This is a genomic window from Novosphingobium sp. SG751A (assembly GCF_013149295.1).
In the GTDB taxonomy this organism is placed as follows: Bacteria; Pseudomonadota; Alphaproteobacteria; order Sphingomonadales; family Sphingomonadaceae; genus Novosphingobium.
This window is the reverse complement of record NZ_JABGCB010000004.1, coordinates 57,672-115,342: the sequence shown is the minus strand read 5'-3', so window position 1 is coordinate 115,342 and position 57,671 is coordinate 57,672. Positions and strand designations below refer to the sequence as shown.

Annotated in this window: 42 protein-coding genes (2 of these 42 cut by a window edge); 18 read left to right on the top strand and 24 right to left on the bottom strand. The window is 62.4% G+C overall.

The window, feature by feature from the left end:
- From FHW96_RS06595 to ptsP, 6 genes are all read right to left on the bottom strand, one after another.
- Positions 1-1,198, bottom strand: partial view of a DUF1501 domain-containing protein gene (locus FHW96_RS06595; RefSeq protein ID WP_172339754.1) — the 5' portion only. It extends 26 nt beyond the left edge of the window; only the first 1,198 of its 1,224 coding nucleotides appear in the window; the start codon lies at positions 1,196-1,198; its stop codon lies off the left edge, out of view.
- A 20-nt stretch (positions 1,199-1,218) separates the two neighbouring features.
- Positions 1,219-2,688 carry a DUF1800 domain-containing protein gene (locus FHW96_RS06590; protein WP_172339753.1) on the bottom strand — a complete coding sequence of 490 codons (1,470 nt, stop codon included), beginning with the start codon at positions 2,686-2,688 and terminating at the stop codon, positions 1,219-1,221.
- A gap of 78 nt (positions 2,689-2,766) precedes the next feature.
- Positions 2,767-4,083 carry a carbohydrate porin gene (locus tag FHW96_RS06585; protein WP_172339752.1) on the bottom strand — a complete coding sequence of 439 codons (1,317 nt, stop codon included), beginning with the start codon at positions 4,081-4,083 and terminating at the stop codon, positions 2,767-2,769.
- A 49-nt stretch (positions 4,084-4,132) separates the two neighbouring features.
- Positions 4,133-5,794, bottom strand: coding sequence for a PTS fructose transporter subunit IIC (locus FHW96_RS06580; protein ID WP_172339751.1), 1,662 nt, complete (start codon positions 5,792-5,794; stop codon positions 4,133-4,135).
- Positions 5,795-5,819: 25 nt separating this feature from the next.
- On the bottom strand, positions 5,820-6,761 hold the full coding sequence (gene pfkB / locus FHW96_RS06575; RefSeq protein WP_172339750.1) for a 1-phosphofructokinase: 942 nt from the start codon (positions 6,759-6,761) through the stop codon (positions 5,820-5,822).
- The gene (gene ptsP / locus FHW96_RS06570) at positions 6,761-9,256 is read right to left on the bottom strand and encodes a phosphoenolpyruvate--protein phosphotransferase (RefSeq protein WP_172339961.1); all 2,496 of its coding nucleotides are present in this window, start codon (positions 9,254-9,256) and stop codon (positions 6,761-6,763) included. The genes pfkB and ptsP overlap by 1 nt, the downstream gene beginning before the upstream one ends.
- 170 nt (positions 9,257-9,426) lie before the next feature.
- Between ptsP and FHW96_RS06565 the strand changes: the two genes are divergently transcribed.
- Genes FHW96_RS06565 through FHW96_RS06555 form a run of 3 tightly spaced genes read left to right on the top strand, consistent with a single transcriptional unit; the run spans position 9,427 to position 12,336 of the window.
- Positions 9,427-10,440 carry a LacI family DNA-binding transcriptional regulator gene (locus tag FHW96_RS06565; protein ID WP_172339749.1) on the top strand — a complete coding sequence of 338 codons (1,014 nt, stop codon included), beginning with the start codon at positions 9,427-9,429 and terminating at the stop codon, positions 10,438-10,440.
- Position 10,441: 1 nt separating this feature from the next.
- A complete protein-coding gene (locus FHW96_RS06560; protein WP_172339748.1) occupies positions 10,442-11,326 on the top strand; it encodes a shikimate 5-dehydrogenase in 885 nt (294 codons plus the stop codon).
- Positions 11,326-12,336, top strand: a complete 1,011-nt coding sequence (locus tag FHW96_RS06555) for a class 1 fructose-bisphosphatase (RefSeq protein ID WP_216650803.1) — start codon at positions 11,326-11,328, stop codon at positions 12,334-12,336. Before FHW96_RS06560 ends, FHW96_RS06555 begins: the two co-directional genes overlap by 1 nt.
- Here the strand turns inward: FHW96_RS06555 and FHW96_RS06550 are convergent.
- Positions 12,279-13,385, bottom strand: a complete 1,107-nt coding sequence (locus tag FHW96_RS06550; RefSeq protein WP_172339747.1) for an aromatic ring-hydroxylating dioxygenase subunit alpha — start codon at positions 13,383-13,385, stop codon at positions 12,279-12,281. The two genes, FHW96_RS06555 and FHW96_RS06550, sit on opposite strands and share 58 nt — an antisense overlap.
- 69 nt (positions 13,386-13,454) lie before the next feature.
- On the opposite strand from FHW96_RS06550, the gene FHW96_RS06545 reads away from it, so the two are divergent.
- A complete protein-coding gene (locus FHW96_RS06545) occupies positions 13,455-14,009 on the top strand; it encodes a TetR family transcriptional regulator (protein WP_172339746.1) in 555 nt (184 codons plus the stop codon).
- A gap of 30 nt (positions 14,010-14,039) precedes the next feature.
- Here the strand turns inward: FHW96_RS06545 and FHW96_RS06540 are convergent, their stop codons facing one another.
- From FHW96_RS06540 to FHW96_RS06510, 7 genes are all read right to left on the bottom strand, one after another.
- Entirely contained in the window at positions 14,040-15,956 is a 1,917-nt protein-coding gene (locus FHW96_RS06540) for a mechanosensitive ion channel family protein (RefSeq protein ID WP_371815661.1), read from the bottom strand.
- Positions 15,957-16,112: 156 nt separating this feature from the next.
- On the bottom strand, positions 16,113-17,198 hold the full coding sequence (locus FHW96_RS06535; protein WP_253950790.1) for a nucleoside hydrolase: 1,086 nt from the start codon (positions 17,196-17,198) through the stop codon (positions 16,113-16,115).
- 101 nt (positions 17,199-17,299) lie between these two features.
- On the bottom strand, positions 17,300-20,218 hold the full coding sequence (locus tag FHW96_RS06530; RefSeq protein WP_172339744.1) for a TonB-dependent siderophore receptor: 2,919 nt from the start codon (positions 20,216-20,218) through the stop codon (positions 17,300-17,302).
- A 139-nt stretch (positions 20,219-20,357) separates the two neighbouring features.
- Positions 20,358-20,879, bottom strand: coding sequence for a DUF3237 domain-containing protein (locus tag FHW96_RS06525; protein WP_172339743.1), 522 nt, complete (start codon positions 20,877-20,879; stop codon positions 20,358-20,360).
- A gap of 30 nt (positions 20,880-20,909) precedes the next feature.
- Positions 20,910-22,160, bottom strand: coding sequence for a lipase family protein (locus FHW96_RS06520; RefSeq protein WP_172339742.1), 1,251 nt, complete (start codon positions 22,158-22,160; stop codon positions 20,910-20,912).
- A 10-nt stretch (positions 22,161-22,170) separates the two neighbouring features.
- Positions 22,171-23,190: an MBL fold metallo-hydrolase gene (locus FHW96_RS06515; RefSeq protein WP_172339741.1), complete on the bottom strand. Its 1,020-nt coding sequence runs from the start codon at positions 23,188-23,190 to the stop codon at positions 22,171-22,173.
- Between the two features lie 135 nt (positions 23,191-23,325).
- The gene (locus tag FHW96_RS06510; protein ID WP_253950789.1) at positions 23,326-25,716 is read right to left on the bottom strand and encodes a TonB-dependent receptor; all 2,391 of its coding nucleotides are present in this window, start codon (positions 25,714-25,716) and stop codon (positions 23,326-23,328) included.
- Positions 25,717-25,974: 258 nt separating this feature from the next.
- Here FHW96_RS06510 and FHW96_RS06505 point away from each other — a divergent pair, with 258 nt between their 5' ends.
- The 3 genes from FHW96_RS06505 to FHW96_RS06495 are packed head-to-tail and all read left to right on the top strand — an operon-like array spanning position 25,975 to position 31,071.
- Positions 25,975-27,675 carry an arylsulfatase gene (locus FHW96_RS06505; RefSeq protein ID WP_172339957.1) on the top strand — a complete coding sequence of 567 codons (1,701 nt, stop codon included), beginning with the start codon at positions 25,975-25,977 and terminating at the stop codon, positions 27,673-27,675.
- Complete coding sequence (locus FHW96_RS06500; RefSeq protein WP_172339740.1) at positions 27,672-29,144, top strand: sulfatase-like hydrolase/transferase; 1,473 nt, start codon at positions 27,672-27,674, stop codon at positions 29,142-29,144. The genes FHW96_RS06505 and FHW96_RS06500 overlap by 4 nt, the downstream gene beginning before the upstream one ends.
- A 43-nt stretch (positions 29,145-29,187) precedes the next feature.
- Entirely contained in the window at positions 29,188-31,071 is a 1,884-nt protein-coding gene (locus FHW96_RS06495; RefSeq protein ID WP_172339739.1) for a sulfatase-like hydrolase/transferase, read from the top strand.
- On the opposite strand, the gene FHW96_RS06490 is transcribed toward FHW96_RS06495, so the two are convergent.
- A complete protein-coding gene (locus FHW96_RS06490; protein ID WP_172339738.1) occupies positions 31,068-32,078 on the bottom strand; it encodes a LacI family DNA-binding transcriptional regulator in 1,011 nt (336 codons plus the stop codon). The genes FHW96_RS06495 and FHW96_RS06490 overlap by 4 nt on opposite strands.
- A gap of 187 nt (positions 32,079-32,265) precedes the next feature.
- On the opposite strand from FHW96_RS06490, the gene FHW96_RS06485 reads away from it, so the two are divergent.
- Positions 32,266-33,732 (top strand): MFS transporter, encoded by a 1,467-nt coding sequence (locus tag FHW96_RS06485; RefSeq protein ID WP_371815655.1) that lies wholly within the window; start codon positions 32,266-32,268, stop codon positions 33,730-33,732.
- A gap of 1 nt (position 33,733) precedes the next feature.
- Here FHW96_RS06485 and FHW96_RS06480 read toward each other — a convergent pair whose 3' ends face one another.
- Positions 33,734-34,762: a LacI family DNA-binding transcriptional regulator gene (locus FHW96_RS06480; RefSeq protein WP_172339736.1), complete on the bottom strand. Its 1,029-nt coding sequence runs from the start codon at positions 34,760-34,762 to the stop codon at positions 33,734-33,736.
- A 218-nt stretch (positions 34,763-34,980) separates the two neighbouring features.
- Between FHW96_RS06480 and FHW96_RS06475 the strand changes: the two genes are divergently transcribed.
- From FHW96_RS06475 to FHW96_RS06465, 3 genes are read left to right on the top strand one after another with little or no spacing between them, the layout of a single operon-like run.
- Positions 34,981-37,371, top strand: coding sequence for a TonB-dependent receptor (locus tag FHW96_RS06475; protein ID WP_172339735.1), 2,391 nt, complete (start codon positions 34,981-34,983; stop codon positions 37,369-37,371).
- Positions 37,372-37,426: 55 nt separating this feature from the next.
- Entirely contained in the window at positions 37,427-38,842 is a 1,416-nt protein-coding gene (locus FHW96_RS06470) for a sulfatase-like hydrolase/transferase (protein WP_172339734.1), read from the top strand.
- Between the two features lie 12 nt (positions 38,843-38,854).
- On the top strand, positions 38,855-40,282 hold the full coding sequence (locus FHW96_RS06465; protein WP_172339733.1) for a sulfatase-like hydrolase/transferase: 1,428 nt from the start codon (positions 38,855-38,857) through the stop codon (positions 40,280-40,282).
- 106 nt (positions 40,283-40,388) lie between these two features.
- Here the strand turns inward: FHW96_RS06465 and FHW96_RS06460 are convergent, their stop codons facing one another.
- The 3 genes from FHW96_RS06460 to FHW96_RS06450 form a co-directional block, all read right to left on the bottom strand.
- Positions 40,389-42,713 carry a TonB-dependent receptor gene (locus FHW96_RS06460; protein WP_172339732.1) on the bottom strand — a complete coding sequence of 775 codons (2,325 nt, stop codon included), beginning with the start codon at positions 42,711-42,713 and terminating at the stop codon, positions 40,389-40,391.
- Between the two features lie 161 nt (positions 42,714-42,874).
- The gene (locus tag FHW96_RS06455; protein WP_172339731.1) at positions 42,875-43,858 is read right to left on the bottom strand and encodes a helix-turn-helix domain-containing protein; all 984 of its coding nucleotides are present in this window, start codon (positions 43,856-43,858) and stop codon (positions 42,875-42,877) included.
- Positions 43,859-43,944: 86 nt separating this feature from the next.
- Complete coding sequence (locus FHW96_RS06450; RefSeq protein WP_172339730.1) at positions 43,945-44,412, bottom strand: GFA family protein; 468 nt, start codon at positions 44,410-44,412, stop codon at positions 43,945-43,947.
- Positions 44,413-44,598: 186 nt separating this feature from the next.
- Here FHW96_RS06450 and FHW96_RS06445 point away from each other — a divergent pair, with 186 nt between their 5' ends.
- From FHW96_RS06445 to FHW96_RS26150, 3 genes are read left to right on the top strand one after another with little or no spacing between them, the layout of a single operon-like run.
- Positions 44,599-45,966: an aminomethyl transferase family protein gene (locus FHW96_RS06445; protein ID WP_216650802.1), complete on the top strand. Its 1,368-nt coding sequence runs from the start codon at positions 44,599-44,601 to the stop codon at positions 45,964-45,966.
- Positions 45,967-46,005: 39 nt separating this feature from the next.
- Positions 46,006-46,758 (top strand): Rieske 2Fe-2S domain-containing protein, encoded by a 753-nt coding sequence (locus FHW96_RS06440; RefSeq protein WP_253950787.1) that lies wholly within the window; start codon positions 46,006-46,008, stop codon positions 46,756-46,758.
- On the top strand, positions 46,745-47,038 hold the full coding sequence (locus FHW96_RS26150; RefSeq protein WP_253950786.1) for a hypothetical protein: 294 nt from the start codon (positions 46,745-46,747) through the stop codon (positions 47,036-47,038). The genes FHW96_RS06440 and FHW96_RS26150 overlap by 14 nt, the downstream gene beginning before the upstream one ends.
- Before the next feature lie 23 nt (positions 47,039-47,061).
- Here the strand turns inward: FHW96_RS26150 and FHW96_RS06435 are convergent, their stop codons facing one another.
- A complete protein-coding gene (locus FHW96_RS06435; protein ID WP_172339729.1) occupies positions 47,062-47,355 on the bottom strand; it encodes a hypothetical protein in 294 nt (97 codons plus the stop codon).
- A gap of 134 nt (positions 47,356-47,489) precedes the next feature.
- A complete protein-coding gene (locus tag FHW96_RS06430; RefSeq protein ID WP_172339728.1) occupies positions 47,490-48,545 on the bottom strand; it encodes an aromatic ring-hydroxylating dioxygenase subunit alpha in 1,056 nt (351 codons plus the stop codon).
- A gap of 121 nt (positions 48,546-48,666) precedes the next feature.
- Between FHW96_RS06430 and FHW96_RS06425 the strand changes: the two genes are divergently transcribed.
- The gene (locus FHW96_RS06425) at positions 48,667-49,296 is read left to right on the top strand and encodes a TetR/AcrR family transcriptional regulator (RefSeq protein WP_172339727.1); all 630 of its coding nucleotides are present in this window, start codon (positions 48,667-48,669) and stop codon (positions 49,294-49,296) included.
- 62 nt (positions 49,297-49,358) lie between these two features.
- On the opposite strand, the gene FHW96_RS06420 is transcribed toward FHW96_RS06425, so the two are convergent.
- A complete protein-coding gene (locus FHW96_RS06420) occupies positions 49,359-51,677 on the bottom strand; it encodes a TonB-dependent receptor (RefSeq protein WP_172339726.1) in 2,319 nt (772 codons plus the stop codon).
- A gap of 495 nt (positions 51,678-52,172) precedes the next feature.
- On the opposite strand from FHW96_RS06420, the gene FHW96_RS06415 reads away from it, so the two are divergent.
- Entirely contained in the window at positions 52,173-53,885 is a 1,713-nt protein-coding gene (locus FHW96_RS06415; protein ID WP_172339725.1) for a tannase/feruloyl esterase family alpha/beta hydrolase, read from the top strand.
- Between the two features lie 6 nt (positions 53,886-53,891).
- Here the strand turns inward: FHW96_RS06415 and FHW96_RS06410 are convergent, their stop codons facing one another.
- Positions 53,892-54,398 carry a DUF3237 domain-containing protein gene (locus FHW96_RS06410; RefSeq protein WP_172339724.1) on the bottom strand — a complete coding sequence of 169 codons (507 nt, stop codon included), beginning with the start codon at positions 54,396-54,398 and terminating at the stop codon, positions 53,892-53,894.
- Between the two features lie 74 nt (positions 54,399-54,472).
- Between FHW96_RS06410 and FHW96_RS06405 the strand changes: the two genes are divergently transcribed.
- Both FHW96_RS06405 and FHW96_RS06400 read left to right on the top strand, forming a co-directional pair.
- Positions 54,473-55,543, top strand: a complete 1,071-nt coding sequence (locus FHW96_RS06405) for an alpha/beta hydrolase (protein ID WP_172339723.1) — start codon at positions 54,473-54,475, stop codon at positions 55,541-55,543.
- Positions 55,544-55,610: 67 nt separating this feature from the next.
- On the top strand, positions 55,611-56,615 hold the full coding sequence (locus FHW96_RS06400) for a LacI family DNA-binding transcriptional regulator (RefSeq protein WP_172339722.1): 1,005 nt from the start codon (positions 55,611-55,613) through the stop codon (positions 56,613-56,615).
- Here the strand turns inward: FHW96_RS06400 and FHW96_RS06395 are convergent.
- Positions 56,612-57,671, bottom strand: partial view of a glycoside hydrolase family 68 protein gene (locus tag FHW96_RS06395; RefSeq protein ID WP_172339721.1) — the 3' portion only. It continues 113 nt past the right edge of the window; only the last 1,060 of its 1,173 coding nucleotides appear in the window; the start codon falls outside the window, past its right edge — the gene reads right to left on this strand; its stop codon occupies positions 56,612-56,614. The genes FHW96_RS06400 and FHW96_RS06395 overlap by 4 nt on opposite strands.

Below are 57,671 nucleotides of genomic sequence, written 5' to 3'. Positions count from 1 at the left end.
CCGCGCCGGGAAAGACGATGCCCAATTGCCGCGCCGACAGCCCATATTGCCGCGCCAGCAAGCCGCCGATCAGCCCCCGGTAATCGGTCAGCACGGGCAGGTCGCGCCCCTGATTGAGCGTGTCGGGAGTCAGTTTCACCTGCGGCCCCGCCATCCGCCCGCCCGCCACCGATCCCCCCAGCACCCAATAGATGCTGCCATGGCCATGGTCGGTGCCCTTATCGCCATTTTCGCGGAAAGTGCGGCCAAATTCGGACATGACCACCACCGTGGTGTTGCGCCAGCCCTCCGGCCCGATCGCCTCGACAAACCCGGCCAGAGCGCGGCCCAGTTCGCCGATGCGGTTGGCCAGATTGCCCTGCGCCCCGCCCTGATTGACATGGGTGTCCCACCCGCCGACATCGACAAAGGCTAGGTTATATTGATCACGCATCAGGCGGCCGATGCGCCGGGCGGACAGTTCAAAACCCTTGGCGGTGATCGCGCCGCGCCCCGCCGCCTCCATCTCGCCGCGAATGGATTGGAACACCGTGTCACGCACGGCAAAACCCTGTCCGATGGTCGATTCCAGGTCGACGCCCGCCTCATGCTGGCCGTGATACATGGCCTTGATCAATGCGCTCTGGCGCGCGTCGATGGAAGGGCGCGATGCCGCATTGCCCAGTGCGATATTGGGGATCACCGGCCCGCCGCGAAAGCAAAGCGGCAGTTGGTCGGTAAAGGAAATGGGCTTTTCGGCCCCCAGAACTGCGGCCAAACGGCCCATAAAGCCCGACTGAAAATCGCGGCGCGCGCCTATGCTTTGGCCCAATTCGATGCTGTCCTGCGTCTCGAAATGGCTGCGGCTCATGTCATCGGTGCCCGCAAAGGGGACAAAGGTGATCTGGCGCGCCTGCCAGAGGGGGAGGATGCTCTCGCGCAGCGCGGGATGTAAATTCCAGTCCGCGTCCAGCGGCAGCGGCGCATCGGGATTGGCCGGATCGGGGCGGGGCAAGGCAATCGTGGGCCGCGCCTCGTGATAGAAATCGCTGCCCCCCGGAACGATGACATTCACCGCATCATAGGCCCCGCGCAAAAACACCATCAGCAGCCGGTTGTTGGCGGCGCCCGGCGCGGCAAAAGCCCGCCCGCACGCCATCATCAACGGCAGGCCAAACGCGGCGGAGCGGATCAGGTCACGGCGGTCAAACAGGGGCATCGTCTATCTCCGGCTATCCTTTATCGGCGCATGAAATCGGGCGAGGCAAGGAAGAGCATGTTCCATTCCTGCGGGCTGGCGGCCTGATCCAGAACCGCGCGGGTCTGCTCGCTGGTGGCGCGATCCACGCCGCCCGACCACAGGGCATTGCGCAAATTGGGCACGGCGGGCTGATAGGCGACAGCCGGATCGCGCGGGCGCAACAGGCCCGCCGAGCCATTGCCGATGGCCTTGGCGATTTCAAAGCGTACCTCCATCTGCCCCGGCCCGGTCCATGCCGAGGCGCCCAGCGGATAGCCATCAGGTGTCTGGTGATCGTAAAGCCCCTCACCCATGCGTTTGAGCCAGTTGATCATCGGATCGACATTGACCACCACATTGCCATCCGCCCCCGAGCCATAGGCATAGCGCACCGCCGAAACGGCATAATGCACCGGGTCCTTAAACGCATGGCCCAACGAGGCGGCATAGGCGGGAGTTGCGGTCATGGCGTTTAGCACGCTGGCAATATCGCCCCCCGATTGCCGCCATGCCGCCGTCATGCGCTCGACCAAGGCGGCGGGCGGGCGATCGCCCATGAAATAGGTGGCGATCCGGGTGGACAGGCGCCGCGCCGTGGCCGGATTGTTCGCGATCAGGTCAAGCGCCTGCTCGACCTCGGCATAGCCCGAACCATGGATCGTATGGCCCATGAAATGTTTGGTGCCGAAATCATGGCGCGCGGGGTTAAATTCGAACAGGCCTTCGCGCAGATAGAGCCCCTGCCATTCCGGCTTCATCCGGGGCGCATCGGGGCGCAGCCGCACCCCCACCCCGGTCAAAATGCGCGCCAGTTCCTGCACATCCTTCTGACTATAGCCCGACCCCACGCCCATCGTGTGCAGTTCCATGATCTCGCGGGCATAATTCTCGTTGATATGGCCCAGCGCGTTCTGGTCATTGTCGAGATAGCGCAGCATCGCGGGATGGCGCAACGTGGCCTCCAGCAGGTCACGGAAACGGCCAAGGGAGCGGGCACGGATAACGTCCTCATAATCGCCCACCATGGCGCGTATATCGCGCTTTTCGGCATGAACGTTGAACTGGTTGAACCAGAACCACGTCATCTGTTCGCGCATCTGATCGGACGAATAAAGGTCGCGCAGCAAGGATCGCGTCGCTGCCTCGCGGCCAAGAGCGTTCATTGCCTGCCGCCAGTCCTTTTTCGCCTCCTGTCGCTGGGTCGGATCAGAGGTCTGATTGGCGGCGCGGATCTGGTCGTCCATTTCCACAACCAGTTGGGGCATGGGTTCGCGACTGATACGCATCGCCTCGATCCGCGCCTGAACCTCGGCGGGAAGGCCCGGACCGGACCGGAGGACATCGGGGGAAAGATCGGCAAGGCCCCATGTAGCGCGGTTTATCCCGGCCAGCCCGATGCCTTCCGCCTGCGCAGGCGGGGCACCGATCATCAGCAAGGCCGATATATGCAAAACCAGCAAGCGGCTCATCACGGCAGCCCTCGGTTATCCTATCCGAGGGCTCTTGTGCCGCAGCAATGATGACCAGCCGATGAACCTGCGATCGATTTATCGCATCATCCCGATCAGCGTGGGCGCATCGACGGTGAATTTCAGTCCAAAGACAAGGGCATTGCCGATGTCGCGCGTGCGGAAGGGGGCGCCGGTCTGATCCGGGTGGAGGATATATTGAATATTCGGGGAAATACGCATGGCCGGGTTCAACTGCGCGCCATAGGCCAGTTCCATCATATATTGGTGCCGGCGGATATTGCCGTCGCCGCCCGCCGCCATCCGCGCCGCACGCATCCGTTCCACGGCCAGATCGCTGAATTGCTGATCGTTGATCAGAAAACCCAGCGTGTCGGCATCGCGGCCCTTGAATGTGCCGGTCTGCAACAGGCCCAGTTCGAGATAGTGGCTTTCCTCCACCCGGCCCGATAGATTGGCCATGGCGACCCCGAACAAGGTCAGCCCCCGCCTCGATGTCGGATCGGGCCTCGTCAGCATCTGGTCAAAGCGAAAATAGAGGCCCGAGCGGCCATGCAAGGTGGCCGCATTTTGGCCTGTCAGGATCGCGATCCCGCCATGAGCATCGCGCAGGGGATCGGCATAGTCGCCCCGGTCGAACCAGCCGCCAAGGATATAATGGCCCGGCAGGCGCGTCTTGCCCGCATCATCGCCATAACCCGCCTCCCATGGCACGATAACCCCGGTGGCATGGCGCGTGGAAAAGCTGAAGCCATTGTCGTCGGCCTGCTTGCGGTCTGGGTTGACCTCATAGGCGCCGACATGGACGAACCATTGCGGGGTGATATTGGCTCTGGCATGGACCATCCAGCTCGACGCCGGAAAATAGGTGAAATTGCTGTTTTTGAATACGAAAGTTGGGTTGCCGCAGGCCGAATTCGTCTGAAAATTGCAATAGAGCGGCGAGTTGAGGAAATGGATATTGGCCTGACTGCGCCCCGCCTCGACATTCAGGCGCCCCCCCATCAGCTTTTGCTCCCATGTTAGGATGGCCAGATGGGTGTTCTGCGTCCCCCACACTTCCTGAACCGAAGTGTTGTTGCCGATGGCGATGCCCGACAGGCTCTTGCCATGGCGGTTGGTGACGGCAAAATGCACCGTGCCTCCGCCGATCCCGGCGATGCGATCCATGTCGAAATCCGCGCCCATATAGACCTGCCCGGTATAGGCGCCGGCCCGGCGCAAGCCGCCGCTGACATTGCCCGCCGCCTCGCCGGTATAGTTGAGCGCGAGGGTGATGCCCTCATCGGCCAGCGGTTGAAAGGGCTTGACGGGCGCCTCCTGCCCCCGAGCCGAAGACAAGGAGAGGGCGATGACGCCTGCGGTGCAGGCGCCCTTGAGCATTTTGCGATACATGGGATGATCCTTGCGCGCCGAATGCCCGGCGCAGGTCAGAAGATGGGCGTCAGACGGCGGCAGGCCTGCGTTTGAGCAGGCCCACCAGCAAAGCCGTCACCAATGTTCCGGCGACAATCGCCAGAGCATAGGCGGCCAGATGGGTTACCGCGCCCGGAATAGGCAGCACGAAAATGCCGCCATGGGGAACCTTGAGTTCGACCCCGAAGGCCATCGAGATTGCCCCGGCCACCGCCGAACCCGCCATCAGCGAGGGGATAACGCGCAACGGATCGCGCGCGGCAAAGGGGATCGCACCCTCGGTGATGAAGGCAAGGCCCAGCACGCCCGCCGCACCGCCCGCCTCGCGCTCCTCGGCGCTGAAACGGCTGCGGAACAGGAACGTGGCCAGCGCGATGCCCAGCGGCGGCACCATGCCCGCCGCCATGGTCGCGGCCATCGGCGTATAGACCTGGTTGGACACCAGACCGACCGAGAAGGCATAGCCCGCCTTGTTGACCGGCCCGCCCATATCGAAGGCCGACATGGCGCCAAGGATCACGCCAAGCAGGATCGCGCTGGATCCTTGCATCGAACGCAGCCATTCGGTCAGAAAGGCCAGCGCGGCGGCCACCGGCGCGCCCACGGCATAGATCATCACCAGACCCGTCAGCAGCGAGCCAAGCAAAGGCAGGATCAGCACAGGCTTGAGGCCCGTCAGATTTTTGGGTAGCCGGATCAACCGGTTAAGCCCATCGACCCCATAGCCCGCGATGAAACCCGCCACGATCCCGCCCAGAAAGCCCGCGCCCAGACTGGAGGCGATCATGCCGCCGATCATGCCCGGCGCAATGCCGGGACGGTCGGCCACCGAATAGGCTATATAGCCCGCCAGCGCAGGTACCATCAGAGCAAAACCCGCCTTGGCTCCGATCTGAAACAAGGCATGGGCCAGCGTACCGGCGGCGGCATCGTCATTGGCGTGAATTCCGCCCAGCGCAAAAGCCAGCGCGATCAGCAAGCCGCCCGCCACCACAAAGGGCAGCATGAAGGACACGCCGGTCATCAGATGCTTGTAAGGCCCCGCGCGTTCCTTGACGGCGGCAGGCGCGGCGCTGGAAGGCTCGCCGCCCTGCATCTGCGCTTCGGCCAAGGCCCGTTCGATCAGCGCCGCGCCGCCTGTGATCGCGGGCTTGGTGTTGCTGATAAACACCCGCTTGCCCGCAAAGCGTGAGCGGTCCACCTCGCGGTCGGCGGCGATCAGCACCACTTCGGCCTGCGCGATTTCCTCGGCGGTCAACGGATTGCCCGCGCCCACCGAGCCCTGCGTCTCGATGCGGATCGGACAGCCCAACTGGCGAGCGCCCTCGGTCAGCCCTTCGGCGGCCATGAACGTATGGGCGATACCCGTGGGGCATGAGGTGATGGCGACAATATGCGGCCGGGCGCTGCCCTGATCAGGCTGATGGATCGCGGCCTGCGGATCGGCCAGCACATTGTCGAGGCTCAGCCGCCAATCCGCGCGTGCGGCCAGAGGATCATCCTCGCCGCCCACGAACAGCAGCACCAGATCCTCGCCCAAGGCATCAAAGGTCTGGGCATCGGTCGGGCGGCGCACCGCCACTTCAATCGGGCGGCCCTGCGTGCGAGCAGCCTTGCGCAAAGCCTCGGCGGCCAGCAGAGCCTGCACCTCGCGGCCCCCGGCGTCGATCACGGCAAAGAGTTTTCTCATTGAATCCTCGTCCCTTTGTAATTCATCAGGCCATGGTCATGGCGGAGAGGGAAACCTCCTGCGCCAAGGCCCGCACCGCGCCCAGTTCCGGCAGATTAGGCCCGGCCATGCCCAGCTTGCCCACGGCAAAAGCGGTTGCGAGCCGCGCCAAACGCTCCAGCGGCAGCCCATCAGCAAGCGCAGCGGCAAGCCCGGCCACCATCGCATCGCCCGCGCCCACCGTGCTGGCCACGCCATCCAGAGCGAGATGGGCGCAAACCGCCCCCTGTGCCGAAACGAACAACGCGCCTTCCTCGCCCATCGAGATCACCACCAGTTCGACGCCCCGGCGGCACAGATCCGCCGCCACCGACAGCAGGCCCGCCCGGTCCATCGCCGCCTGCCCGGTCCATGCGGCCAGTTCGCTGCGATTGGGCTTGATGACATGGGGCAGGACAGCGGCATTAAGCGCATGTTTGAGCGGCCCGCCGCTGGTGTCGAGCAGAACCCGGCAACCCCGCTCGCGCAATTGCGCGACCAGCGCGGCGTAAACATCATAGGGGCAACCGGGCGGCAGGCTGCCCGAAAGCGCCACCAGATCGCCCGAGCGCACCGCAACGTTCAATTGGCTCACCACCTTGGCGACAAGCGCCTCGTCCACCGCTATGCCGTCGAGGTTGATGTCCGTGGTCCCGGCATCATCGACCAGCTTGAGATTGACGCGGGTCGAACCGGCCACGCGGATGAAACGATCCCCGATCCCCTTGGCGGAGAACAGCGCGTCAAAGGGGGCTGCATTATCGTTGCCCAGCAAGCCGTGAACCATCACATCGGCGCCCCAGTCGGCCAGACAACTGGCAACGTTGACGCCCTTGCCCCCGGCATTCTGGCGCATGGCACGGGCGCGATGGACCTCACCGGGGATCAGGCGGTCGATGGTAATCGTATGATCGACGGCCGGGTTAAAGGTGACGGTATGGATGCGCATCACACGGCCTCCCCATCAAGCGCACGCACTTGGGCGGCGCCTTCCATCTCCAGCGCGCGGCGGGCAAGAGCCTCCAGCGCAGGTTTGTCGCTGGCGCGGATACGGGCCTTGACGGCGGGAATATCGCGCGGGGTCATCGAGAGTTCGGACACGCCAAGCCCCACCAGTAACGCCGCGCCGAACGGATCGCCCGCAATGCCTCCGCATACACCCACCCAGCGGCCATGGGCCTTGGCACCTTCCACCGTCATGGCGATCAGGCGCAGCACGGCTGGATGCAGACTGTCGGCTTCGCTGGCCAGATCGGGGTTCTGGCGGTCGATGGCCAGTGCATATTGGGTCAAATCATTGGTGCCGATGGAAAAGAAGTCGGCATGAGCGGCCAGAGCCTTGGCCTGAACGGCGGCGGCGGGCACCTCGATCATGATGCCGATGGGGACCACGGGCGCGTCCAATTCGATGCGGATCGCCTCGCATGCCTCGCGCAGGCGGATCAGTTCCCATGCCGAGGTGATCATCGGGAACATGATCGAAAGATCGCCCCCCGCCCGCGCCGCGCGATAGAGCGCGCGCAGTTGCGGTTCGAGCAGATCGGGCCGCCGCAGCAACAGCCGCGCCCCGCGCACGCCGAGGAAAGGATTTTCTTCCTTGGGCAGGTCCAGATGCGGCACCTGCTTGTCCCCGCCAATGTCGAGCGCGCGCACGATCAGCGGGCGCGGCCCAAGAGCCTCGATCATCGCGCGATAGATCGCCTCCTGCTCATCCTCGCTGGGGCTCTCGCCGCGTTCGAGGAAAAGAAATTCGGTGCGCATAAGACCCACGCCCTCGCCGCCCTGCACCAGCGCGAATTCGACCTGATCGGGCCGGTTCACATTGGCCGCAACCGCGATCTCATGACCATCGGTGGTGATGGCGGGACGGCTGCGCTCGGCGGCCTCAGCGGCACGCTTTTGGGCAATTTCGGCAATCCACTGGCGGGCCGATTCCAGATCCTGCGGCGTCGGGTTGAGCCAGACCCGCCCGCTGTCGCCATCGACGATCACGCAGGCGCCCGGCTCCAGAGCCAGCAATTGCGCCCCGCCCGCCACGATCGAGGGCAGGCCCAGCGTGCGGGCCAGAATGGCGCTGTGCGAGGTCGGCCCGCCCAGAGCGGTCGCCAGTCCCGCCACGCGCGAGGTATCGAGCGTCGCCGTATCGGAGGGCGAGAGGTCCGAAGCGATCAGCACGCAAGGCTCATCGGGCAAATCAGCGAGCGATCCGGCCGCCAGCGAAGGGTCCATCGCGGCCAGCACGCGGCGGCCCACATCATGGAGATCCGCCGCGCGCGCCGCGAGCACCGGATTGCCCAGCGCCGACAATTGCCCCGCAATGCGCCCCACGGCCTGATCCCACGACCACGCCACGCCATGCCCTTCGACCATCAACTGACAGGTCAGCGTGATGAGATCGGTATCGTCGAGCAGATCAGCCTGTGCCTTGAAAATCGCCGCCTCGCCCGCGCCAAGGCGGCGGGTGGTGTCATCGATCAGCACTTTCATCTGCGCCCGCGTCCGGGTCAGCGCATCCTCGAGCGCGGCGCCCCCGGCCACCAGGTCGACCGGTTCATCGGGTACGACCAGTTCGGCGGAGGCGAGGATATGCACCCGGCCAATAGCAAGGCCGGGGCTGGCCGCGACGCCCGCGATGGCCTTGGCCTCGCCCGAGGGTTTCCAGCCGCGCACCGGAGCGCTGGCCTTGGCGGCGGCGCGGGCGGCATCTTCCTTTTCGCGCGCGGTCAGGCGGCGGATGGCCTTGACGAATGCGTCCAGCGCATCGGCCTGATCCGCGGAGATGGCAATGGTATCGCCCGCTTTCAGCCCAAGCTGGAGCAGCGAAACGAGGCTGCGCGGATCAGCGGTTTCCGCGCCATGGCGCACACGCAGGCGCGATGACAGGCCGCGCGCCGCCTCCACCCAGGCCGAGGCCGGACGGGCATGCAGGCCCGAGGGATAATCGACGCTCCAGCGTTCGACCTCGGCATAGTCCTCGGCCGGGACGATTTCGGCGGGAGGCGCGCCATCCTCATGTAGGGCGCGGACGATGGCCTCGGCATCCTCTGTCGCGATCAGGTGGGCGATGCGAGCTTCATCCTGAATAAGGCGGGTCAGGCGGCGCAGGATGGCGATGTGGCTGTCCGAATTGGCCGCGATGCCCACCACCAGATGTGCGATGTGGCCGGGATTCCATTCGACGCCCTCGCGCAATTGCAGGATGGCGATGCCATCGCGGCGCACCAGTCCCTTGTCCTCGCCAAGGCCGTGGGGGATAGCGACGCCCGCGCCGAGGAAAGTGTTGGCCACCGCCTCGCGGCGCACCATGCTTTCCTCGTAACCGGGCGCAACGCAGCCTGCGGCCACGAGCAGTTGCCCCACCTGACGAATCGCATCTTCCTTGTCGGCGGACTTGGCGGCGATGCGCACGAGTTCGGCCGGACCGGAAAGGGCGGCGCGGGGCATGATGGCGGAAGGGGCAGGCATGTTCAGAATCTCTCCACGTTCTGTCATTGGTCATAGAAAACGTTTTCTCACCACTTTTGTCAAGAGCCCTTGCATTTTGTGCGTGATTGAAGGCATGATGCAGCGCAGGAGGGGCCATCAGGCCGTTTGATAAGTGAGAACGTTTTCTGATGCCTGTTGAAGTCAAACCCGTCGGAATTAAGGATGTCGCCAAAGTCGCCAATGTTTCGCCCGCGACCGTCTCGCGCGTGCTCAGCGGGCGCCCGGTCGACCCGGCCATGCAGGAGCGGGTCCAGGCCGCCGTCATCTCGACCGGTTATCGCCCCAATCTTGCCGCACGCCGCCTGCGTTCGCAACATACCAACACCATCGGCCTCATTCTGGCCGACATTCGCAACCCCTTCTTCACCGCCGTTTCACGCACCATCGAAAGTCTTGCAGCGGCGCGCGGCCTGCGGGTCATCCTGTGCAACACCGACGAGGACCCGGCCAAGGAGGCCATGTATCTCGAACTGATGCAGCAGGAGCGGGTAACGGGCATCATCCTTGCGCCCTCACGCCAGAGGGTCACGCGGGCGGGCGACCTGGCGATGGATTGCCCGGTGGTGCTGATCGACCGCGCCATCCCCGGCGCGCGCGAGGATTGCGTGCTGCTCGACAATGAGGCCATGGCTGGGCTGCTGCTCGAACATCTGCACGATCAAGGCCACCGCCGCATCGCGGGCCTGTTCGGGGCCAGCAGCAGCACCGGCATCGAGCGTCGCAACGGCTTTGAACGGGGCGCCGCACGCCTTGGCATTACGGTTGACGCGCTGGCCATTCCCCATGCGCCGGGCGAGGCGGAAAAGGCGGTTGCCGCCCTGCTTTCCCAGCCCGATCGCCCCGATGCGCTGATGGCCAGCAACGGCGTCATGCTGATCTCGGTGCTGCGGGCCTTGCGCTCGCTCTCGCTGGAGGTGCCGCGCGACATTGCACTGGCCGGTTTCGACAACAGCGACTGGATGGAACTGATCGGCAATGGCTTGACCGTGATAGAACAGCCGGTCGAGGAAATCGGGCGGACGGCGATGACCATGCTGCTCGACCGGCTGGAGCATCCCGATGCCGCGATGCGCAAAACCGTCCTTTCCGGCAAACTTATCGCGCGCGGATCAAGCGCGCGCAACCAAGCAACAGGAAGCTGACATGCCCATCAAGCCCCCCATCGCCAAGCCCCCCATCGGACGCGACACACAGCTTTGCATGTCGCTCTCGGGCCGCCCCGGCAATGCCGGATCGCGGCTGCATAACCGGCTCTATGAACTGCTGGGTCTGGATTATGTCTATAAATCCTTTTCCACCCGCGACCTGCCCGCGGCCATCGGCGGCATTCGCGCCTTGGGCATTCGCGGCTGCGCGATCTCGATGCCGTTCAAGGAGGATGTCATCCCCCTGCTCGACAGCATCGAAGCCTCGGCAGCGGCCATCGACAGCGTCAACACGATCGTCAATGACGAGGGCGTGCTGAGCGGGCATAACACCGATTATACCGCCGTGCGCGATCTTGTGGCGGCGAGCGGGCTGGATCCGTCCTTGCCCTTTCTCCTGCGCGGCAGCGGGGGTATGGCCAAGGCGGTCGTTGCCGCCCTGCGCGACAGCGGTTTTGCTCATGGCACGATCATCGCCCGCAATGCGCAGGCCGGACAGGCTCTGGCCGCGCAATATGGCTATGACTGGCGACCGGATCTGCCCGAAATCGGCGCGGCCATGCTGGTCAACGTCACCCCGCTGGGCATGGAGGGGGCCGATGCCGAGGCGCTGGCCTATCCGCTCGATTTCATCGCGGATTGTCAGATCGCCTTCGATGTCGTGGCCCAGCCCGCCCTCACGCCCTTTGTCCGCGCGGCAGAAGCGGCGGGCAAAGTGGTGATTTCGGGGGCCGAAGTCATCGTCCTTCAGGCGGTGGAGCAATTCGTGCTCTACACCGGCATCAGGCCCGATGCTGCGGCCATCGCCGATGCCGCCAGTTTTGCCCATGGCCCGCAGGTGGGCGCGTTGATGAGCGCGATGGCGCAGGGAAAGGGACAATAATGGCAGCCGATCACGTGCAACCCATCACGCTTTCACGCTTTCTGATCGAGCAGCAGCGTCTGCCCGACCACCCCTGCCCCGCCGAACTGCGCCTGCTGATCGAAACGGTGGCGCGCGCCTGCAAGGCGGTGGGCCATGCCATTTCCCGAGGGGCGCTGGGCGATGTGCTGGGCGCACTGGGCAGCGAGAATGTGCAGGGCGAGGTTCAGAAGAAGCTGGACGTGATCGCCAATGATCTCCTGCTCGACGCCAATGAATGGGGCGGGCATCTGGCCGCGATGGCGTCGGAAGAAATGGAGACGATCCACCGCATCCCCAATCGCTATCCCAAGGGCGAATATCTGCTGCTCTTCGATCCGATCGACGGGTCGAGCAACATCGATGTCGACCTGTCGGTAGGTACGATTTTTTCCGTCCTGCGCGCCCCCGAAGCCTGCGCCGGGCGCGATGTGACCGAGGAGGATTTCCTGCAAGCCGGCCGCGAGCAAGTGGCCGCAGGCTATGCGCTCTATGGTCCGCAAACGCTGCTGGTGCTGACCATCGGCACGGGGGTCTATGAATTCATGCTCGACCGCGAGGTGGGGTCATGGCGGATGACCGACGGGCCGATGCAAATCCCGGCGGGCACGCGCGAATTTGCCATCAACATGGCCCGCCGCCGCCAATGGTCCCCCGCCGTCGCCCGCTATGTCGAAGAACGCATTCTGGGCGCCGAAGGGCCGTGCGGGGTGGATTACAACATGCGCTGGACCGCCTCGATGGTGGCCGATGTGCATCGCATTCTCAAGCGCGGCGGGGTGTTTCTCTACCCTGCCGACCACCGCACCACCGGCAAGGCCCGCCTGCGCCTGCTCTATGAAGCCAATCCGATGAGCTTCCTGATCGAGCAGGCCGGGGGCAGCGCCAGCGATGGCGCGGGGCGGATCATGGATGTGGTCCCCACCGGCCTGCATCAGCGCATCGGTGTGATGCTGGGCGATCCGGCCGAGGTCAAGGCCATCACGGGCTGAAGCGCGACCTCTTGGCGCTCCATGGTCTCGGCATGGGCCAGCTTTTCGACCAGCCGGTTGAACAGCGTCACGCCGCGATCATGGGCCGTGGGCATCACATCCTGCGCCGCCGTGGTGTCGATCACCTTCTGCTGGGCCTCGATCATCGCCTTGTCCTCGGCAAAGGCCATGCCCGCGATGCCCATCATGTGATCGCGCATCGCCTCATCACCGAATTTGCGGTGCGGGCCCCAAGAGAAGAAATAGCGCGAGGTCTTGTCGGTCAACGGGGTCACCGCCTGACTGGTGAAATTGAGGCCCTGAATGGCCTCTTCCATCGGCGGCGCGGCATAGTTCAACCGCTTGGCTGTGCCCGCCGGATAATTCCCGCTCCACATCAGCAACACGCCGGGCAGCAGGAAATCATAGGTGGACCAGCCATCGATCAGTTCCTCTGATTTGCGATTACTGGCGCCATGGGTGTTTTCCATCCAGCGTTCGACCCGGACGCCGCGCGCCAGCGGGGTAACTTTAGGCGGAGAAGAGGCAAATTCCGGGCCTGCGCCAAAGCTGGCGGCGTGAACATAGGTCAAGTGGCTGAAATCGAGCAGATTATCGTTGATGAGCCGCGCCTCGGCCTGATAATCGAGAAAGCCGCAGCCCAGAATATAGTCCGGATCATCAAAACCCACCGCAGGCGGGATCAGCGCGGGGTCCGCCGCTTCCACATCTCCCATCCAGACCCAGATCCAGCTGTGGCGCACCACCACCGGATAGGAGCGCACGCGGGCGCGGGCCGGGATCAGGTCCTGCCCGGGAATCTGCGCAACCTTGCCCCCGGCCTCGAACAGCAGGCCGTGATACATACAGCGCAGATGCTCTCCCTCGCATCGGCCCAGCGAAAGCGGGGCAAAGCGGTGGACGCATTTGTCCTCCAGCGCATGAACCGCGCCTGAGGCCGAGCGCCAGATGACGAGGCGATCCCCAAGGATGGTCAGGGCAAAGGGTTTTTCGGGGGCAAGATCCTGCTCCCATCCGGCGACATACCAGGCATTGCGAACATAGGTCATGGCGGCCTCTTGGCTATTCTCTCCGCGGGGCAACTTGACTTAACACTGTTAAATGGTCAACAAAAAGATATGGCACGCCCCGCTCCCGCCCTTCTTGATCGTGATCGATTGATCGCCGCCGCCTTTGCGCAGCTCGAAGAGGACGGGCTTGATGGCCTGAGCATGCGCCGCCTCGCCACGCGGGTGGGGGTGCAGGCTCCGGCACTTTACTGGCATTTCAGTGACAAGGCGGAACTGCTGGGCCTGATGGCGCGCGAGATTTACGCCGCCGCCTATGCCGCCGTGCCGCGGGCCGATGATTGGCAATTGTGGCTGGGCCGGTTTGGCCGAGCGCTGAGGCACAGTTTCGCCGCGCATCGCGATGGCGCGCGGCTCTGCGCGGCGGCCAGCCCGCCCCAGCCCGGAGAACCGGCCAGCCACGCCGCCGCCATCGCCGCGCCCCTCATCGCGCTCGGTCTGGACCAGAAGCGCGCCCTTGCCTGTCAAGCGGTGGTGATTTCCTTTACGCTGGGCTGGGAATCATTTGAGGCTAACGGCCCGATGCGCCAATTCCTGCGCCAGATGATGGATTTCGACGCCACCTTTGAGACCGGGCTCGACGCGCTGGTGCGCGGTCTGGCCTGATCCGGACCACCTGCGGTCAGTGCGCTGCGCTTAATTCGATCTGATCTTAATATCCCTGCCCTCCCCCTGTCCGGCAAGCCAGAAGAGCAGATCGCTGCGGGTTTGGGCCACACCCATTCCGGGTTTGGCATAGGCCTTGATATCAAACACCCATTCGGCATCGCCCAAATGCTTGAGATAGATCTGGGGGGCGGGTTGGTCGCGTAAGGGGGCAAAACCTTTCAGCATTTCCAGCAACATGTCGCGCGCCGCCGCCACCGTGACGCCGCCCGAAACGGTCAACGTCAGATCCAGCCTGTTCGCCATCAGCGTATCGTCACGATTGGCCACATTGGAGGAGATAAAGGATGAGTTGGGCACAATCACAATGCCGCCGTCGGCGGTGGCCAGTTCTGTGGCGCGCACGCGAATCTTGCGGATCGTGCCTTCGGCCCCCGATACCGAAACCCAATCGCCGGGCTTGACCGGCCGCTCAATCAACAGGATCACGCCCGATACAAAGTTCTGGATGATCGATTGCAGGCCAAAGCCGATTCCCACCGAAAGCGCACTGGCGATCAGAGTGATCTTTTCCAGTTGCAGACCCAGCATATTGGTCGCGCCGAGCAGGGCGATCAGGGTTCCGATATAGGTGAGTCCGGTTGCCAGCGAGGTGCGCACGCCGATGTCGAGCGAGGTGGAAGGCAGAAAGCGATTTTCCAGCCACCCGCGAAACATGCGCGTCAGGGCAATGCCCACGACCAGCACGCAGAGCGCCATACCCACGCTGCGCGGGGAAAGATCGAGCGAGCGCAGCGAATTGAGCAGCGGCATAGGCCGGATCTGCTCAATCACCACGGCATTGTCGCCATGCAGCGGCGCCGCGACAAGACCAACGGCAAACAGCCAGACCAGAACCGTAAGCACGGCGCTGGTCAATAAGGCGATCTGCCTGGCCCGGGCGCGATGAATACCCGCAGCGGCGCCTGCAGCGCGTTCGGTTGGTCCCCCGGCATCGGACCATTGCACAAGAGCCGCGTCGATAAAGCCTGCGATCAGCCAGGCGATGGTCAGCACCAGACCAGCCCAGAGCAATTCCTGCAGGATCAGCATGGAAAACTGGACATGCCCGGAGACAAACGCCGCCACGCCCGCGCCAACCGCCAGCCATAGAAAAACCGTGGCGCCGAATATCGCCGGCGCAGCCGCGCTCTTCCGATTTGCCGCCCCTGTTTCCGCCTCCTGTTCGCGGGCGCGGCCCACCACCACCAGAAAGCGGGCAACAAGAATGGTTTCGACCAGAGCGATCAGACCCTGCGCGATCGTCCAACTGGTGCTGTTGGCATGGACGACATGCGAGGTCTGATCGATGACATTGGTGACGCCCAGCATGATGCCCGCAGCCAGCGCATATTTGCCTATGCAGCCATCGAGTTCGGCGCACAGGCGCAGAGGGCGCATCTCCGGGGCGGCGGGCGAATCCAGCGCCCGCCCCAGTCCCAGCCCCAGACCCGCGATGCCCAGCCCCATCGAAAGCGCATCAGCCACCCGCTCGGTTTCAGGCAGGAGCCTCACGGTCAAATCCAGCCCCCAGAAGACTATCTGCACCGCCAGAAAGACCAGCAATGTGGTGAGGAAAACCGTGCCGACCGCTTTAAGCCCAATGGCGGCCCGCGACGCCAAAGGCAGCCGTTGCAACCACAGCACGAAACGATGAAGCAGCCCGAGGCGAAAGGGCCATACGATCAGCAGGCTCATACCGGCGGTGATCAACAGGATCGGCAGGCCAAAAGCGTTTTTGAAGGGCTCGGCCAATTGGCGTTCCATCAGCGTCAGGGCCGTGCCGAGATCACGCTGCAAGGCGGGCAGGATCGGCAGATGATCGTTACCCGAGGCATAAATGGCGGCAGGCAGACGGGCATCGATAAAGCCGCCCGACGCCAGACCGGCCGCCGCCACAAGGATCACACGCAATACACTGGAACCAAACGGCATTCATTCACCCTTATGCTGCGCAGGAGGTAGCATGGCGACCATGACTCCATCAGCATAATGATTCGCAGGGCGTAAGGTTCGCCCCCTGAAGACCCTTGTGGTATCGACCCAACTGGGGACAGAGGCCGTTTATCGTCGCTCGTCCCTGCCCCCCTGCGCGATCCTGAAGCGAGCCAGCATATCGCGGAATGTCAGACCGGCATCTATCTGGGTGTAAACGCGCATGAGACGGCTATCGGCCCTGTCCGCATAGGCGCCATTGTCGAGCAGGCGCGGCGTGGGCATGGCCACATAGCGACAGGAAGCCGGGTCCGGCTGCATTGGGGGAACCAGCGCGGTCAGCGTAACCAGCGGACTGTCGCCCAGCACATAGGCGTCCGAAGCAGGCACCGGAGGAACACCGGGTATTTTCGCAAACATTTCCGGGATAGCATCCACGCGGGCTTGCAGATAGGCGCCCAGCGGACCGGTCCCGCCCAGCTCTTCCAACTCGGCATTGGAAAACAACATCTGGCTATAGGCGTCGGAAGGCACCTGCCAGATCTCTATATCGGATTCGTTGAAGATCACCTGCGCGGCCAGCGGGTCGATGGAGAAATTGAACTCGGGTTCGTCAGACTTGGCTCCCGGATTGCCAAGGCCCTTGTGCTTATTGCCGCCGATCCAGATCAGCCGGATCCGCTGCCCGATCTTTGGCTCGCTCAGCCAGGCCAGCGCCAGATCGGTCAGTCCGGCCCCGGCGGCATAGATCAGCGGTTCCTTCGCATCCTCGCGCATCGCCTCGCGCACGATGGCCTTGCTGGCCTTGCTGGACTGCCATGACGAACGCGAGGCGATGGACGTTTCGGAACCCGCGATGGGATCATGGACCTTGCCCAGCCCCATGATCGTCAAAAGCTCACGCGCGCGGTCGGCCGAATCCCGCGCATCATGCCCGCTGGCGAAATGTCCGGGCAGATGCGAGCCGATGATCAGCGGGATGGAGACGGCGCGGCACAGCACATGATGCGCCAGTTGAAAGAGCCCGTCAGGATCTCCGGCAAAATCATTGTCCAGAATGACCCGCGCCAACAGCGGTTGCCCGCCCCAGACCGCGCCGCCGCCCGCCACACTGGCCAGACCGGCGATGGCCGAACCGACAAACAACCTGCGATCCATGGCCAAAGACACGATCCACTCTCCCCAATTCTTGATGTTGAGGAGCGTTTTCGCCAATTATTACATCAAGTAAAATAGAGATTTTTGGGCCATCCATAGATCAGACCTATAGAACAGCGTGAGCCCCTCTCGCCGGAAAGGCTCACGCCTGCCTGACCTTACAAGTGGAAGCGGATGCCGGCGTAATAGGCCCGCCCGATCACGTCATAGAGCGCCTGATTGGTAAAGCCCGCAGTAGCGCCGACCTGCGGCGGCTGGGTGTCAGCCACGTTGGTCACGCCGAAACGGAACTCAAAGCCAGATTTCGAGCGGATGCGCGCGAACAGATCGACATATTGCATCGCCCCCGGCCCGGCCACGGTGCTGGCCGGATTGGTGACGATGGAATTGTCCGCAAACGAGCTCATCCGCCGCCAGCGCGCGCCCACCTGCACCGCGCCGCGTTCATAGGCGACCTGACCCGACCATTTCCACCGAGCATAGGTGTCGGTACCCGAAATCGTGCCGAGGTAATTCTGCCACGCCGCCGCCGGAAGCGCCTGAATGCGGAAGCTGTTGAGCCAACTGACATTGAGGTTGAGCGTCAGCGTACCCGCCTTTTCGCCCATCCCCACGGCCGATAGCGGCAAGGCCCAGTCGAAGGCCGCATCGATGCCATCGGTCTTGTACCCGCCCAGATTGAGCAAGGGCTGATAGAGATTGGTGATCTGGCCGGTGGTGTTCGACCGGGTGATCAACTGACAGAACATATTGTTAGGGTCATAGGTCGGGTTCGACCCATCGGTGTTGTAGCATTTGTTGAGGATGTTCTGACCCACGATCTGGCCGATCGTGTTGTTGATGGCGATGTTGTAATAATCGACCGACAGACTGATCCGGCGCAAAGCCTCGCCCGCCATCGTGGGCTGGAACACGGCGCCAAGGGTAAAGCTGGTGGCGGTTTCGGGTTGCAGGGCGCGGTTGCCCGCTGTGGTGGCGCCCACGCCGACATTGGCCTGTGTGAAAGACGAGGCAATCGAACCGGGCATGCCTTGGGCAAGGCAGAGCGCCAGCACCTGTGCCCCATTGGCCCCGTTGCGCAGATTGCCGGTAGCGTTACAGGGATCGCCTGAGGAAGGTGCGGCGCCGATATTGGCCACGGTGCTGGCCTGGGGCAGGAACAATTCACCGATATTGGGCGCGCGCACCGCCCGCTGATACCCCCCGCGCAGCAGCAGCGGCGAGGCCACGCGCCAGTCGAAATTGATCTTGTAGGTCGAATTGCCCCCCGCCAGATTGTAATGCGAATAGCGATAACCGGCAGTAATATTGAAGGATTCCACGAGCGGCAGTTTGGCCAGCACCGGGATCAGCGCCTCGACGGAGCCTTCCCAGACATTGGTGCTGCCCACGGTATTGGCAATGGCCGAAACCGCTGCAATATCGCCCGCCAGCAGCGACGGATCCGGGTTCACGCGGAAGGTGTTGCGGCGATAGGTGCCGCCGACATTGACCTTCACGTCGCCTGCGGGCAGCTTGAACAGGCTGCCGGTCAGACTGGCGCTGAGTTCGGTCTGGGCGATCTTGGTGCTGCTCAGCGTCTTGCGCGAGACATAATCGATGCAGGATTGCGAGACCGGATTGGGGCCGAAGATGTTGAAACCGCCTGCGCAAAGGCTGGCCCCGCCATCGGCCGCGTTGAGCAACTGGTTGACCGCGCTCAGGCTGACCGAACCGGAAGTGTTGCGGTCATCCGCCGTTGTCTGGCCATAGCTGGCATAGGCATCATAGGACCATGCCGAAGACAATTTGCCATTGGCGCCCAGCGTCGCCTGCAACGTGTCGGTGGCGCTGGAAAAGGCGCGTGGGCCCGCTTCCTCGAAACGCTTCACAAAGGCGAAGGGCGCGCTGGGATTGGTGCGACTGGCCAGAACGGCGGCAAGGGCGGTGTTGGCCTGAACAAAAGGATTCGTGACGGGCACGTTGACTCCGGTGGCCCCCACCGCGTTCAACTGCGCATGGCTGCCCTGCGAGCGGGCGAGTGAATGGGCAAACTGGAACTGGCCAAACACGGTCAGCTTGTCCGACACTTCATATTCGGCCCGCGCCAGAGCGGCCCAGCGATGCATCGGATTTTGCAGCCGGTTGGTGCAATTGCCGTCATAGCCAAAGCCCGCCGCGCCATTGTTGACCACGCAGGGGTCGCCCGTCGGCTTGTAATTGGTGCCTGGCGCTTGGCTGCGATAGAGCGTGCCATCGCCGTTGATGCCGAAATTGCCGGTGCGCGGCATCGTCCCGGCCGCATAGCCATAGGAGCCGAAGATCGTGTTCACAACGCTCTGGCTGGGAAGATTGGTACCGCTGGGCGAATAGAAGCCATTGCCCATTTGCGGGGCCAGATTGCCGGTTGGCGTGGAAAAGGCACGGTCGCGAAAGCCGATGGCGCCGCGATCGGCATATTCGCCCGACAGGATGACATGGCCCCGCCCATCGGCAAAATCGCGGCCGGTGATGGCGGAAAACTGGCGGTTGGGTGCATCGCCCAATTCCGAGATCCCCATCTGGGCGCTGGCCTCAAAACCGGAAAAGCGGTGGCGCAGCTTGAAATTGACCACGCCGGCAATCGCGTCCGAACCATAGGTGGCCGAGGCGCCCCCAGTGATGACCTCAACACCTTGCAAAGCCGAGGTGGGGATGGTGTTGATATCGACTACCGATTGCGCATTGCCCGGCTCCATCCGCCGCCCGTCGAGCAGCACCAGCGTTCGCACCGTGCCAAGGCCCCGCAGGTTGAGATTGGCCTGTCCGATGCCCAGCCCGCCCGAACTGCCATTGGAAAAGCCGCCGGTGCCAACGCCAAAGCTGGGCATTTGCAGCAGGTAGCTGTCGATGGTGGGCGTGCCCGAATTCTGGATCGCGGCGGGCGAAACGGTGACGATGGGGCTTTGCGCGACATAGTCCTGACGCGCGATGCGTGAACCGGTCACGACGATTTCGGCGGCCTTCGTCTGATCGCTGCTTTGCTGCGCCAGCGCCGGATTAGCGCAAACGCAGGAAATTAGCGACGATCCCAGAAGAAGTCTGGTGCATTTATGCATGATTCGTCCCCTCACGAATAATATTATTTATCGGTGATGGGGCAGTTTATTATTGCACCATCTTATTTATGATGGAGCAATTTTTCCATAAGAACATTTCCGTTGCTGTATTCAACAATACTGGTTTTGCATAGATTTATCAAAATACGCGATAGAACTTCAACCTCACCGCCTGCCTTGCCGGACGCAGGCTTTCGAGCGTGCCGATAAAGACACTGTGGTTGATCCAGTCATGCGGCCCCTTGGGCGCGGTGACCTCGGGGGTGGAAAAGGCATAACGCCCGCCGTCCGGCAGATCCTCGACCACCACCTTGTTCAGCACGGTGATGACCGCGCCATCCTCCGCCTGCAATTCATACAGTGCGCTCAGGTTGCGCACGCCATCGCTGCGCACCAGTTGCCGGTCAGCGCCGCCGGGCATGACCTTGCCCCTCAGCCCCCCGCCCAGTGCGCCCCGCCCCTCGAACGATCCGCCTATGATCGGCACGATCCGTCGCTCGCCCAACGGCCCCATGCCCAGATTTTGCATCGGGGCAATATCGGCGACGATTTCTAGCGCCAGTTCCAACCTTGGCGCACCGCTCTCCGCCGCTTCGCTCCGCCCTGCCAGCGCGAGGCCGCCCAGCAGGCCCGAAACCATCACTTCACGCCGTCCAACCATGTATCCTCCTCATTTATCCTGAAACGGGCCTTATTTATCCTGAAACGGAATCGACTCGTCCGATGGCTGGATAGGCCCCGGCGGGGTAATCGATCCGCAATTGGATGCCGGATGCTTGCCCGCCAACAGATCCCGCGCGAAAGGTATGGCATCGCGCAACGCATAATTCGAGGTTCCCGAATGGGTTACGCCATTATATTTGCGCCATATCACCGGATTTCCCTTGCGACACATGGCTCGAACCGCCGCATATTGGGTTTGCGTGGGAATGGTCGCATCGGCAAGCCCCGTGGCGATCAGCAGCGGCACATGCATGGGCTTGGCCGGAACCGCGGTGATGTCCATAAAGCGGGCCATGTCCTGCGGGGGCCGGGTAAAGGCATTCTCGCCGGTAACGCCATTGTCCTTGGCCACCGGGACGATATCGCGCGAACAGCCTTTCCGCGCCGCCTCGCGCAGCAATTTCCCCTTTTCGGTCAATAGCGTATCGGGGAGCGGACTTCCCGGAAATAAGCCGCCGCCATACATGCGCATGATGTAATAGCGGGCCGGATCAGCGCCCTTCACATCGCTCGCCGGATCGGCCCGGTTCTCTGCGCGCCACACCAGCGCGGTCGCCACCGTGCCCAGCAATCTCACGTCCGGCGCATAGGCTGGCTGAAGATAGGTGGCGTTGAGAACCGCGCCCGAACCTTGCGATTGCCCGGTCAGGATCACCCGGTTGGCGATCACCCCCGGCGCGGCCTTCAGCGCCGCCCGCGCCGCATCCAGCACCGAATAGCCCTCGCCCTTGCGCTGGACATAGGTGTGGACGCCGCGCGTACCCAGCCCCTGATAATCGGGGGCCACCACGGCAAATCCGGCCTGAAGCCATGCATCGACATAGGTGCCGTCGCGCGGGGTCGGCTTTTTCCAGCTGGGCGCGCAGACATCGGCAATGCCCATCGTGCCATGGCCCCAGACCACCAGCGGCCAGCCTCCCTTGGGCGCCTTGCCCTGTGGCAGATAGAGCATCCCCGAAGCCTCGACCACGCCGCGCCCGAAGCGGCCATCGGTGGAGCTGTAAAGGATGCGTTCCGCCGAGGAAGCATGGTCGGCATAGAAGCCCTCACCCAAAGGTTCGCGGCGCAGAATCTGTCCCGGCTTGTTCAGCTTCCCATCCCAGCGATAGAAGTCGGACACGCCGCCATCGCCGAAAAAGGGATCGGTATCGCCCCCGGCGCCCAGCGCGGCGGAGGCCAGAGCCACCCCGACGAGGGCCAATGTGATGCTCTTGCGCATGGCGTTCTCCTTATCGGATGCTCTGGCCCTGCTGGGCCGCCGCGAATTTGGTGCATTCCTGTTGCAGCGAGAGGTAGCGCAGATAGCGATCACCCCCGATCACATAGGGATTGGGATCACCCGCCTGCCTCAGGCCCAGTTCGGCCAGTTTGGGGATCGACTGATCCTGCGTCGGATGGTTGGCGATCAGCACATCCAGTTTTCGCGCCCGCACCACCGGCTTGAACTTTTCCAGCGAGGCGATGATCGCCTGCTTGCCTTGGGCGGTATCGGGCGTGCCGAGGCCGCCAAAGAAGCCCACCTGATGCGCGATGCCGCGATCATGGACGGTGAACACCGTGGAGACCGTGCCGGGCGTATGGCCGGGGGTGAGGTAGAAGGTCAGCCTTGCCTTGCCCAGCGCAAAGACCTGCCCATCGGCAATGGTCATATCGGGTTCGGGCACCAGCTTCGCCCATTCGGGCGGCATGCCGGGGCGGGGATGGGCGGCCTGATCGGCCATATCGTTCCAATCGGCCGCCGATGCCATGATGCGCGTGCCGTAATGTTCTTTCAAATAGCGCGCGCCGCCGAAATGGTCGCCATGGGCATGCGTGATGACCAGATAGCGGATCTTTGCCGGGTCGAGGCCAAGGCTGTGCATCCCCGGCTCGACGATCTTTTCAATATCCTGCGGCGCATACATCGCATCGAACAGGATATAGCCATCGCCCGTATCGAGCAGCCAGGCCGAAACCGCATTTTCGCCCACGAAATAGAGTTCATCGAACACGCGGGTGGCGGGCAGCGCATTATGCCCCTGAAGCCCGCGCGAGATGGTCCGGCGATAGGTCTGGTCCATGATGCAGCGATGGACATAATGGGCATAGAGATCGGCCCCGGCAATTGTGCGGGCCGCCTTGAGATGGCGATACATCGCGGCCTGGTCGGGGGCCACGCCTTCGCGTTCCTGCGCATGGGCCGCCGCGCTCAGGGCGCCGGCCAAAGCCAAGCCCGCCATCAGCGGTGGCAGAAGTCTTGTTCGCGGCATTTTATCCTCCCGCTATATTTATTATGCGGGCAAGACTGCGCTTTTGTATGCGTTGCATCCAATGCTGCGGGCCTATCCAATGATGCTAATGCCGCATGATTGGATAGGCCGCATCCGGTGTCGCCTAGGCGATCATCAGAACTTGTAACCCACCGTCGCCCCGAAATAGCGGAACGCCCCCTTGGGCAGGAAGCCCATGCGGTTGGTCGGCGTTACGGTCTGGGTGGTGAACAGGCCCGGCGTGCCCATCGCGGTATAATAGCGCTGATCGGTCAGGTTCTTAACGAAGAGCGAGAAGGACAGGCCCTTGTCCTCGGCGCGCAGGCCGATGGTGGCGTCGACCGTGGTATATTCCGGCTGCCATTGCAGAGGATCCTGTTCCAGCGCGAAATTCACCCCGCTCTGATAGGCGATATTGACATCGGCATAGGCGATTTTGCCCGCAAACGGATGCTCATAGCGCGGATTGATACCAATGCGCCATGTCGGCGTGTTCGGCAAAATGCCGCCCACGATGTTCTGCGCCGCGCTCGATACAAAGGTCGATCCAGTCTTGTAACGAAAGCACGTGTTGACCGGCGCCGCCGATCCCGTCGCCACGGTCGCAAAGGCGGCCTGATTTTGCAGCGGACAGCCAATGCCGTCGGCATCAAACCTTGTCTTCACATAGCTGCCCGACAGCGCCACGCTGAGCCCATCGACCGGGCGCAGCGTCATTTCCACTTCCACGCCCTTGGTTTCCGAAGCACCGGCATTGGTGGTCACGAAAGTGAACGTGTTGGTCGAAGGGTCGGAACGGTTGGCCTGGACCTGAAGGTTCTTGTATTTGGCGAGGAAGAGCGCGACCGCGATGCTGACTTTACGGTCGGCGGTGCTGCCCTTAAAGCCGACCTCGAAGGCATTGACCGTTTCGGGCTGAACCACGGGATTATTGTTAAAGGTCTGGGTAAATTCCGTGCCCAGCGATTGCCCCTTATATCCGCGCGTATAGGAGGCATAGACCTGTGCGCGGCGGTTGAATTCATATTGCAGCCCCATCTTGCCGGTCAGCACATCGTCCGATGCCGCCGTATAGCCCTCGGTCAGAGGATAGCCGCTTTGCAGGATCGTATCGCCTGCAAAGGCAGGGGTGGTGTCCTGCTTGCCCCAGACCGAGATGGTTTCATGCTGCCAGCGCAGACCGCCCAGAGCCTTCAGTCCGCCCGCGATATTGTAATCGAATTGCGCAAAACCAGCGATCTGGCTCTGGCGCAGATGGGCGCGATGGTGGCCTGAAAAACCGGCCAGATTGGTCGAAGGGCAAGTCGCCCCCAGCGTCAGCCCGCTAGCCGTGCAGTTGACAAAGCGGCGGGTGAATTCGCGGTCCAGCGTGGTGTCCGAAAAGAACCCACCGATCGTGTAATTCAGCTTCTGCTTGCCCGAATTGGACATGCGCAATTCCTGGGTAAACCCGCCCAGCGTGAATGGCCCGCCATTGATGTCATACTGCGCCACCGCATTGGCGCCGGTATAGATCGGCACGGCGGTGTTGATGCCATCAACATCGACCGTATTGTCAAAGCTGTAATGCTGCCACGCGGTGACCGAGGTGATCGTGGCGAAATCCAGATCGTATTTGGCCTCCAGCGAATAGGTCTGCTGCGAGGTGCGCGAGGTGGTGTCACCATTCGATCCGACCTGCACATTATTCGGCCCCGGCACAACGGGAGCGACCAGCGTGGTCAGGCTGGCATTGTCCGAGCGGATCAGCACCGACTGACAGCAGAAGGCATTGTTCTTGGAATAATCAACCGTGGCCAGCAGGTTGAGCCGCCCCAGATCCAGCTCCATCTTGCCGCGCAGGCCGAAGGATTCATAGCCATTGGTCTTGCGGCGCAAGGTGACGTTATAGATGTAGCCGTCATCCTTGTTGTAGAACCCCGAAACACGCACGCCCAGCTTATCGCTGATCGGCCCGGAAACGGTGCCGTTCAGGTGATATTCGCCCTTTTCGGCGATGGTGGCGTTGATCTTGCCGGTCAGCGTCTTGCTGGGCCGGGCGGTGACGATGTTGATCACGCCGCCGGTGGCATTCTTGCCGAACAGCGTGCCCTGCGGCCCGCGCAGCACTTCGATCCGCTCAATATCGGCCAGATCGGAAAAGCCCTGCGCCTGACGCGCCATGACAACGCCGTCCAGCACGGTCGAGACCGAGCTTTCGGTCCCTTGCCCAAATACCGCCGTACCGATCCCGCGAATGCGGAAGCTGGAGTTCGAAGGATTGTTGCCTTGCTGATAGGACAGCGTGGGCGAAATCTGGGTCAGGCTCTTGGTATCGGTGATGCCGCGCGTGGCCAGCGCCTCGCCCGCAATCGCGGTAACGGCCAGCGGCACATCCTGGAGACGTTCGGCGCGCTTTTGCGCGGTGACCACGATTTCGCCGGGCGCCAGTTCGGGCGCTTGCGGCGCCTGTTGAGCAAGAGTTGGCTGGGCAAAAGCAAGCACAGCGCCGCCGCCAAGCAGCGCGGCAAAGCCACGTTTCATCATCACATCCCCCATTTCGATTCTCTCCGCCTTATTGCAGCGGATGGCGGGCTTATGACAAAATGCGTCAACGTTGTCACTCCTAAATTGACAAGCGAAATTAACTTATGCATTTCCTATTATGACAACGATGCCCATCATCTTTGATGCATACATATAATCAGACCAGAAAGCCGGAGTGGATGCATGAATAGACCCGCAAAGCCTTGGACGAAGCGATGGAACCGCGGCCTTTTCGCCCCCCATCCGCTCGCCGTGATCATGGGCCTGGCGATGGCCGGCGCGGCCCCCGCCGCCGCGCCGGCCATCGCCCCGGCTCGACCCAATATCGTGCTGATCGTGCTGGACGATGTGGGCTTTTCCGATCTTGGCCCGTTCGGCTCGGAAATCCGCACGCCCAATCTCGATGCGCTGGCGGCGCGCGGGCTGCGCTATAACCATTTCGACACAAAGGCGGTCTGCACCCCCACCCGCGCGGCGCTGCTGACCGGACGCAATCCGCAAACGGTGCGCATGGCTGATCTGCCCGCCAGCAAGGTCGATCCGGCCGACATGACCCGCGACCGCGGCGAATTGCCCGACAATGCCCAGACCATCGCGCAGGTTCTTTCGCATGCAGGCTATGCCACTTCGGGTTTCGGCAAATGGCATCTGGCGCCTGAGGATCAGGACGGATCGGCGGGCCATAACGGATCATGGCCGCTGCAACGCGGGTTTGACCAATTCTACGGCTTCTTCCTCGGCTGGACCGATCAATATCACCCCAAGCTAATCGAGGGGAACAAGCGCATCCCCTCGCCCGAGACGCCGGCCTATCATTTCTCGAATGACATTACCGACCACGCCATCGCCGCGCTGAAACCGGGTCAGGGCAAGCCGCAATTCGTCTATCTGGCCTATGGCGCGGGCCATGCGCCCATTCAGGTGCCGCGCCCCTATATCGACGCCTATCGCGACACCTATGCGAAGGGCTGGGACGCCTTGCGGGTGGAGCGTCTGGCGCGGATGAAGGCGATGGGCATCGTGCCCGCCAACACGATCCTGCCCCCGCGCAATCCGGGCGACCGGGCATGGGCCGACCTGACCCCGACCGAGCAGCAGGTCTATGCCCGCTTCATGGCCACCTATGCAGGGTTTCTGACCCATACAGACGAGCAGATCGGGCGGCTGATCGCCCATCTCAAGGCCACCGGGCAATATGACAACACGATCATCATGGTGATGAGCGACAATGGCGCGGCGTCCGAAGCGGGCCAGAGCGGATCGTTTGAGCGCCTTTACGCCCCCAACAAACTAAGCGCCGAGCAGATGCTGGCGCGGATCGACGAATTGGGCACGGACAAGACCGAAAGCGAATATCAGCGCCCATGGGCGATGGCGGGCGTCACCCCGCTGCGGCGTTACAAATTATGGCCCTATCTGGGCGGCATACGCACGCCCTTGATCGTGTCATGGCCCAAGGTCATCAAGGATGGCGGGGCGATCCGGCATCAATATGTCGATGTCATCGACCTTGCCCCCACTTTGGCGCAGGTCGGCCATACGCAATTTCCTAAAACGCTGCATGGCGTGGTCGAAATTCCGGTGGCGGGTCGCTCCATCCTACCCACGATGCTGTCGGCGGGGGCTTCTGCGGCCCGATCGGTGCAATATTTCGAATTGCGCGGCAATCGCGCCATCACCCAAGGCCCTTGGCGCGCCGTCACCATCCACAAACAGGGCAGCGATTTCGCCGCCGACAAATGGGCGCTGTTCAACACGGATAAGGATTTTTCGGAAAGCACCGATCTGTCGACGCAATATCCGGCCAAGCTGGAAGAGCTGAAAAAGCTCTGGTGGGATCAGGCGCGGCGCTATTCCACCCCCGCGCTGGCCGAGGCGCCCGAACGTTTCCGCACGCGCGAACAATTCGATGATTCCGCCGACCGCCCCGATGTGCGGATTAAGGGAAAAGGCCAATGAAGCGCGTTTTGACGGCCATGCTGCTGGGCACGGCGGCTCTGCTCTGCGCCCCGGTCGCGCCAGCCCGCCCGGCGACATCATTGGCTCCACCGGCGGCGCAACCGCACGCGGCGCAGGCGCCAAACGTGGTGGTCATTCTGGTCGATGATCTGGGTTGGCCCGATGTCTCGGCCTATGGCGGCAAGGATGTGTCCACGCCCAATCTGGACCGCATCGCGGCCTCGGGAGCGGCATTTTCCAATGGCTATGTCGCAGCCTCGGTCTGCGCGGTCTCGCGCGCGGGCTTGCTAACGGGCCGGATGCCGATGCGCTTTGGCTTTACTTATAATATCAATGATGAAGGCGATGAAGGCGCGGGTCTGCCGTCCACGGAAAAGACCATTGCCGAAAGATTGAAACCGCTGGGCTATCACACCGGCGCCTTTGGCAAATGGCATTTGGGCGCGCAGGACCGCTTCTATCCCACCAATCGGGGCTTTGACGAATTCTTCGGCTTTCTGGCCGGGGAGACGGTCTATGTCGATCCCGAGACGCCCGGCATCGTCACCACCCCCACCAAGGCTGACGCGGGCAAGCCGCCCTTTGAAACGCGGCGCGACAATGGGGTGATCGTCGAGGGGCCCGAGCGCCGCAAAGTCGATAATTTCAACCGCTATCTTACCGACGAGATCACCGATCATGCGGTGGATTTCATTGACCGCGCGTCACGGGGCAAACAGCCCTTCTTCTCCTATGTCGCCTATAATGCGCCGCACTGGCCGCTACAGGTGCCGCAGGAATGGTATGACCGCTTTGCCCATATCAAGGACCCGGTTCGGCGCACCTATGTGGCGATGATTGCGGCCATGGATGCAGGCGTGGGCCGGATCCTCGACACATTGGAGGAACGCGGGCTGCGCGACAATACGATGGTCATGTTTCTGTCGGACAATGGATGTCCGGTGCAATTCGGCTTTTGCAACGATGCCCATCCATGGGGCGCAGGCAAGTTCACCTATCTGGAAGGAGGGGTGCGGGTGCCTTTTCTCTTTTCATGGCCGCACGCGATGAAGCCAAAGGGTATCGTCGATACGCCGGTTTCCTCGCTCGACATTCTGCCTACGATCCTGCGCGGCGCGGCCCCGAAACAGGCCCTTCCGCACGAATTGGAGGGACAGGACCTGATCGCCTCGGCCCATTACAAAGGGCCGGACAACCGACTGCTGGTCTGGGGTCAGGCTCCGGTCTTTGCCGCGCGGCAAGGGCAATGGCGGCTGTGGCGTTCAGACGACTGGCATCAGACGAAGCTGCACAATCTGGCGCAGGACCCTTGGGAAAAGGCGGATGTTTCGGCCGACCACAAAGCCGAGGCCGAGAAGCTGAACCGCGCGGTTGAGGGTTTCGCCAAATCCCTGCCCGCGCCGCTCTGGAAACTGCATTTCACCCGCAAGGTCATGATCGGCGGACGCGAGACCGAGTGGGTCTATTGACCCGCCGCCAACCCCGCCTGCCCTGTTAAAAGCGAGAAACACCGTGAAACAACCCCATCTCAACCGTCGAACTGTTCTGGGCGCAGCCGCTTCTCTGGCGGCGACTGCTGCTCAGGGGGCGCTTGCTCGGCCCTCTTCAGGCAAGCACCCCAATATTTTGTGGATCGTGTCGGAAGACAACAATCCTTATGTCGGCGCCTATGGCGACAAGCTGGCCCATACGCCCACGATCAACGGATTGGCGCGCAAGGGCGTCTTGTTCCGCCATATCTATTCCAATGCGCCGGTCTGCGCCCCTTCGCGCTTCGGCATTCTGACGGGCGTCTATCCGGAGAGCTGCGCGCCGGCCAACCACATGCGGGCCAATGCGCATTTCCCCAAAGAGTTTCAGACCTACCCCGAATTGCTGCGCGCGGCGGGCTATTTCTGCACGAACAACACCAAGACCGATTATAATTGCGATGTGAAGCCCGAGGCGATCTGGGACGTTCAGGGACCGCAGGGCCATTGGCGCAAAAATCCAGGCGGCAAGCCGTTCATGGCTGTCTTCAATTACGAAACCACCCATGAATCACGCCTGTTTCAACCCACCCAAGGCCGCGTCACGCCCGATATGGTGTCCATCCCACCATTCTTGCCCGACACGCCCGGAATACGACAGGATTTCGCCAGCTATTACAACCTGATGGAAAAGATGGACGGCGAACTGGCCCAGCGCATTGCCGAACTGGAGGCCGATGGGTTGGCCGAGGATACGATCATCTTCCACTATTCCGACAACGGCGGCGTACTGCCCCGGTCCAAGCGCTATTGCTATGAGGATGGGCTGGCCTGCGAGATGGTGGTCTATGCTCCGCCCAAATGGCGCCACCTCTTGCCCGTGGCGCCGGGGCGCGAAGTTGACACGCCCGTCTCCTTCATCGATCTGGCGCCCACGGTGCTGGCTCTGGCGGGCGTGGCCCAACCGGCGCAGATGGTGGGCAAGCCCTTCCTTGGCCCCCGCGCCGCGTCGCAGGCCTACGCCTTCGGAATGCGGAACCGGATGGACGAACGCTATGATTTTCAGCGCACCGTCACCGATGGTCGCTGGCGCTATATCCGCAATTACATGCCGCATCGCCCGTGGGGCCAGCATCAGGCCTTCGAATGGCTGGCCAAGGGCTATCAGGATTGGGAAGCGGCCCATCGCGCTGGAACGCTCAATGCCGATCAGGACCGGTTCTTCCACACCAAACCCTATGAAGAACTCTATGACCTGCGCCAAGACCGGCATGAATTGCGCAATCTGGCCGCCGATCCTGCGGCAAAAGCGCAGATGGAACGGCTGAGCAAGGCGCTTGATACGCATATGGTGGCGATCAACGACAATGGCTTCATTCCCGAAGCCATGGCGGGCGAAGGCTATTTCGAAAGCCGGGATCGCAAGACCTATCCCCTGACGCAGGTGATGGAGATGGCGCGTCTGGCGGCGAGCGGCGCGGGCAGCGAAGCACAACTGGTCGAGGGGCTGAACCATCCGCTGCCGGTGATCCGCTATTGGGCGGCAACGGGCCTGCTGGTTGGTGGTCAGCATGGGGCCAAGTCCGCCCTGCTGGCCGCTCTGGCCAAGGACAGCGCCGATCAGGTCCGCGTCGTGGCCGCCGAGGCGCTGGTGCGTCTGGGCGAGATCGACGAACCCGTCCGCGTCCTCACCGCTCTGGCCGCGCAGGACAAGGTGTGGCCGGTGCAGTTGCAGGCGCTCAACGCGCTGACCTATATTGGGGACCATGCCCTCCCCGCCCTGCCCGTTGTGCAACAGGCCGCGCAAAGCGAGCAGGAATATGTCCGCAACGCCGGGCGCTATCTTAGCGCGGTGCTGGAAGGGAAATATACGCCATCGATGCCGATCATGGATTTTGAACGACTGATCCGCCGCATGAAGGTCTAAAACGGATAGGGTTCGAGGCAATGCTGGCGGCTGCCGTCGGTGGAGCCTCGAATGATCAGTTTATATTCAAAGGGCTGCGGCTTGAAATCGGGATTGATCGCCGCTTCAACCGCAGCCCGCGCAATATCGCGCACCGGCTGATGCACGGTGGTGATGGGCGGAAACACCATGCGGGCAATGGGCGAATCGTCAAAGCCCGCCACCGCCAGATCATCGGGCACCCGGTATCCCAGCCGCGCCGCCTCGGCCATGGCACCTGCGGCCAGTTCATCGCCTGCGGCAAAGATCGCGGTTGGCCGCTGGGGCAATGCAAGCAGGCTGGTGGTGGCCGCCACGCCCGAAGCGAATGTGAAGTCACCGCGCAATATCAGCGCAGGATCCTCCTCAATTCCCGCCTCGGCCAGAGCCTTGCGATAACCTACCACGCGCGCCTCGGAGGCCAGGCGGCGCGGCGGTGGGCCGATGATCCCGATCCGCCTGTGACCTTTGGCAATCAGATGGCGCATCAATTCCATGGCAATGGGTTCTTCATCCACCGGCACGCGCAGGCCATAGCCTTCAAAGGCCGGAGCCACCCGCACGATGGACACTTTCTCCCGCTCGAAATAGTCCAAAATCCGCTCCTCATTGCTGAAGGGCGGGGTCAGGATCACACTGTCAGGCCGGGCGGAGAAGTTGATCGAGAAAAAGTCGGAACGGCGATATTCCTGATAATCCAGCATTTCGGTGATCAGATTATAGCCCGAGGCCCGGCAGGCCGCCCCCATCGCGATCAACATGCGCGCTATATAGCTGGCCCCCAGACGCGGCACGAGCAGACCGATCAGATAGCTGCGCTGCCCCGCCAGCTGCCTCGCGGCCAACGAGGGTTTGTAGCCCAGTTCCCGGATCGCCTGATTGACCCTTTCGCGCGCTTCGGGGCCAACGCGCTTCTCTCCATTGACCACGCGCGAAACGGTCTTGAACGAAACACCGGCTGCCTTGGCGACATCCTTGATTGTTGCCACTGATGAAACGATCCCCGTCTGGCCCCGCGCGTCGGTTTGCGCGCTTTTGTACATATTGGCAAATTTCCGGCGGGCAAGATCGCAGGGCGCCCCGCAAAATGCAAATGATGCTTTTTCACCACGCTTTGCCGCAAGTTAGCATCGGCCAACCGTTCGACTGGCCAGCCTGTCGGATCGTCGCTATGCGGTGATTGCAGAGTTTGGGCCAGAATCCCGACCAACGGGGCGGCGCAGGGGAGAGGACGTGGGCGATATCTTGCGCGCAAAGCGCTATTTCCCTTTTGCCGCGCTGTTGCTTGCAAACTTCATGGAAGTTTTAAACGCGATGTTCGTCAATGTCTCGATGCCGGTTGTGGCACGCGACCTTCATGCATCCAGCCATATAACCCATTGGTTTTACAGCTCCTATGCACTCGGCTTTGCGTTGACGCTGGTGCTGACCGGCCCGATGGCGGACCGGATCGGGCATCGCCGAGTCTTTCTGGCGGGAGCGGGGCTCTATGTCGGGGCCTCGCTGTCCTGCGCACTGTCGGGGGGGATCATCGCCTTCCTGCTCTCGCGTCTGCTGCAGGGCGCGGCTTTTGCCCTGACCGCGCCCCAGATCATGGGGCTGCTCCATATCCTCTATGCTCCGCAAGACCGCGTCCGACTGCTGCCCGCGCTTGGCTTTGCTTCGGCCTCGGCAGGCACATTCGGGCCGGTGGTGGCCGGATTACTGATATCGGGCAATTTTGCCGATCTTGGCTGGCGCGTGGTGTTTATGGTGGGGGCGATGATCGGCGCGACGGCGCTGCTGCTCGGCTACTGGCTGCTTCCGCGCGACACGCATCGCCCCGAGGATGGGAGGGACCAAGGATTTCTGTATCGACCTATGCCGCTGGTGATAGCGGTGGGCGCGATCATGGCGATGTTCGAGTGGCTGGGGCGAGACACGGCAGGATTTCATCCATGGATGATGGCACTGGCCGCCCTGCCCTTTTTGGCCCTGTGGCGGATCAGGCGGGGGACGTTTTCGCTGCGTCGCCCGTGGGACGCGCGCTCCGATCCTACCGCTCTGTCGCAACTGGCCACAGGCGCGATGCTGACCATCTGTTTCAGCGCCAGCAGCAACAGCCTGATCATCATCATCAATCACATTCTTCAAAACGGGCGGGGTCATTCACCCTATGTCTCGGGCGCGATTCAGATCCCCTATGGCATGGGCGTGTTCTTCTCGATCCTGTTCTTTGGCCGGTTTCTGCTGAAAAAAGACGGGCGGTTTGTCATTGCCGCCGGGGCGGCGCTGCTGGCCCTTGCCGCGCCGCTGATCATGTGGGCGGGGCAAAATCCGCATTGGCCGGTCTGGGCGTTGCTGCCCATTCTGGGGCTGGCGGGCATGGGGGTTGGCATGACATCGGGCTGTATCGGCCCGGCCAGCATGGCGCGCACCGCCCCCGCCCATGCCGGAGCCAGCGCCGCCGCGCTGCGACTGGGGCAACAGATCGGCCTGGCGCTGGGCGGGGCCTTGATCATGCGTCCCTATTTCTATCTGTCGCAGCAACCTGCGGCAGGCGCGGGGCCGCCATCCTATCTGCTGGTTCTGCTCTTCGTACTGGCAACGGCAGTGATGCTGGCTGCCAGCTTTCCCAGACCGCTCTTTCCCCCGCGCGCTTAAGTCACGTCTCGGCCGTGCTGGCACGTGGTATCAGTTCGACCGGAAATGTCATCACCCTCGCGCGGACTGGTGCCGGTTCGGTCAGCCAGCACACGGCCTGATAGGCCATGTCCGTATTGGGCTGGCGCACAGTAGTCAGCGCAGGCCATGTCAGCCGCCCGAAATCGGCATTGCCATAGCCCGCCACGGCCAGATCCTGCGGCAGGGCAAAACCGGCCGCATGGCCGCGCGCCAGAACGCCTGCGGCCACTTCATCATTGAAGGCGAAGATCGCGCTTGGGCGCTCTTTTTGCGCCAGCAGTTCGGCGGCCTCGCTGTAACCGATAGGGTTCTGGCCCTCTGCGCCGCGCATACCGATGGGATAGCCCACGTTGGTGATCTGGTCCTCTGATCCGCCAAGGCGCAGAATTTCTTCAACAAACCCCCGATAACGCTGCCCTGCGGCAACATGGCCCACCGCATTCATGATAAGGCCAAAGCGGCGATGCCCTTTTTCCCACAAGTGGCGGGCGATCAGCGCGCCGCCGCCCATTTCGTCCGCCTGAACCACATCGGAACGTTCAAAATCGCCCATCGGCGAATGGCGGACATAGCGCAGCCCCAGATCATCGAACATGGCCAGCAACGCTTCGTTGCTGCTCAGCGGGGAGGTGACAAAAATACCATCGACGGGGGCCGCCTGCAATTGCCGACGAAAGGTGTCGATGGCATCGCTCTGCCCGGGGTCGAATTCGCGGATGATAAGATGATAGCCGCGCTCCTGACAGGCACGCGCCGCGCCGCGATAGATCTGCGACATGAAGAAGGCCGTCATCCAATTGGAAACGATGCAGATTCTCAGCGTCTTGGCGCTGGCCAACGCGCGGGCCGAAACATTCATCTGATAGCCCAATTGCTGGACCGCCTCCATCACCCGATCGCGTGTTTCGGCCCCCACGCCCTTCTCGCCATTGAGCGTTCGAGCCACCGTTTTGGCGGACACTCCGGTAATGCGGGCAACATCATCTAGCGTGGGTCTGCGGTTCGACATGGGCGTTGCATAAGCCAATAGGACGGGACCTGTCCACGCGGGTCAATGGGCATGGCGTTTCTTGACAGCCCTGTCACGGTTGATTAGGCGTTACGTCAGCGCTGACGTTGATTCGTCCAAAGTGCGGCATAAGAGAATCTGCCCCCAAATTTGGACAGTTCTGCGAATAAACTGGCCAAATTTGGGCGCAACAATCAAAAACAGGGAGAGACATCGCCATGAAATCCATCCGCACGGCCCTTTTGCTGGGCATGGTAACGACAGCGCTGACGCAAACAGCCCATGCGCAGGCCCCCACCGCCGAAGCCGCCCCCGGAGACATTGTCGTCACCGCCCAAAAACGCGCAGAACGCCTTCAGGATGTGCCTCTCGCCGTCACCGCCCTCACCGCGCAGGCACTGGCCACGCGCAACATCACCGACACTACCAGCCTTGGCCAGATCTCGCCCTCGCTGACCTATACGCAGGGCACCAATCCGAACAATTCGAACTTCCGCATCCGCGGCATTGGCACCGCCGTGTTTGGCGTGGGCAATGAATCCTCGGTCTCGGTGGTGATGGACGGCGTGGTGATGGCCCGCGCGGCGCAGGGGTTTTCCGATCTGGCCGACATTGAGCGGATCGAAGTCCTGCGCGGGCCGCAGGGCACGCTGTTCGGCAAGAACGCCACCGGCGGCGCGATCAACGTGGTCACCGCCCGCCCAACCAGCGAATTGTCGGGCAAGGTCAATGCCACCATCGCCGAAAAGGGCGAATATCACCTGAACGGCACCGTCTCGGGCCCGCTGGGCGAGCATGTCCGCCTGCGTTTGAGCGGCTATTACAACAAGGATGACGGCTATATCTATAACGTCGCCCGCAAGGCCAAGACCAACGGCAGCGAAGGCTATGGCCTGCGCGGGAAGCTGGAGGTGGATATTGGGCGGTTGAACCTGCTGGCCGGGTTCAATTATGGCCATAACCAATCGCAATGCTGCCAGACGGTGGCCATCCGCACCGACAATGCCAATCTGGCCCTGCTTCAGGCCCCGGTGATCGCCGGCCCGTCGAACGCGCAGGTCAATTCGAACCTCGACACCGTAACACTGACCACCCAGCAGACCTATTCGCTGGAGGCGAAGCTCGACCTTGGCGCGCTGTCGCTGACCTCGGTCAGCGCCTATCAGAAGTATAAGTTCTATAACAATCAGGATGTTGATGCCATCAACACCGATGTCCCCATCTACAGCGGCGGCACCGCGGCCCCCGCCTATGCCCAGTTCGACGTGAATGGCGGCGGCTATCAACTGGACAATTTCTCGCAGGAACTACGCCTGTCCAATGCCAAGAAAGGTCGGATCAATTATGTCGGCGGGCTCTATTTCTCGGATCTGACCATTGACCGCGATTTCACGCGGCGCATCGTCACCTGCTCGGCGCCCGCCTCATCGGGGCTGTCCATCGGGGCGCCCTGCCCTGCGGCCAATGTCGTGGGCTCCTCGGGGGCCAGCCTGGCTCATCTGCGCTCCTATCAATATGCCGGGTTTGGCCAGGTCGATTACAATCTGGTCGGCGGGCTCAAAGCCATCGGGGGCCTGCGCTGGCAGCATGAATATATCTCGGTCTATGGGTTCCAGTATCCCAACGCGCCCTTTGCCGGGGATTCGCTCAATGTCCCGGTCACGCGCGGTTTTGCCGCCGCCTCGGACGAGGTGCTGACCGGCAAGGCGGGCCTGCAATATGAATTTAACCGCAATGCTCAGGCCTATGCCACCTATACGCGCGGCTATAAGGGCCAATCGCTGGGCACCGAATATAACCAGACGTTCAACAACAATGCCGTGGTGCGCCCCGAAACCGTCAACGCCTTTGAACTGGGCTTCAAAGGCACAACCCTCGACCGCAAGCTGAGCATCGCTGTGTCGGCCTTTATCGCCAAATACAAGGATTTGCAGGTTCAGGCCAACAAGTCGGATCAATCGACCGGCAATTTCCTCTTCACCGTCACCAATGCGGGCGCGGCCACCACCAAGGGCGTCGAGATCGAGCTTACTCTGCGCCCGGTCGATGGGCTTTCGATCAACTCCTCGCTGGCCTATACACATGCACGCTTTGACGCCGATGGGCTGGCCTGCCCGCTGCAAAATCAGGCAAGTTTTGCCACCATCGCCTATGGCGCCACGCCGCCAACCAACGCCTGCTACAAGCAATATAGCGTCAACAATGTCCTGTCGGGCGCGAACCAGAATGTGCGCGGCGGCATCCTGCCCAACACGCCCGAATGGCGCCTGACTATCAACCCGCGCTATGAACGCAATGTGGGCTCGATGATCGCCTATGTCGATCTGGCCATGGCCTATCAGAGCAGCGTGCTTTTCGCGCTGGAACAGGACCCGCTGCTGGTTCAAGGCGCCTATACGACCTTTGACCTGTCGCTGGGCGCGCGTCCGGCGGACAAGGGGATCAGCGTCTCGATCTTTGCCAAGAACCTGACCGATCAGCGTTTCTATTCGGCGATGGGCCATGGCAGCGAGCTGACCTCGCAAACGCTGACGCCCAATAACCTCAACGCCTTTCTGCCCAAGGCGGCCTCGCGCTACTTTGGTCTGAGCGTGGGCTATTCGTTCTGACACCCCTTGGCGGCGGGGGCTCCCTCCGCCGCCAAATCCCGAAAGAGGGCATGACATGACACATATCAACCGGCGAAAGCTGCTGGCCGAAACGGGCCTGCTGGCGGCCAGTCTGACACTTGGGGGTCTGGCGCTTGGGGGGGTAGCGCGAGGGGCCGGAACCCGCCCGCCCAACATCATCATGATCCTGTGCGATGATCTGGGCTATGGCGATGTCGGCCCCACGGGCGGGCGGCGGGTGCCCACGCCCAACCTCGACCGCATGGCGGCCCAAGGCATCACGCTGACCGACTATTACGCCCCGGCCAATGTCTGCACACCCTCGCGCGCAGGGATCCTGACCGGGCGCTATCCGGTGCGCACCACGCTCTCGCGCGTGCTGCTGGAGGCCGACACCCATCAATTGCCCAAGACCGAGCGCACCATCGCCCATGCATTGAAACCGGCGTATAAAAGCGCGCTGATCGGCAAATGGCATCTGGGCCACAAGGGCGATGGGTGGGATCCGACCAATTACGGCTTCGACCTGTTTTACGGCATTCCATACAGCCATGACATCAACCCGCTGCGCCTCTATGAACGCAAGGCCGGCGAGGCGATGCGCGACGAGGAGGTCGATTTCCCCCGCCTCCAGCAGAAATTCTATGCCCGCGCGCAAGGCTTTATCGAGGAAAACGCGCATCGCCCCTTCTTCCTCGAACTAGCGCTCTCCTCGCCCCATCTGCCCAATTTCCCCGCGCCCGGTTTTGGCGGGAAATCAACGGCGGCGGGCGCCTATGGCGATACGATCATCGAGATCGACAGCATCGTGGGCCGGTTGAACGCCACGCTGGCCCGGCTGGGGCTGGAGCGCGACACGCTGGTGATCTTCACCTCGGACAATGGGCCGTGGTTTGAAGGGTCGACCGGTGGCCTGCGTCAGCGCAAGGGCGGCGGGGCCTATGACGGGGCCTATCGCGTGCCTTTTGTGGCGCGCTGGCCCGGCCATATCCCCGCCGGTCGGCGCAGCAATGCGATGGCCATGGGCATTGACGTGCTGCCCACGGCCTGCGCGCTGGCGGGCCTGCCGCTGCCGCCGGGGGTGGAGATCGACGGGCGCGACATCAGCGCGGTGCTGATGCACGGCGCAGCCTCGCCGCATGAGGAATTGCTGTTGTTTCAGGACGAGAATGTCGTGGGCATCCGCACCCGGCGCTGGAAATATGTCCGCGCCGATTTCTATATGAACTTCCTGATACCGCTTGACGGGCGCGGCTATCCCCAGCTCTACGACATGCGCGATCCCACAGAGCAATATAGTGTGGCCTCGCTGCACCCGGATGTGGCTCGCGCGATGCAGGCGCGGATGCAGCAGGCCGCCGCGCGTTTCGCCCCCTATCGCCGCACGCCCGAAGACCCGATCGCGGCGCAGGCCAAGGCCCAGTCTGCCGCGCGCGGCCATACCAATGTGCCCGGCATGTGGCAGGATTGACGGAGAGATGTCATGAAACTGCGAAAAAATGTCGCTCTGGCGGTCATCGCTGCCATGCTCCTGCCCGCGGGCGCCATGGCGCAGAGCGGCCCCGCACCGGAATATAGCCATGGTCCGGCGGCCTCCCCGCCTGCCCCGGTCGCGCGCCGGGCCGGGACGCCCAATGTCATCTTCATTCTGGCCGATGACATCGGGATCGAAGCCTTCAACGCCTATGGCGGCGAATATTACACGCCCAACATCGACCGCCTTGCCAAGGAAGGCGTTCGCTTTACCCAGGCCCATGCCACCCCGCTGTGCAGCCCTTCGCGGGTTCGCCTGATGACAGGCATGGAAAGCCACCGCAATTACGATGCCTTCGGCTATCTGGCGCCGGGCCAGTTCACCTTTGCCAATATGATGAAAGACTCTGGCTATGCCACCGGCATCGTCGGCAAATGGCAATTGATGGGCAATGGCTTTGACGGGCGCGTGGGCATCACGCCGCAGCAGGCCGGGTTTGACGAAAGCTATCTCTGGCAGTTGAATGCGCTCGACGCCAAGGGTTCGCGCTATTGGGGCCCAACCCGCGTCGGCAATGGCCGGACCAAGATCAGCGAGGAAGGCTTCGGCCCTGATTTCGACAGCCAATATGCGCTGGATTTCATCAGCCGTCACAAGGACCAGCCCTTCTTCCTCTATTACCCGATGGTACTGGTGCATAATCCCTTTGTCCCCACCCCCGACAGCATGACCGCCGAAGGCGCGAAGACCCGCTTTGCCGCCATGGTCACCTATATGGACAAGCTGGTGGGCCGGTTGATGGATCGCCTCAAGGCCGAGGGGCTGGATGAGAACACCGTGGTGATCTTTTCGGGCGACAATGGCACCAACCGCCAGATCACCTCGACCCGCGCAGGCTTTGCTGTGCGCGGGGGCAAGGGCACGCCCACCCTGTCGGGCACCCATGTGCCGATGATCATACGTGCGCCGGGCAAACTGCCCGTCGGAGCTACGCGTGATGGCCTGTTCGATTTTGCCGACATCATGCCCACCATCGCCGAAGCCAGCGGCGTGCAGGCCCCCACCGGCATCGACGGCGTCAGCCAATGGGCCGTGGCCAAGGGTGAGAAGAGATCGGCGCGCGACTGGATTTTCCAGCATTACGCCCCGCAATGGGTGTTCGATCCGGCGCGCTATGTCTTTGACGCTCATTACAAACTCTATGGCGACGGCCGCTTTGTCGCGCTGGACGATATGGCGGGCAGCGAAATCCCGATCCCCGCGCCCAAGGGTGAGGCCGCCGCGCGCAAGGCAAGCCTGCAAAAGGTGCTGGATTCCATCAAGGACGGACCGCTCAGCAAGGTCAGATTCCCCTGGTGCGCCGGACAGACCTCTACCGATCCGACCCGTCCCGCAACCGAGGCTGGGTGCAAAAACATGCCCCAGGGAGAGGAATAGCTTTCCTGCTCCTTGGACGGCACAGGAAATTATTCCGACCCCTGACTGCGCCGGGCGGGCCCCTCTCCAATGGATCGCCCGGCGCCTTTTCAACGACTTCCCGGTTTCAGAACTTGCGGCGCAGGCTGACCTGCCATTGGCGCGGCTGAGCCAGAATGTATGAACCGGCAAAATAGGGCACCACGGTATTGAGCGAGGTAGCTTCGGCATAGAATGTGTTGAACAGATTGGTCACGGCCAAGGAAGCCTGCCAGTCGCTTTGCGGACTGTCCCAAGTCAGGCGGGCATTGACCAGTTGCAACGCTGGCAAATGGCCCAGCGGCGTATTGGTCGCGTCGGTATAGATGCTGGATCGGTGCCTGATGTCGATCCGGGGCGTGATCATGCCCTTGCCCGTGTCATAGGCATATTGCGCGCCCAGCGATGCGGTAAATTCGGGGTTGAATACCGACCGCATGCCCACGACCACCCCGCTGGTGGCCACGACATGGTCATAGGCAAAGCCGGTGTAGCCCAGCGAGGCATCGGCCGAAAAACCGCCCGGACCGCGCAGCGTGGCTTCCGCTTCGACGCCCTTGATCGTGGCATCGCCGATATTGGCCGTTTGATTGCAGGGAAAACCGGGCGCAGGCGAAATCGCATCGCAACTGCGCAAGGTGCCCTGAAGGTTTTTGAGCTTGCTGATATAGCCGGCCAGGTTGAGCAGGAGATGGCGGTCAAACAGCGTGTTCTTCAGCCCCGCTTCATAGGTGGTGAGCGTTTCGGGGGCAAAGGGCAGCGCCTGCGAAGCGACGAAGGGGCGCGGATTGATGCCGCCGCCCTTATAGCCGGTCGATATCTGCGCATAGGCCATCACAGCATTATTCAGGCGATAATCGGCATTGATGCGGTAATCAAAACGGGTGCCCTGAAACGTCCGGGTCAGATTGACCAGCGAGGCCAGACTGGGGATGATATTGCCGTAGGGGTCAAAGCGGTTGAAGGTGAAATCCTTGCGATCATCGGTATAGCGCCCGCCAAGGGTCAGATTGAGACGCCCGGTTGCATGGATCACGCCATGCACAAAGCCGGAGATCGAGCGGGTTCGCACCGGATCGTGAAAGACCGTATCCAGATTGATGCCGCCGCCGCCCGGCGCCACTCCGCCCGAAATCGTCACCCGACCTTCTGAAACGCCCGTGGCCTTGTAATAATAGCCCCCCACGGTCCAGTCAGCCCAAGTGCCAAGCGCGCCGGAAAGACGAACTTCCTGCGTGAACTGACGGTGCAGGAGGTGCCAGCTCTGGTCAGAGATGCTGGCCGGTGTCTGGTCGATCTGGGCCGAGAGACTGGTGGAGGAATAACGATAGGCGGTGATCGAAGTGAGCCGAATATTGCCGCCAAGGTCGATGTTCAGATTGTTGCTGACGCCTTTGGCATCGAGGGTGGAATTGGGCGACATCGGATAGGCCGGAGCAGGCGAGGTGCCGGTCGGGCGGCTCTGATAGGTCTCGTAATTGCTATAGCTGCCCCATGGCGTGATGTAATTGGCAGAGCCTGCCCATGCCGGGCTTTGAAACACCGTTTTCTGCGCCGGATTTTCCGATTGGTCCTGCGTTGTATCGATGGAAAGCACATTCTCGATGCCCGGCCCCGGCGTCCAGAGCAGACTGGCCCGGGCCGACCAGACCGATTCGCCGCCCTGCGTGCCCAGCACGCAATTGGCGCCCGTGCGCAAAGTGGTGCCGCTGCCCGTTGCGCAGCCATAATCCAGCCGCTGCATGAAACCATCGCGGCGGCGGCCTGACACGGAAAAACGCATGGCCAGCTTGTCGGGAATAATGGTGACATTGGCCGCCGCCCGCCCGCTCAGCAAATTGCGCCCGCCCGCTGTGACTTCGACATAGGCATCGGGCTGAAACGAAGGTTTGCGCGAATAGAGCTTTACCGAGCCGCCAATCGAGTTCTTGCCCGAAAGCGTGCCTTGGGGCCCTCGCGCAATTTCCACGCGATCGGTGTCAAGAAGCTGGAACACCGCCACGGACATCACCCCGTAATAGACATCATCGACATACATGCCCACGCCCGGTTCCACCGCAAAATGGATATCGGACTGACCCACGCCGCGGATGAAGACGCTGGCAAACTGGCCAAAGCCGCCCTGTCCCTTGGACAGATTTACATTGGGCGCGCCGGCGGCGGCCGAAACAATGTCGGTGGCGCTGCGCTTTTCCAGCAGGTCGCGCCCCATGGCGGAAATGGCGATGGGCGTGTCCTGCAGGCGCTGCGCCCTGAACTGGGCCGTCACGATAATTTCCGGGGCGGCGGGCTTGTCGGTCTCCTTGGCCGGAGCCCCCTCTGCGGCCAGAGCGGCAGGCGGGCAGGCCAGCGCCAGCGCCAGCGCCAGCGCCAGAGCAAACAGCGAGGCAGCTTGACAGAATCTTGCCATCATTTTCCTCATCCCACTTTGCGTGGCGCGGTTTACAAAGCCGCACCCTCATTTTGTGAGATCAGTCTAATGGCTATATCGACCTGCCTCTTGGCTTGGCGCGACCCGCATCTGAACAAATGCGACGCGATTGTCAGGCACGCAGGCCCGCGTTTCAAGCCGCCTTACTGTCCGCGAAACTGGCTGGGCGAACAGCCGAAACGGCGGCGAAAAGTACGGCTGAAATGGCTGACATCGTTAAAGCCCACATCGAGCGCGATATCGATGATGCGGGCCGATTCACGGTCGCTCGACAGCGCGATCTTCCTTGCCGCCTCGTCCAGCCGGGCGTTGACGATAAACTGGCGCGGGCTGATGCCTTCCAGCAGAAAGGCCCTTTGCAACTGGCGCATGCTGACCCCGATCCGATCCGCGACGGCATGGACGGACAGGTCGGGATCGGCCAGATTGCGCATCACGAAAGTGATCGCGTCGCGCCGGATGGAACGCCTCGCAGGGCTCAGGAGGGTCTCGCCCTGCTCAGGCATCGCGCCCTGCCCGACATTGCAGACGAGGCTGACCATATCCCCCAGCAAATCGGCGGCGCCTCTGTGCCAATCGCCATCCGGCTCGCTCAGCAGCGCATTGCGGCATGCCCGGACCACCGACACCGCCAGCCCCACAGCCGCCTTTCCTCCGGTCAGATGGCGGCCGATCAGCGCTTCGGGATTGTCCATTTTGCGCGCGGCGCAGGAATAGGGGATCTTGACGAGGATCAGCCCCATATTCTCATCCGACCGGCTGCTCCACGGCCGGGTCAGATCGCGGAACACGATGTCTCCCTCGGCCAGATCCACGTGCCAGTTCGATTGGGCAATCCGGCTGTGACCTCGGTCGGCGATGGTCATCACAAAGGCGTCGCGGTCGGGCGCCGTCCAGGCCCCCGCTCTGCCCGACGCGCTGGTGGCCAGCGCCGGGGTCGAATCGATAAGAACCATGCCCATGTCGCCGATTTCCACGCGCCGCATCCGGGCATGAAAGGATCGTTGATCGCGCGGGGTGACGATCAGGTCGGACAAGGTATCACTGCCCAGTTGCGACCAGCGCGACTGGCGCTGCGGCAGGGGGACGGACTGTGTATCAAATTCATAGAAGCTTGATTGAACCAAGGCTTCTCTCCCATACCTTATGCCGGACAGGTTCCTGTCTCTTGCACCCGAAAGCCTATGCCTCGCGCCAAACGCGCACAAGCGGCTTAATCACCCGACAACACGCCCGTCATCGCATTTAGCGTGGCCTCGGACATGGGCGCATAATCGGCATAGCGCGGCAGGGCCGGGTCGAAATGGTCCCATTTCACCGCCTGCTTGGTATAGATCACCGCCTGCGGGCTGACCTGATCGGGATCGTCGAGCGAGCCTGACTGCACCATGATCATTTCACCCGGCAGCGAGCCGGAAGTGAAAATGCGCCCGCCGCAAATGCCGCAAAAATGGCGCGTCACGCTGCCGCCGCTCTCGCCATGGCTGGTATAGGTGGTCGGCGTGCCGGTGATGGTCAACTGGCTCTGATGGATGCCGATGATGGTGGTGTGGCCGGTGCCGGTCGCCTTCTGACAATCCCTGCAACAGCATTGCTGCTCGAACAGGCTGGGGCCTTGCAGATGGTAACGTATGGCGCCGCAAAGGCAGCCGCCTTCATGGACGGTTCCCGCTTCGATCATGGCCTTGCTCCTCTCGCCGTGTCTTCGCACGTGTATGCGCGAGAATGGGCAGGATCGGACCGATGCACAAGCCCGCTTGGGAAAGATGCGGTTTGTCGTTTTGGGCCCTGTGGTTGTCGTGCCGCGCAAAGACAGCACGCGCGCCTCCGGCATAGGCTGCACCCCATACTATCGGAGGATGCTCTTGTGACAGGTTCACTTCAAAGCAAGATCGACGCGGCGGGCGGGGCCCTGGCCATGATGCGCCATGCGCAGACCGGGCCCTATGTTTTCCCCATCCCAGCCGAATTTTCAAACTGGCGCGAAGAACAGTACGCATGGCGCGAGGGCGTCGCGCTGATGGATCAATCCTTTCACATGACCGATCTTTATGTCGAAGGCCCCGATGTCATTCCCTTTGTCTCCAGCCTTGCCGTGAACAGTTTCAAGGGTTTTGGCGACAACAAGGCCAAGCAGTTCATTGCCTGCGGCCCCGATGGTCATTTGATCGGCGATATGATCATCATGGGGCTGGGCGATCAATTGGTGAATATCATTGGCCGCCCCACGGTGGCGAACTGGATCGAATATCAGGCCTCGCTGGGTCAGTATGACGTGCGCTGTGATCGCGATGAGCGCAGCGTTCAGAACCCGCGGGCGCGCAAGACTTTCCGCTTCGAGATACAGGGCCCGGATGCATGGAGCCTGCTGGAAAAGCTGAACGGCGGGCCCATCGACCAGCCGCGCTTTTTCCAGATGGGACAGGTCAGTGTCGCGGGGCGGTCCTATCGCTCGCTGCGACACGGCATGGGCGGGGCGCCGGGGCTGGAATTCTGGGGCCCGGTCGAACATTATGACGAGGTCAAACAGGCCATTCTGGAGGCGGGCGCTTCCTTCAACCTGAAACAGGTGGGCGCGCGGGCCTACGGCAGCGCGGCGGTCGATTCAGGCTGGCTGCCCTGCCCCATGCCCGCGATCTATTCGAGCGAGGCCATGCGGGCCTATCGCGAATGGCTGCCAGCGCAATGCTTCGACGGCATCGCCTCGCTGGGCGGCAGTTTCGTCTCGGAGCGGATAGAGGACTATTATTTCACACCGTGGGAATTGGATTACGGACGCCTGATCCGCTTCGACCACGACTTCATCGGCCGCGAGGCACTGGAAAAACTGGCCGACACGCCCCAGCGCAAGAAAGTGTCCATCGTGCTGAACCCCGATGACGCAACGGCGCTCTATCGCAGCCAGATGAGCCTTGGCCACAATGGCAAAGCGATGGAGATACCGACCGCCCATTATGCCGCCTATCCCTATGACGCTGTGTTCAATGCTTCGGGCGATCCGGTGGGCATTTCAACCTATTGCGCCTTTCTCGCGCCCGATGCCGCATGGGTCAATCTGGCTGTGGTAGACGAAGCCCATGCGGCGGTCGGCACCCAGCTCACCATCCTTTGGGGTGAACCGGGCGGCGGATCGGCAAGGCCAACCGTGGAAAGGCATGTGCAGATGCCCATTCGCGGCACCGTGGCCGGTTGGCCTTTCTCCAAGGTCGCCCAGACCGGCTATCGCCCCGGCTGAGCCTTCCCCACGTTGCCTTTATTCCCACAGGAACGCCCCATGTATCCCTTCACCGACGGAAGCTATGCCCCAAAAAACGGCTGGTATGTCGCCGCCTTCTGCCATGAAGTGGGCGAGGAACTGCTCAGTCGCTGGATTCTCAACCAGCCTGTCGTCCTCTACCGCAAGGCGGATGGGACGGCGGTTGCGGTGCAGGGCCGCTGCCCCCACCGCCATTTCCCGTTGGGCGCCAGCAAGCGCGTGGGCGATGCCATCCAATGCGCCTATCACGGCATCACCTTTGACGCGGCGGGCGCCTGCACCTTTGTGCCCAGTCAGGAAAGGATCCCCGGCGTCTATACCATCAAAGCCTATCCGTTGGTCGAACGCGGGCTTTGGGCATGGATATGGCCGGGCGATCCGGCGCTGGCCGATGAAAGCCTGATCCCCGATATGGGCGACATAGGCTACTCCCTGCCCGGCTATCATGCCCGCGCGCTGTTTTACCATCGTGTCGAGGGGCGCTATCAATTGCTCAACGACAATCTGCTCGACCTTTCGCATCTGGGCTATCTGCACCACAGTTCGATCGGCACGCCCGATGATGCCGCCACCCCCGAAACCCGTGAGGCCAATGATCGCTTCATCCGCAGCCGCCGTATCATGCGCAACACGCTGCGCCCGGCGGTCGTGGATTGGCAGACGGATTTCGAAGGGCCGATCGACCGGGTATCAGGCATGGATTTCCATTTCCCCGGCTTTCACGCAGGCATCGCCGATGTGCTGGTGGCCGAGAGCCATGCGCGCCGGTGAATTGCTGCGGTCGAACCGGGTGTGGCATGCGGTGACCCCGGCCGGGCGAACCACAACCAATTACTTCTTCAGCATGGCCTCGCCCGATCCGAAAGCTTTGGATGAGGCCGAATCCTATCTGAAACCGGTGATCGAAGAGGATATTTTCGCCACAGTAGAGATCGAGAAGATCATTTCGACCCTGGATGAATTGCCGCCGGAACTGATGCTCAAAAGCGACGGCACGGCCGTTCTGGGTCGCCGCGCCTTGCAGCGCATGATGGACGCCGAAAGGCAATGAACCATGCGGAGCAGGCGCGACAATCAGTTGTTTTGAATGTTTGAGCGGGTTTTGGTCGCCCGTCTTGCCTCATCCGCCGCATCGATTGTCGGGCTCGCCGTCGGCTGAGGCGAAGCACATTTGGCCATAGGCTGCCCCTTCATATCCATGGACGGCATGCCCGCTCCTTGCGTTGCCGCGCCCGCATGTGCGCCGCAACGCATCTCGCCCGCCTTGCCGAGTTTGACATCGACGCCCTTGAGAGGCGCTCCGGCCCATAATGTTGATGCATTAAGAAGGAACAGGGCTGCAGTCGCCATGCCAATGAGTTTTTTCATCGCTTGCGCCTCCTTGTCTTGCCGGCAATTGCCATGCCTCATGGCCATGCCTCGTGGGGAGCAAGCGCTTTATATACCCATAGGGCTATGAATGCAGCGACAACGAAAGGTGCTAAGTAATATTACCTATCTCCTCACGCCGCCTGTTCCGAACGGATTTGCGCCTCCAGACGGCGGCGGACTTTAAGCGCGCCATTGTCCACCCGCGCGCTGATTTCCATGGGCAAGGTCACGCCGGATTGGAACACCTGCTCGATGGCTTCGATGGCGGCACTGTCCTCGGGCTGGATGCGGGTGCCCATGCCCAGATTGATCTGGCCCAGCGCAAGATTGTCCAGCCCGAAACTGCGCGTGGTGATGACGAAATAGCGCAGGGTCGTGGGGCCGGCCGGGGTGATCATATGGAGGAAATTGTTGATGCCCAGCAGCCGCCCGCTGGCCGCGTCATGCACCGCGCCGCCGGTGCGGATCATCGCCGGGCCCAGATATTCGGCGTCGAAATGCTGATGCACCGGTCCCTCCTGATCGGGAAATTGCATCTTGAGCAGGGGGTTGAGAGGCAGGTTCTCGCCCTTGCGCTGAACGGTCAGGCTATGGTCGGCCTCGATCACGGCAACCGGGATTTGCGCAACCTTCTCTCCGCCGGGAATCGTCGTGGCATGGATGAAGGTGACATGGCTGAGATCGAGCAGGTTTTCGATCAGCAGAGTGTAGCGCGCAGCCACTTCGCACACCGGATGCTGTTCACAGACCCAGTCCGTACGCCCCAGCCCTACCGCGCCCAGATCGGGAAGCAGCGCCGGATCGGCCAGATCAGCCTGCCCGGTCCAGATCCACACCAGATCACCCCGTTCGACCACCGGATAGCACCGCAGCGATGATTTCTGCGGCACGCCGCTCTGGCTGGGCACCAGCACGCAGCCACCATCCACGCCATAGGTAAAACCGTGATAGCCGCATTGCACATGGTCGCCCACCAGCCGCCCCTTTTCCAGCGGAAAGGCCCGGTGCGGGCAAATGCCCGACAGGGCCACGGCGTCGCCCCGCTCGGTGCGATAAAACAGCACCCGCTCGCCCAGAATATCGCGGGCCAGCAAGTCGCGCCCGACTTCAGCGCTATAGGCCGCGACCCACCATTGGTTGCGCGGATAGGGTTGATCGACGTTGAGCGGATAGGTTGGCGAGGTCATGGCATTCTCCCGAGTGTCGCCCTTTGGGCCTGCCTTTGTTTGTCATATGACAAAGATATTTGTCAATCGACAAACTTGCCCCCTCTTGCGCTGTAACGGCGGCCACGGCATGACCTTCCCCATGCCTCGCCCCAAAGCCACCAACACCCGCTACGACGGAGCGGAAAACCGCCGCCTCGTGCTGGAGGCGGCGCTGAGCGTCTTTTCCGACCTTGGCTTTGCCGGGGCGAGCACGCGGGCCATCGCCGCGCGGGCCGGGATCGAACAGGGTCATCTGGCCTATTACTTCCCGTCCAAGCTGACCCTGTGGCAACAGGTAATCGAAGCCTTTGCCCGCGAGGGGGAAGCCTATCTGGCCGCCCATCTCACGCCCGAAATGCTTGCTGATCCGCGCCAGGCGGCGCGGCAGGTGTTGCCCGGCTATCTGCGCAGCTATGCCAATAATCCGCGCCTGACACGGCTAATGCTGCAGGAGTTTTCCGTCCTGTCCGAAAGGCATGAATGGGTGGTCAACACCATCGGGAAACCGGTGTGGGAAAGGCTACGCCCCTTGTTTCAGGCTCTGGCCGGCGCGGGCGCGCTGGGGGATGCAGATCCCGAGATCGCTTATTTCAGCATGATCGGTTCGGCCCTTATCACTTTCGGCAATCCCGACCTGATCGGGGCGATGACCGGCGCCGATCCGCTGGAAGCCAAGTGGATCGATCGCGCAATCGAGCACATGGTCGGGCGTGTTTTGGCGCCGACATAGCGGGTCCGCCGATGCGCTTTGCCCTCCTGACCGGGGTCCGGAGGGCAAAGCATGATTGCAGATCAGAATTTGGCGTCCACAACCAACCCCACCGTGCGCATCGCTTGCGAGGTGAGCCATGCGGTCTGATAGCTGCCATTGTTGCTGATCGCGGTGACAAAGCCGGTGTTGAACAGGTTGCGGGCAAAGACCGCCGCGCTCCACCGCCCATCGGCGTCGCGCACGCCGATCTGGCCCCCGGCAATGCCATAGGCGCGCTGGGCGGTCAGCGGATCGCCGTTGGCGCTGAAATTGACCGAGCTGCGATAGTTGTAATTGGCCTTGATGAAGCCGGTCATCGTGGCGGTGACGGGCACATCATAGCTGGCATTGACCGAGAAGGTGAACTTCGGGCTGTTGGGCAAGGTGCGCCCGGTGTTGTTCATGAAGCTGGTGGCCGGAACGGTGGTCGAGGTGCCCGGAATGGTGGTGCTGACAAAACATCCGGGCTGGGCGGAATAGTTGCAGGTACCATTGGGGAAATAGGCAAAGATGGCGTCGATAAAGGCCATGTTGCCGCCGATGGTCAGGCGTTGGGTCGGCCGGGCGGTGAAGTCCATTTCCACACCCTGCGTGCGCACTTTGCCCGCATTGGCGATCTGGAGAATGGCCAGATTGGTGCCGTTGAAGATAAAGGGCGTGGCCACCTGAGTCTGGAAATCCTGAATATCGGTGTGGAACGCATCGATGTTGAACACCAGTTTGCGATCAAACCATGCTGTTTTCAGGCCGACTTCGTAATTGGTGGGAATTTCCGGGTTCGAGAACAGGGGCTGGCCTAGCGCATAGCCGCTGACCAGACCGATGCCCGGCCCCTTATATCCGCGCGAATAGGTGGCATAGACCATTACATCGGGCGTGATCTTGTATTCCATGCCCAGCTTATAGCTGAAATTGTCGGCCTTGCGGTTGCTGGGATAATTGGTCTGGTCAAACGCCAGCGGCGCCGCGCCGGGGAAAGGATTGTCGGTAGGGCTGACCAGCGTGCGGTTATAGTTGATCATGGTCAGATCGTCGTGGGTATAGCGCCCGCCCACGATCACTTTCCAATTGCTGGCCAGATTGATGTTGCCCTGACCAAACAGCGCATAGTTGAGCGTCTGGATATCGGGCTGGGCCTTGCGGCTGTAAATCGCGCTCGATGCGGGCAGGCCAAGCTGGCCCTGCTGCGGATAGGCCGCCTTCAGGTTCTGGTTGAAGTAATAAAGGCCCACCACATAATCGACCAGCCCGCGCTTGGGCGAAGCAAAGCGCAATTCCTGCGTCAACTGCTGCTGGGCTTCATCCGCGCCGTTGATCGGGAAGAAAGGCGTGTCGGTAAAGCCGGTGTCGGTGTTGTCATGGATGATCCAGCGGCGAAAGGCCGTGATCGAGGTCAGCGTGTAATCGCCGATCGATTTGTTGATTTCGGCCGAACCGCCCCATTGCACCATGTTAAGGTAGACCGGCCCGCCCACATTGGTCTTGCGGTTGTCGAGGCTGGGCACGATGTTATAGGCGTTCATGCGCGAGACGACATAGTTCGTCGGCGAGGCGCCCGCCGTGCCCACGATCACCGATTGGCAGCAATCCGAATTGTGCTGTCCCCAATCCAGCGCCAGCAGGACCGAGAGATCATCGCTGGGCTTGTACAGCAACTTGGTGCGGAAACCGCCCTCGGACTGACCACCCAGCGTCTTGCCGGTATACACGTTCTGGATGAAACCGTCGCGGTGGTTGAAATAGCCGTTCACACGCCATGCCAGCTTGTCATTGACCGGCAGGTTGACCATCGCCTCCAGCTTGGTTTCATTGTCGGTGCCATAGGAGGCGCGGGCGCTGGCCTCGAATTTCTGTACCGGGTTCTTGGTGGTGATCGACACTACACCCGCCGAACCGCCCTTGCCGAACAGCATGCCCTGGGGACCGCGCAGAATATCGACCTGCGCGATATCGGCCAGATCGCCTGTGCCCATCCCGGGCCGACCCAGCACCACGCCATCGACCACCACGCTCACGCTCTGTTCGGTGCCATCGGCAAAGGCGAAAGTGCCCACGCCGCGAATGGCGAAACCCTCGCCGCGCACACTGTTCGATTCGGCAAACTGGACGCTGGGAGCAAGGAAGCGGATGTCAGTAATGTTGCTCAGATTGGCGGCCTTGAGCACTTCACCGCTGACCGAGCTGACCGCGACGGGCACGTCCTGAAGGCGTTCGCTGCGCTTTTGCGCAGTCACCACAATATCGACGACGCCAGCGTTCTGATCACCTTTGGCGGGCGCGGCGGCGGCATGAGCGGCCGTTCCGACCGCGCCCAGCATCAGGGCAGCAAGCGAAATCGACACGGCGAATCTGGTTTTCATAGTCCGTCTCCCAATTATTTTATGTTTTCAATGTTTTGAAAAGGCATTCCGCGATGCCGACACATGGCCGGACAGCATCGGCTGCTCTTTCAGAAGTCTCTCATCCCCGCCGCCTGCTTTATGTATGCAATCAAGGGCAATCACCCGACCAACGCATGCAGTTCAGCGCTTCTATGGCGACGAGGTATTTCAGGTTTACAGCGCTGTCAAATCGGAATCGCGTCAATGTATGCAGGAAATCGATTTCCTATATATTTTGCGCACAATAATTCCAATCTTCGAACATTTACCCATGGGAATATCTCACACGGCGAACACAAACTTAGGCCGTGTATACAAATACAAGCGCTCGCGTCGGTCAGAGATAGGAAATCGGACATGGCCAATGCCCGGCCAAGTGGAACGGTCGTCATCAGCCGGACAGGCGCCTCAGGCTTTTGAACCGAGAAGCAAGACCCTACTTGCGCAAAGGTTTGCGCATGGTATGATCCGCCTATGCGCAACCACCTCCGCTCCCCCGCCCTGCTCGCCACCCTAATCTTTGCCGGATCAGCGCTTAACAGTCACGCCGCAAAGGCAAGCACCGGCTGCGCGGATCTGACCCATGCCGACCTGCCCGATCTGGTGATCGAAAGTGCTCGCAGCAATATAGCAGGCCCCGCTCCGCTTGCTGCCATGCCTGTGGGAGTGAATACGCCGCCCGCCCCAACCCTGCCCGCTCATTGCGAGGTGATCGGTCATACCGAACAGCGCACTGGCCGCGACGGACAGAATTACGCGATCCGTTTCCATCTGCGCCTGCCCGATGATTGGAATGGCCGCTTCTTCTTTCAGGGCGGCGGCGGCAGCGATGGAGACTTGGGCGATGCCATTGGCGCAATGGGCGTCGCGCCGCCGGCACTGGCGCGCGGCTATGCGGTGCTTTCGCAAGATTCAGGCCATGACAATACCGCCAATTTCGACGCCAAACGCGGCGGCACGCTGGCCTTTGGCTTCGATCCGCTGGCCCGGGCCAATTACGGCCATGCCTCGCTGCAAAAATCGGTGACGGCGGCCAGAAAAGTCATTGCCGCCCATTATGGCAAGACCCCGCAGCACAGCTATTTCGTCGGCTGCTCAAAGGGAGGGCAGGAAGGGCTGGCGCTGGTCCAGCGGTATCCCACCCTGTTCGACGGCGTGGTGGTGACGGCGCCGGGCCTGTCCCTGCCCCGCGCCGCGATTGGCGAGGCGTGGAACACCAAGAGCTTTGCGCTTTCCGCCGCGAACGGGCACAGCCCGCTTACCCCACTCAATATCGCGCATGGCTTTTCCGATGCCGATTTCGCCCTCGCGCGGCAGGCGATGCTGCACGCCTGCGACAAGCTGGACGGTCTGGCCGATGGCATGATTTTGGCCGTGGGCCAATGCACCTCGGCCCGCGTTTTGCCCGCATTCAACGCTATCCGCTGCAAGGGCGACAAGACGGACGCCTGCCTGACCAGCGCCCAAATCACCTCGTTGCAACGCGTGAACGATGGCCCGCGCGACAGCAAGGGACATGCGCTTTACGCCGGTTTCCCATGGGATGCCGGATGGGGCGCGGCCGACTGGCGCATGTGGCAATTGGGGACGGCCGATGGGCGGGCTCCCTCGCTCAACATGCTGCTGGGGGCCGGATCGCTCGCCTCGGTATTTTCGGTTCCGCCGCAAGCTGTTGCGCCCGGCGCGGAAAGCGGCCTGGCGTTTCAGATGGGCCTCGATATGGACAAGGTCGAGCAGCGCATTCTGGCGCGGGACGGCGACTTTGCCGCATCGGGTTGGGAGGATATTTCCGCCCGCTCAACCTATTTGGAGGGTTTTCTGGACCATGGCGGGCGGCTGATGGTGCTGCACGGCGGTTCGGACCCGGTGTTCTCCATCGCCGACACGCTGGACTGGTATCGCGCCATGCTGGCCCACAACGGTGATGCAGCCCGGCGCGGCACGCGTTTCTTTGCCGTGCCGGGCATGAACCATTGCACCGGCGGCCCGGCCACCGATCAGTATCAGGCGTTTGACGCGATGGTCGCATGGGTGGAGCAAAAGCAGGCGCCCGAAAGGCTGATCGCGCGCGCAGGCCCCGCATCCCCCTTTCCGGGGCGCGAAAGACCGCTTTGCGCCTTTCCCAAAATCGCCCGCTATCGCGGCCATGGCGACCCGGAAAAGGCGGAAAAGTTCACCTGCAGCTGACCCGGTTCAACGCGCGCGATAGAAGCGGATCACCACCGAAGGATGGGCCGGATCCTTGCCGCCTTCCAGTCGGCTGATCCATGCCCCATGATTGAGCCAACCATAGCGCCCCATCGGCGCCTCGAACCGGGGTGAGGTGAAAGCGGGCGTGAAGGGCTGGCCCTTTTCAGGACAGAATTGACCATGGTTGACCACATTAAACATCACGCCATCCTCGGTTTGCAGGAAATAGTCGGCATGCAGATTGCTGCACCCCGCTGCGCTCTGCAATTGCCAGTCCCAGCCGCCGGGAACGACCTTGCCCTTGATCGCCGGGCCGGAAAACTGTCCGCCAATGATGGGAATATAGCCGCGCTGGCCAAAGGCGGTTTGGCCCACCTCGACACGGGGCGCCAGCAGGACCTCGGCTTCAAACACGAACTCCAGTTGCGGCGCGGGCGGCGATGGTTCGACCGCCCCGGCCGCAGCGGTCAAGGATAAGGTCGATACGGCGACGAGTTTTAGAAAAGACATGATACAATCTCCCCCTGCATTGTGATTGTCGGCTGTCGTAAAGCAAACGTTTGTGCATTCCAAGGATGACTGACATGGGCAAGAGCATTTTCACTGGCGACCGTCGCACCGCCCTGCGCTGGATGAGCTGCGCGATGGCAACGCTGCTGCCTGGCGGACCGTTGCGGGCAAACGAAGCGGGCGCGATCACGGGCCTGCCTTTTGTCGATCCGGAACTGCGCGATGCGGCCCGACAGATCATCGCCATGACCAGCGGTTTCTATCCGATGGGCGTCGCCAAATTGCCGATGCTGCGCGGTGCCATTGCGACTGCCAGCCCGCCCGAACGCCCCGCCGTGCCGATCCGCACCGCGATAGTGCCCGTGGGCGGCGGAATGGGCGAGGTTAAAGTCTATGTGCTGAACGAGCGCGCAGGCGCCGCCCCGCGTCCAGCCATACTGCACACCCATGGCGGCGGCTTCATCACCGGATCGGCCCTGCTGGAAATGCCCGGCCTGATCGAACTGGCGCAAGAACTCGACTGCATCATCGCCTCGGTGGAATATTCGCTCGCTCCCGAGGCGACATGGCGGGTTTCCATGGAACAGAATTACGCGGGCCTGCTCTGGCTGCATACACAGGCCGCTGCGCTGGGCGTGGACCGGGCGCGGATTGCCGTGGCGGGCGAAAGTGCCGGTGGCGGGCATGCCGCGCTGCTGGCCCAAACCGCGCGCAACCGAGGGCAGGTGCCATTGGCGTTTCAATGCCTGATCTATCCGATGCTGGATGATCGCACCGGCTCGACATGGCAACCGGCGCCGGGTCTGGGGTGCATCGGCTGGGATGCGGATGCCAACCGCTATGGCTGGCGCGCGTTTCTGGGGCAGGCAGCGGGTGGGACTGGAGTTCCCTCGCGCGCGGTTCCAGCCCGCGCCGTCAGCCTCGCGGGCCTGCCGCCGGCCTTCATCGGCACCGGCTCCATCGACCTGTTCGCCCGCGAAGACATCGCCTATGCGCAGCGCCTGACGGCCGAGGGCGTGCCCACACAATTGCTGGTCCTGCCCGGCGCCTTCCACGGTTTTGACAAGGTCATGCCCAAGGCATGGGTCTCGCGCCAGCTATTCGCGGCGCGCCTGGCGGCGTATCGACGCGCCTTTGACCTTTAATCCGGGTTTTGCTTGCCCGAACAAGGCGGGGCGATACATTGCAGGCCAAGCACAGGGAGCCAACGGATTGAACAGCCCGACGAATATCAAGCAATTGGCCGAGATGGCCGGGGTATCCGCAGGCACCGTGTCGCGCGCACTTTCCGGTTCGGGCCGGGTCAGCCCCAAGACGCGAGAGAGGATCATCACGCTGGCGCAAAAGCTGGGCTATCAGCCCAATCTGCTGGCGCGCAACATGCGGATGCGCAAGACCAGCACGGTGGGCATGCTGGTGCCGCTGGGCCATGACGACCTTCAGCATCTTTCCGATCCGTTTTTCAATACGATGAGCGGCTATCTTGCCGATGCGCTGGCCGATCACGGCTATGACCTGCTGCTCTCGCGCGTCATCCCTTCGGATGGGCGCTGGATCGAGAATTATGCCCGGTCCGGCCGGGTCGATGGCGTGCTGATCATTGGCCAGTCTAACCAGTTGGCGGTGATCGAAGCGACCTCTTTGGGCTATCACCCGATGGTCGTGTGGGGCGGTCAGGTTCCGGGGCAGCATCATTGCTCGGTGGGTTCGGACAATCGCGCGGGCGGGATGATGGCCGCGCGCCATCTGATCGAGCGAGGGTGCCGCCGCATCGCCTACCTGGGCCCGGTGGAGGGGCCTGAATTTGGCGCAAGGCTGGACGGGGTGCAACAGGCGCTGGCGATTGCCGGACGGGGCGAAGAGCTGCAGATCATGCCCTCGCATTGCGAGCCGGCCGCCGCCTATGACGATGCGCTGGGGCTACTGCGCGCCTTGCCGGTGATGCCCGACGGCATTGTGGCGGCCTCGGACGTCACCGCAATCAGCGTGATCCGCGCTTTGGGCACATTGGGGCTGCGCGTGCCGGATCAGGTGAAGGTGATCGGCTATGACGGCCTGCCGCTGGGCGAGTTGGTCACGCCCCCGTTGACCACGATCGATCAGCAATTGCGCCATGGCGCGCGGGTCATGGTGGACCTTTTGCTGAAACGCATGGCCGGAGAGCCGACCGGCAGCGTGCTGATCGACCCCCAACTCATCCCGCGCGAATCCACCTAAATTCGCCCGATATCATCGCTCAGCCGCAGGGTAAGCCATGGCGCGGGGCTGCCGCCAAAGGCTTTGCGGCGCCCGGCGGCATCCATGGGCGCGGCATCGGGGGCAACGCCGGGCAAATCGGCAAAGCTGGTGACGCGGCCATCGCTCAGAACCCACCAGCTATAGGCCTGCCAGGGGGCTTCTTCGGGATTGCCCGCGATCAGCGCGCCGCCGTTGATCGGGCGAAACGGCCCAAGCGGCGAGACCCCCACCAGTCCATAAAGGCCGGTCGGCCCCTGGGGCCCATCGGCGGCAAAAACTTTGCGCTGGGTGGACCAGAAAAGGTAATAGCGCCCATCGATATGGCGCATATGGGGCCGCTCCAATTCATTGTTCAGCCCATCGGCATCGACCAGCGGCGCCAGCAGGCGCCATGGCCCCAGCGGCCCATCCGAAGATTGCGCCACCCCGATCAGGCCATTCCATGGAGAGGTCGAGCCTGCCTTTGAAGCGGTGAACAGCAAGTAATGCTCGCCGCTGCGCGGATCGCGAAAGCAGCAGGGATCGCGGAAGGCCTTGATCGTTCCGGCCCCTCCTTCTCTTCCCTGAACGCGCAGGTATAGGGCGCCATCGGCGGCGACCGCCTCATGCGGGGCGCTCCAATCCTTGATGGCGGGTCGATCTGCGTGCCAGATCAGGGTGCCCTGCGAGAAGAAGAGGCGCTGCTCAAAACTGGGCGCTGCTTCGCCCCGGCGTCCGGCGGCGGTGAACCAGCACAGAACCCGCTGCTGTTCGGCATCATAAAGCGCGCTGCCGGACCATTCCCGGCTGCCGGGCGTGTGACCTTCGGGAAAGGCCGGGCCGTGGTCGATCCAGCCGGAACCATCGGCAGCTTCGAGCAGAAGGTGGATACGGGCGATGGCATGGCGGTCCTCCGGGTCGGGCAGAACCGGCGCAGCCAGCGCGAACCAGAGATGGCCTTGCGCAAAGGTATGTGCATGGCCATCGATGTCCTCGAGAGGCCACATATCCCATATGTCGAGATCCGGCAGGCGATCTGCACATTGGCAAGGAGCG

Bases quoted from the DNA above. Each gene is read 5' to 3' on its own strand.
- FHW96_RS06590 (WP_172339753.1), bottom strand. From the start codon at position 2,688: ATGAGCCGCTTGCTGGTTTTGCATATATCGGCCTTGCTGATGATCGGT.
- FHW96_RS06585 (WP_172339752.1), bottom strand. From the start codon at position 4,083: ATGTATCGCAAAATGCTCAAGGGCGCCTGCACCGCAGGCGTCATCGCC.
- FHW96_RS06580 (WP_172339751.1), bottom strand. From the start codon at position 5,794: ATGAGAAAACTCTTTGCCGTGATCGACGCCGGGGGCCGCGAGGTGCAG.
- pfkB (WP_172339750.1), bottom strand. From the start codon at position 6,761: ATGCGCATCCATACCGTCACCTTTAACCCGGCCGTCGATCATACGATT.
- ptsP (WP_172339961.1), bottom strand. From the start codon at position 9,256: ATGCCCCGCGCCGCCCTTTCCGGTCCGGCCGAACTCGTGCGCATCGCC.
- FHW96_RS06565 (WP_172339749.1), top strand. From the start codon at position 9,427: ATGCCTGTTGAAGTCAAACCCGTCGGAATTAAGGATGTCGCCAAAGTC.
- FHW96_RS06560 (WP_172339748.1), top strand. From the start codon at position 10,442: ATGCCCATCAAGCCCCCCATCGCCAAGCCCCCCATCGGACGCGACACA.
- FHW96_RS06555 (WP_216650803.1), top strand. From the start codon at position 11,326: ATGGCAGCCGATCACGTGCAACCCATCACGCTTTCACGCTTTCTGATC.
- FHW96_RS06550 (WP_172339747.1), bottom strand. From the start codon at position 13,385: ATGACCTATGTTCGCAATGCCTGGTATGTCGCCGGATGGGAGCAGGAT.
- FHW96_RS06545 (WP_172339746.1), top strand. From the start codon at position 13,455: ATGGCACGCCCCGCTCCCGCCCTTCTTGATCGTGATCGATTGATCGCC.
- FHW96_RS06530 (WP_172339744.1), bottom strand. From the start codon at position 20,218: ATGCATAAATGCACCAGACTTCTTCTGGGATCGTCGCTAATTTCCTGC.
- FHW96_RS06525 (WP_172339743.1), bottom strand. From the start codon at position 20,879: ATGGTTGGACGGCGTGAAGTGATGGTTTCGGGCCTGCTGGGCGGCCTC.
- FHW96_RS06520 (WP_172339742.1), bottom strand. From the start codon at position 22,160: ATGCGCAAGAGCATCACATTGGCCCTCGTCGGGGTGGCTCTGGCCTCC.
- FHW96_RS06515 (WP_172339741.1), bottom strand. From the start codon at position 23,190: ATGCCGCGAACAAGACTTCTGCCACCGCTGATGGCGGGCTTGGCTTTG.
- FHW96_RS06510 (WP_253950789.1), bottom strand. From the start codon at position 25,716: ATGATGAAACGTGGCTTTGCCGCGCTGCTTGGCGGCGGCGCTGTGCTT.
- FHW96_RS06505 (WP_172339957.1), top strand. From the start codon at position 25,975: ATGGGCCTGGCGATGGCCGGCGCGGCCCCCGCCGCCGCGCCGGCCATC.
- FHW96_RS06500 (WP_172339740.1), top strand. From the start codon at position 27,672: ATGAAGCGCGTTTTGACGGCCATGCTGCTGGGCACGGCGGCTCTGCTC.
- FHW96_RS06480 (WP_172339736.1), bottom strand. From the start codon at position 34,762: ATGTCGAACCGCAGACCCACGCTAGATGATGTTGCCCGCATTACCGGA.
- FHW96_RS06475 (WP_172339735.1), top strand. From the start codon at position 34,981: ATGAAATCCATCCGCACGGCCCTTTTGCTGGGCATGGTAACGACAGCG.
- FHW96_RS06470 (WP_172339734.1), top strand. From the start codon at position 37,427: ATGACACATATCAACCGGCGAAAGCTGCTGGCCGAAACGGGCCTGCTG.
- FHW96_RS06465 (WP_172339733.1), top strand. From the start codon at position 38,855: ATGAAACTGCGAAAAAATGTCGCTCTGGCGGTCATCGCTGCCATGCTC.
- FHW96_RS06460 (WP_172339732.1), bottom strand. From the start codon at position 42,713: ATGATGGCAAGATTCTGTCAAGCTGCCTCGCTGTTTGCTCTGGCGCTG.
- FHW96_RS06450 (WP_172339730.1), bottom strand. From the start codon at position 44,412: ATGATCGAAGCGGGAACCGTCCATGAAGGCGGCTGCCTTTGCGGCGCC.
- FHW96_RS06440 (WP_253950787.1), top strand. From the start codon at position 46,006: ATGTATCCCTTCACCGACGGAAGCTATGCCCCAAAAAACGGCTGGTAT.
- FHW96_RS26150 (WP_253950786.1), top strand. From the start codon at position 46,745: ATGCGCGCCGGTGAATTGCTGCGGTCGAACCGGGTGTGGCATGCGGTG.
- FHW96_RS06435 (WP_172339729.1), bottom strand. From the start codon at position 47,355: ATGAAAAAACTCATTGGCATGGCGACTGCAGCCCTGTTCCTTCTTAAT.
- FHW96_RS06430 (WP_172339728.1), bottom strand. From the start codon at position 48,545: ATGACCTCGCCAACCTATCCGCTCAACGTCGATCAACCCTATCCGCGC.
- FHW96_RS06425 (WP_172339727.1), top strand. From the start codon at position 48,667: ATGCCTCGCCCCAAAGCCACCAACACCCGCTACGACGGAGCGGAAAAC.
- FHW96_RS06420 (WP_172339726.1), bottom strand. From the start codon at position 51,677: ATGAAAACCAGATTCGCCGTGTCGATTTCGCTTGCTGCCCTGATGCTG.
- FHW96_RS06415 (WP_172339725.1), top strand. From the start codon at position 52,173: ATGCGCAACCACCTCCGCTCCCCCGCCCTGCTCGCCACCCTAATCTTT.
- FHW96_RS06410 (WP_172339724.1), bottom strand. From the start codon at position 54,398: ATGTCTTTTCTAAAACTCGTCGCCGTATCGACCTTATCCTTGACCGCT.
- FHW96_RS06405 (WP_172339723.1), top strand. From the start codon at position 54,473: ATGGGCAAGAGCATTTTCACTGGCGACCGTCGCACCGCCCTGCGCTGG.